This window comes from Pseudomonas sp. Pseusp11 (assembly GCF_047304405.1).
Classification (GTDB): Bacteria; Pseudomonadota; Gammaproteobacteria; order Pseudomonadales; family Pseudomonadaceae; genus Aquipseudomonas.
This window is the reverse complement of record NZ_JBGLZF010000002.1, coordinates 221,057-276,844: the sequence shown is the minus strand read 5'-3', so window position 1 is coordinate 276,844 and position 55,788 is coordinate 221,057. Positions and strand designations below refer to the sequence as shown.

The 55,788-nt window shown below is 60.4% G+C and carries 57 protein-coding genes (2 of these 57 only partly in view); 33 read left to right on the top strand and 24 right to left on the bottom strand.

Going from position 1 to position 55,788, the window contains the following annotated elements; all coding sequences use genetic code 11:
* Positions 1-471 carry the start of a class I SAM-dependent methyltransferase gene (locus tag ACCC96_RS02770; RefSeq protein WP_007939004.1) on the bottom strand. 576 nt of this gene lie to the left of the window's left edge, so only the first 471 of its 1,047 coding nucleotides appear in the window; it begins with the start codon at positions 469-471; the stop codon falls past the left edge of the window.
* A gap of 300 nt (positions 472-771) precedes the next feature.
* Here ACCC96_RS02770 and ACCC96_RS02765 point away from each other — a divergent pair, with 300 nt between their 5' ends.
* The 3 genes from ACCC96_RS02765 (at position 772) to ACCC96_RS02755 (ending at position 3,147) form a co-directional block, all read left to right on the top strand.
* Positions 772-1,611 carry a DUF692 domain-containing protein gene (locus ACCC96_RS02765; protein WP_413694949.1) on the top strand — a complete coding sequence of 280 codons (840 nt, stop codon included), beginning with the start codon at positions 772-774 and terminating at the stop codon, positions 1,609-1,611.
* Positions 1,604-2,371, top strand: a complete 768-nt coding sequence (locus ACCC96_RS02760) for a DUF2063 domain-containing protein (RefSeq protein WP_413694936.1) — start codon at positions 1,604-1,606, stop codon at positions 2,369-2,371. Before ACCC96_RS02765 ends, ACCC96_RS02760 begins: the two co-directional genes overlap by 8 nt.
* A gap of 452 nt (positions 2,372-2,823) precedes the next feature.
* Complete coding sequence (locus ACCC96_RS02755) at positions 2,824-3,147, top strand: hypothetical protein (protein WP_026345827.1); 324 nt, start codon at positions 2,824-2,826, stop codon at positions 3,145-3,147.
* 279 nt (positions 3,148-3,426) lie between these two features.
* On the opposite strand, the gene ACCC96_RS02750 is transcribed toward ACCC96_RS02755, so the two are convergent.
* Entirely contained in the window at positions 3,427-4,737 is a 1,311-nt protein-coding gene (locus ACCC96_RS02750) for an ATP-binding protein (protein WP_413694935.1), read from the bottom strand.
* The gene (locus ACCC96_RS02745) at positions 4,734-5,474 is read right to left on the bottom strand and encodes a response regulator (protein ID WP_026345826.1); all 741 of its coding nucleotides are present in this window, start codon (positions 5,472-5,474) and stop codon (positions 4,734-4,736) included. Before ACCC96_RS02745 ends, ACCC96_RS02750 begins: the two co-directional genes overlap by 4 nt.
* A 317-nt stretch (positions 5,475-5,791) precedes the next feature.
* Here ACCC96_RS02745 and ACCC96_RS02740 point away from each other — a divergent pair, with 317 nt between their 5' ends.
* From ACCC96_RS02740 to ACCC96_RS02720, 5 genes are all read left to right on the top strand, one after another.
* Positions 5,792-6,055 carry a DUF2790 domain-containing protein gene (locus tag ACCC96_RS02740; RefSeq protein ID WP_019649304.1) on the top strand — a complete coding sequence of 88 codons (264 nt, stop codon included), beginning with the start codon at positions 5,792-5,794 and terminating at the stop codon, positions 6,053-6,055.
* Positions 6,056-6,105: 50 nt separating this feature from the next.
* Positions 6,106-6,378, top strand: coding sequence for a hypothetical protein (locus ACCC96_RS02735; RefSeq protein ID WP_413694934.1), 273 nt, complete (start codon positions 6,106-6,108; stop codon positions 6,376-6,378).
* 88 nt (positions 6,379-6,466) lie between these two features.
* Complete coding sequence (locus ACCC96_RS02730; RefSeq protein ID WP_258673348.1) at positions 6,467-7,675, top strand: cytochrome c biogenesis protein DipZ; 1,209 nt, start codon at positions 6,467-6,469, stop codon at positions 7,673-7,675.
* A 185-nt stretch (positions 7,676-7,860) separates the two neighbouring features.
* A complete protein-coding gene (locus ACCC96_RS02725; protein WP_258673350.1) occupies positions 7,861-8,133 on the top strand; it encodes a DUF4242 domain-containing protein in 273 nt (90 codons plus the stop codon).
* Between the two features lie 37 nt (positions 8,134-8,170).
* Positions 8,171-8,983, top strand: coding sequence for a class I SAM-dependent methyltransferase (locus ACCC96_RS02720; RefSeq protein WP_019649300.1), 813 nt, complete (start codon positions 8,171-8,173; stop codon positions 8,981-8,983).
* Positions 8,984-9,179: 196 nt separating this feature from the next.
* Here ACCC96_RS02720 and ACCC96_RS02715 read toward each other — a convergent pair whose 3' ends face one another.
* A complete protein-coding gene (locus ACCC96_RS02715; RefSeq protein WP_019649299.1) occupies positions 9,180-10,106 on the bottom strand; it encodes a universal stress protein in 927 nt (308 codons plus the stop codon).
* Positions 10,107-10,185: 79 nt separating this feature from the next.
* Positions 10,186-11,121 (bottom strand): LysR substrate-binding domain-containing protein, encoded by a 936-nt coding sequence (locus ACCC96_RS02710; RefSeq protein ID WP_019649298.1) that lies wholly within the window; start codon positions 11,119-11,121, stop codon positions 10,186-10,188.
* 232 nt (positions 11,122-11,353) lie between these two features.
* Between ACCC96_RS02710 and ACCC96_RS02705 the strand changes: the two genes are divergently transcribed.
* Positions 11,354-12,646 (top strand): dicarboxylate/amino acid:cation symporter, encoded by a 1,293-nt coding sequence (locus ACCC96_RS02705; protein ID WP_413694933.1) that lies wholly within the window; start codon positions 11,354-11,356, stop codon positions 12,644-12,646.
* 11 nt (positions 12,647-12,657) lie between these two features.
* Entirely contained in the window at positions 12,658-14,157 is a 1,500-nt protein-coding gene (locus ACCC96_RS02700) for an amino acid racemase (RefSeq protein ID WP_413694932.1), read from the top strand.
* Here ACCC96_RS02700 and ACCC96_RS02695 read toward each other — a convergent pair.
* From ACCC96_RS02695 to ACCC96_RS02685, 3 genes are all read right to left on the bottom strand, one after another.
* Positions 14,154-14,540 (bottom strand): DUF488 domain-containing protein, encoded by a 387-nt coding sequence (locus tag ACCC96_RS02695; protein ID WP_413694931.1) that lies wholly within the window; start codon positions 14,538-14,540, stop codon positions 14,154-14,156. The two genes, ACCC96_RS02700 and ACCC96_RS02695, sit on opposite strands and share 4 nt — an antisense overlap.
* An 11-nt stretch (positions 14,541-14,551) precedes the next feature.
* Complete coding sequence (gene pcsA / locus ACCC96_RS02690) at positions 14,552-15,274, bottom strand: phosphatidylcholine synthase (protein WP_026345825.1); 723 nt, start codon at positions 15,272-15,274, stop codon at positions 14,552-14,554.
* 197 nt (positions 15,275-15,471) lie between these two features.
* Positions 15,472-15,837, bottom strand: a complete 366-nt coding sequence (locus ACCC96_RS02685; RefSeq protein WP_413694930.1) for a VOC family protein — start codon at positions 15,835-15,837, stop codon at positions 15,472-15,474.
* Positions 15,838-15,944: 107 nt separating this feature from the next.
* Here ACCC96_RS02685 and ACCC96_RS02680 point away from each other — a divergent pair, with 107 nt between their 5' ends.
* Entirely contained in the window at positions 15,945-16,727 is a 783-nt protein-coding gene (locus ACCC96_RS02680; RefSeq protein WP_413694929.1) for a tellurite resistance TerB family protein, read from the top strand.
* A gap of 121 nt (positions 16,728-16,848) precedes the next feature.
* Here ACCC96_RS02680 and ACCC96_RS02675 read toward each other — a convergent pair whose 3' ends face one another.
* The 5 genes from ACCC96_RS02675 to ACCC96_RS02655 form a co-directional block, all read right to left on the bottom strand.
* The gene (locus ACCC96_RS02675; RefSeq protein WP_413694928.1) at positions 16,849-18,240 is read right to left on the bottom strand and encodes a VOC family protein; all 1,392 of its coding nucleotides are present in this window, start codon (positions 18,238-18,240) and stop codon (positions 16,849-16,851) included.
* Between the two features lie 130 nt (positions 18,241-18,370).
* Positions 18,371-19,588 (bottom strand): glycolate oxidase subunit GlcF, encoded by a 1,218-nt coding sequence (gene glcF, locus ACCC96_RS02670; protein ID WP_413694927.1) that lies wholly within the window; start codon positions 19,586-19,588, stop codon positions 18,371-18,373.
* Between the two features lies 1 nt (position 19,589).
* The gene (gene glcE / locus ACCC96_RS02665; protein ID WP_413694926.1) at positions 19,590-20,639 is read right to left on the bottom strand and encodes a glycolate oxidase subunit GlcE; all 1,050 of its coding nucleotides are present in this window, start codon (positions 20,637-20,639) and stop codon (positions 19,590-19,592) included.
* A complete protein-coding gene (glcD, locus tag ACCC96_RS02660; RefSeq protein ID WP_064617022.1) occupies positions 20,639-22,138 on the bottom strand; it encodes a glycolate oxidase subunit GlcD in 1,500 nt (499 codons plus the stop codon). The genes glcE and glcD overlap by 1 nt, the downstream gene beginning before the upstream one ends.
* Positions 22,139-22,207: 69 nt before the next feature.
* Positions 22,208-23,152 carry an alpha/beta fold hydrolase gene (locus ACCC96_RS02655; RefSeq protein WP_413694925.1) on the bottom strand — a complete coding sequence of 315 codons (945 nt, stop codon included), beginning with the start codon at positions 23,150-23,152 and terminating at the stop codon, positions 22,208-22,210.
* Positions 23,153-23,412: 260 nt separating this feature from the next.
* Between ACCC96_RS02655 and ACCC96_RS02650 the strand changes: the two genes are divergently transcribed.
* Together ACCC96_RS02650 and ACCC96_RS02645 are read left to right on the top strand one after the other, a co-directional pair.
* The gene (locus tag ACCC96_RS02650) at positions 23,413-24,486 is read left to right on the top strand and encodes a diguanylate cyclase (protein ID WP_413694924.1); all 1,074 of its coding nucleotides are present in this window, start codon (positions 23,413-23,415) and stop codon (positions 24,484-24,486) included.
* Positions 24,487-24,771: 285 nt separating this feature from the next.
* Complete coding sequence (locus ACCC96_RS02645) at positions 24,772-26,013, top strand: M20/M25/M40 family metallo-hydrolase (protein WP_019649286.1); 1,242 nt, start codon at positions 24,772-24,774, stop codon at positions 26,011-26,013.
* Between the two features lie 210 nt (positions 26,014-26,223).
* Here ACCC96_RS02645 and ACCC96_RS02640 read toward each other — a convergent pair whose 3' ends face one another.
* Both ACCC96_RS02640 and ACCC96_RS02635 read right to left on the bottom strand, forming a co-directional pair.
* A complete protein-coding gene (locus ACCC96_RS02640; protein ID WP_413694923.1) occupies positions 26,224-26,835 on the bottom strand; it encodes a glutathione S-transferase in 612 nt (203 codons plus the stop codon).
* A 109-nt stretch (positions 26,836-26,944) separates the two neighbouring features.
* Positions 26,945-27,865 (bottom strand): MurR/RpiR family transcriptional regulator, encoded by a 921-nt coding sequence (locus tag ACCC96_RS02635; RefSeq protein WP_007939390.1) that lies wholly within the window; start codon positions 27,863-27,865, stop codon positions 26,945-26,947.
* Positions 27,866-28,176: 311 nt separating this feature from the next.
* Between ACCC96_RS02635 and ACCC96_RS02630 the strand changes: the two genes are divergently transcribed.
* From ACCC96_RS02630 to ACCC96_RS02565, 14 genes are all read left to right on the top strand, one after another.
* Positions 28,177-30,114, top strand: a complete 1,938-nt coding sequence (locus tag ACCC96_RS02630) for a bifunctional 5-dehydro-2-deoxygluconokinase/5-dehydro-2-deoxyphosphogluconate aldolase (protein ID WP_413694922.1) — start codon at positions 28,177-28,179, stop codon at positions 30,112-30,114.
* A gap of 201 nt (positions 30,115-30,315) precedes the next feature.
* Positions 30,316-31,209: a myo-inosose-2 dehydratase gene (iolE, locus tag ACCC96_RS02625; RefSeq protein ID WP_413694921.1), complete on the top strand. Its 894-nt coding sequence runs from the start codon at positions 30,316-30,318 to the stop codon at positions 31,207-31,209.
* Positions 31,206-32,015 carry a 5-deoxy-glucuronate isomerase gene (gene iolB / locus ACCC96_RS02620; RefSeq protein WP_258673382.1) on the top strand — a complete coding sequence of 270 codons (810 nt, stop codon included), beginning with the start codon at positions 31,206-31,208 and terminating at the stop codon, positions 32,013-32,015. The genes iolE and iolB overlap by 4 nt, the downstream gene beginning before the upstream one ends.
* 30 nt (positions 32,016-32,045) lie before the next feature.
* The gene (locus ACCC96_RS02615) at positions 32,046-33,548 is read left to right on the top strand and encodes a CoA-acylating methylmalonate-semialdehyde dehydrogenase (protein WP_413694920.1); all 1,503 of its coding nucleotides are present in this window, start codon (positions 32,046-32,048) and stop codon (positions 33,546-33,548) included.
* A 26-nt stretch (positions 33,549-33,574) separates the two neighbouring features.
* On the top strand, positions 33,575-34,396 hold the full coding sequence (locus ACCC96_RS02610) for a TIM barrel protein (protein ID WP_413694919.1): 822 nt from the start codon (positions 33,575-33,577) through the stop codon (positions 34,394-34,396).
* A gap of 31 nt (positions 34,397-34,427) precedes the next feature.
* Positions 34,428-36,359, top strand: a complete 1,932-nt coding sequence (gene iolD / locus ACCC96_RS02605) for a 3D-(3,5/4)-trihydroxycyclohexane-1,2-dione acylhydrolase (decyclizing) (RefSeq protein WP_413694918.1) — start codon at positions 34,428-34,430, stop codon at positions 36,357-36,359.
* Between the two features lie 31 nt (positions 36,360-36,390).
* Entirely contained in the window at positions 36,391-37,416 is a 1,026-nt protein-coding gene (locus ACCC96_RS02600) for a Gfo/Idh/MocA family protein (RefSeq protein ID WP_413694917.1), read from the top strand.
* A gap of 169 nt (positions 37,417-37,585) precedes the next feature.
* Positions 37,586-38,446, top strand: coding sequence for a sugar phosphate isomerase/epimerase family protein (locus ACCC96_RS02595; protein WP_413694916.1), 861 nt, complete (start codon positions 37,586-37,588; stop codon positions 38,444-38,446).
* Between the two features lie 76 nt (positions 38,447-38,522).
* Complete coding sequence (locus tag ACCC96_RS02590) at positions 38,523-39,575, top strand: Gfo/Idh/MocA family oxidoreductase (RefSeq protein WP_413694915.1); 1,053 nt, start codon at positions 38,523-38,525, stop codon at positions 39,573-39,575.
* Between the two features lie 367 nt (positions 39,576-39,942).
* A complete protein-coding gene (locus ACCC96_RS02585; RefSeq protein ID WP_019649275.1) occupies positions 39,943-40,869 on the top strand; it encodes a sugar ABC transporter substrate-binding protein in 927 nt (308 codons plus the stop codon).
* 69 nt (positions 40,870-40,938) lie between these two features.
* Entirely contained in the window at positions 40,939-42,504 is a 1,566-nt protein-coding gene (locus ACCC96_RS02580; protein WP_018928025.1) for a sugar ABC transporter ATP-binding protein, read from the top strand.
* A gap of 57 nt (positions 42,505-42,561) precedes the next feature.
* Entirely contained in the window at positions 42,562-43,584 is a 1,023-nt protein-coding gene (locus ACCC96_RS02575; RefSeq protein ID WP_018928024.1) for an ABC transporter permease, read from the top strand.
* A 326-nt stretch (positions 43,585-43,910) separates the two neighbouring features.
* Positions 43,911-44,315, top strand: a complete 405-nt coding sequence (locus tag ACCC96_RS02570; RefSeq protein ID WP_007935965.1) for a TraR/DksA family transcriptional regulator — start codon at positions 43,911-43,913, stop codon at positions 44,313-44,315.
* 249 nt (positions 44,316-44,564) lie between these two features.
* Positions 44,565-46,169: a methyl-accepting chemotaxis protein gene (locus ACCC96_RS02565; RefSeq protein ID WP_413694914.1), complete on the top strand. Its 1,605-nt coding sequence runs from the start codon at positions 44,565-44,567 to the stop codon at positions 46,167-46,169.
* A gap of 27 nt (positions 46,170-46,196) precedes the next feature.
* Here ACCC96_RS02565 and ACCC96_RS02560 read toward each other — a convergent pair whose 3' ends face one another.
* Entirely contained in the window at positions 46,197-46,436 is a 240-nt protein-coding gene (locus ACCC96_RS02560; protein WP_018928021.1) for a DUF2789 domain-containing protein, read from the bottom strand.
* Between the two features lie 345 nt (positions 46,437-46,781).
* Here ACCC96_RS02560 and ACCC96_RS02555 point away from each other — a divergent pair, with 345 nt between their 5' ends.
* Positions 46,782-47,414, top strand: a complete 633-nt coding sequence (locus tag ACCC96_RS02555; protein WP_258673400.1) for a hypothetical protein — start codon at positions 46,782-46,784, stop codon at positions 47,412-47,414.
* On the top strand, positions 47,407-47,985 hold the full coding sequence (locus ACCC96_RS02550; protein ID WP_413694913.1) for a hypothetical protein: 579 nt from the start codon (positions 47,407-47,409) through the stop codon (positions 47,983-47,985). The genes ACCC96_RS02555 and ACCC96_RS02550 overlap by 8 nt, the downstream gene beginning before the upstream one ends.
* Positions 47,986-48,074: 89 nt before the next feature.
* Here ACCC96_RS02550 and ACCC96_RS02545 read toward each other — a convergent pair whose 3' ends face one another.
* Together ACCC96_RS02545 and ACCC96_RS02540 are read right to left on the bottom strand one after the other, a co-directional pair.
* Positions 48,075-48,305: a hypothetical protein gene (locus ACCC96_RS02545; protein WP_019649270.1), complete on the bottom strand. Its 231-nt coding sequence runs from the start codon at positions 48,303-48,305 to the stop codon at positions 48,075-48,077.
* A gap of 159 nt (positions 48,306-48,464) precedes the next feature.
* The gene (locus tag ACCC96_RS02540) at positions 48,465-48,713 is read right to left on the bottom strand and encodes a hypothetical protein (protein WP_081628227.1); all 249 of its coding nucleotides are present in this window, start codon (positions 48,711-48,713) and stop codon (positions 48,465-48,467) included.
* A 410-nt stretch (positions 48,714-49,123) separates the two neighbouring features.
* On the opposite strand from ACCC96_RS02540, the gene ACCC96_RS02535 reads away from it, so the two are divergent.
* The 4 genes from ACCC96_RS02535 (at position 49,124) to ACCC96_RS02520 (ending at position 51,535) form a co-directional block, all read left to right on the top strand.
* On the top strand, positions 49,124-49,594 hold the full coding sequence (locus ACCC96_RS02535; protein WP_008035847.1) for a hypothetical protein: 471 nt from the start codon (positions 49,124-49,126) through the stop codon (positions 49,592-49,594).
* Complete coding sequence (locus ACCC96_RS02530; protein ID WP_007935975.1) at positions 49,594-49,797, top strand: hypothetical protein; 204 nt, start codon at positions 49,594-49,596, stop codon at positions 49,795-49,797. Before ACCC96_RS02535 ends, ACCC96_RS02530 begins: the two co-directional genes overlap by 1 nt.
* Positions 49,798-49,917: 120 nt before the next feature.
* Positions 49,918-50,934 carry an ABC transporter substrate-binding protein gene (locus ACCC96_RS02525; protein WP_413694912.1) on the top strand — a complete coding sequence of 339 codons (1,017 nt, stop codon included), beginning with the start codon at positions 49,918-49,920 and terminating at the stop codon, positions 50,932-50,934.
* Between the two features lie 163 nt (positions 50,935-51,097).
* Positions 51,098-51,535 carry a DUF3995 domain-containing protein gene (locus ACCC96_RS02520; protein WP_258673410.1) on the top strand — a complete coding sequence of 146 codons (438 nt, stop codon included), beginning with the start codon at positions 51,098-51,100 and terminating at the stop codon, positions 51,533-51,535.
* A gap of 25 nt (positions 51,536-51,560) precedes the next feature.
* Here the strand turns inward: ACCC96_RS02520 and ACCC96_RS02515 are convergent, their stop codons facing one another.
* The 6 genes in view from ACCC96_RS02515 to ACCC96_RS02490 are tightly spaced (each overlapping or abutting the next) and all read right to left on the bottom strand, a layout consistent with a single transcriptional unit that may run on beyond the window.
* Positions 51,561-51,923 (bottom strand): Na+/H+ antiporter subunit G, encoded by a 363-nt coding sequence (locus ACCC96_RS02515; protein ID WP_258673413.1) that lies wholly within the window; start codon positions 51,921-51,923, stop codon positions 51,561-51,563.
* Complete coding sequence (locus ACCC96_RS02510; protein WP_007935991.1) at positions 51,920-52,198, bottom strand: K+/H+ antiporter subunit F; 279 nt, start codon at positions 52,196-52,198, stop codon at positions 51,920-51,922. The genes ACCC96_RS02515 and ACCC96_RS02510 overlap by 4 nt, the downstream gene beginning before the upstream one ends.
* Positions 52,195-52,683 carry a Na+/H+ antiporter subunit E gene (locus ACCC96_RS02505; protein WP_019649264.1) on the bottom strand — a complete coding sequence of 163 codons (489 nt, stop codon included), beginning with the start codon at positions 52,681-52,683 and terminating at the stop codon, positions 52,195-52,197. The genes ACCC96_RS02510 and ACCC96_RS02505 overlap by 4 nt, the downstream gene beginning before the upstream one ends.
* Positions 52,680-54,365, bottom strand: a complete 1,686-nt coding sequence (locus ACCC96_RS02500) for a monovalent cation/H+ antiporter subunit D (RefSeq protein WP_258673416.1) — start codon at positions 54,363-54,365, stop codon at positions 52,680-52,682. Before ACCC96_RS02500 ends, ACCC96_RS02505 begins: the two co-directional genes overlap by 4 nt.
* Positions 54,362-54,706: a Na+/H+ antiporter subunit C gene (locus ACCC96_RS02495; RefSeq protein WP_019649262.1), complete on the bottom strand. Its 345-nt coding sequence runs from the start codon at positions 54,704-54,706 to the stop codon at positions 54,362-54,364. The genes ACCC96_RS02500 and ACCC96_RS02495 overlap by 4 nt, the downstream gene beginning before the upstream one ends.
* Positions 54,706-55,788, bottom strand: the 3' portion of a protein-coding gene (locus tag ACCC96_RS02490; protein ID WP_413694911.1) for a monovalent cation/H+ antiporter subunit A. The gene runs 1,848 nt beyond the window's last position; only the last 1,083 of its 2,931 coding nucleotides appear in the window; its start codon lies off the right edge, out of view; it ends in the stop codon at positions 54,706-54,708. Before ACCC96_RS02490 ends, ACCC96_RS02495 begins: the two co-directional genes overlap by 1 nt.

The window sequence follows — 55,788 nt, the reverse complement described above, 5'->3', positions numbered from 1 at the left end:
CGGCAGCCACTCGCTGACCAGATGCGCCTTGTAGCCTGGGCGGAAGAACCGCTCGGTGCCGCTGAACATGCACGGATGGTGATCGCCCCAGGGCAGGGCACCGTTGCCGCGCATGGCGTTGACCAGTTTGTCCTTGTCATGGAAAAACGACGCAACCACCGCCATACCGCCGGCTACATAAACCGGTGAATCTTCGATCGCCAGCGCCAGGGCTTGCTCTTCGGGCAGGCGGAACTGGCCGTCGCGGTGTTCCATGTAACCGGAGGCGGCGTGGGCGCTGAGCCACTCACGCAGCAGGCGGGTGTTGCAGCCGGTCTTCGCGGCGAGTGTTTCGGGGGTGACGGGCTGACTGTCGGCCATGGCCCGGTACAGGCCGAGTTCTTCGCCGAGGATGACGTTGGCGAGCATCGCCGCGCCACCCATGTCGCTCACCAGTTTGCCCATGAAATCATTGAGTCTGGCCTCGTCCATCTTGTGTGCTCCTTCAGCAGGATCACGGCCTGCAGGCTTTGTTTGTCGAGGCATGCACCTGTGGGCGGTGATCGTGGGAATGAACAGGACGATAACCGCGTCCTGGCTCCCCCCTACGGGGGTAATCAACAAGTCTAGTTCGTGTATCCCTCTGTATCTGGCTGCCTGTCCGATACAGTGCGCTGAGAAGAGGGGCGTTTGCGCACACAGACCCGACACACCGCGTCGCTTAACTGGACCTGCCGGCCGGCACTGAGCATTCAGGCGCTGGAGACCGGATCCCAGGATGAGATCGACACCATGCAAACTCCCCTCACATCAGCGCCGGCGACCGTCGGGCTAGGCTTGCGCCGTGGCTTGATGAACGACCTTCAAGCGGCCCCGGCGGGCGCTTTTGACTTTCTGGAAGTCGCGCCGGAAAACTGGATCGGTATCGGCGGCGCGCATGGCGCGGCGTTTCGTGCCCTGGCCGAGCGTTATCCGTTGTCCTGTCACGGCTTGTCGTTGTCATTAGGCGGATCGGCGCCGCTGGACGTCGGGTTTCTGCGGGAAGTGCGGAGTTTCCTCGATCACTACAAGGTGCCGCTGTACAGCGAACACCTGAGCTACTGCAGCGATGACGGGCATCTTTACGACCTGCTGCCGTTGCCATTTACCGAAGAAGCGGTGCACCACGTCGCCACCCGGATTCGTCAGGCACAGGACATTCTCGGTCGGCGTCTGGCGGTGGAAAACGTCTCCTACTACGCCGCGCCGCAGCAGGACATGGACGAATTGACGTTCACCAACGCAGTGCTGCGCGAAGCCGATTGCGACCTGCTGCTGGACGTCAACAATGTCTACGTCAACTCGATCAATCACGGTTCTGATCCGCAGACGTTTCTGGCGGGCATCGACACGGGGCGAGTGGTCGCGATGCATGTGGCGGGGCATTTCGACGAATCCGACACCCTGAAAATCGACACCCACGGCGCCTCGGTCAAACCGGTGGTCTGGGCTTTGCTGGCCGAGGCGTATGCGCGGTTCGGCGTACAGCCGACGCTGCTTGAACGGGACTTCAATTACCCGGCGTTCTCTGAACTGGTGAGCGAGTTGCAGGCAATCCGCCGACTGCAAGACGAGGAGGCGAACCGTGGATAAGCCGACGCTGCACCAGCAGCAAGACACATTGACTCGCTACCTGCGCGACCCCGACCACTGTGCTCCTCCCGTCGGGATGGACGTGGCACGGGCGCAGGTTTATCGCGACCTGGTGTTCTCGAACCTGTCGTCGTTGCTCAGCGGCACCTTTCCGGTGTTGGTGAGAATACTGGGGGACAGTGACTGGCGTTCTCTGGTGCGAATCTTCCTGCGGGACTACCGCGCTCACACGCCAAAATTCGGCGAGATCGCCCAGGAGTTCGTCGAATTCCTCGCCGCTGAACCGCAAGTGTTGAGCGATGGACCGTGGCCGCCGTTCATGGTCGAGCTGGCGCATTACGAATGGGTCGAAATGGCCCTGCAACAATCCGACGCCGAGCCGTTGCCGGCCAGCGATGCTGGATTGCTGCTGGAGCGACCGTTGCAGGTTTCGCCACTGGCCTGGCCGTTGGCCTATGGCTGGCCGGTGCAAAAAGTGGGGCCGGATTATCGGCCGCAAGTGCTACCGACTCAGCCCACGTTACTGTTGGTGCGTCGGGCTGAAGACTGGAGTGTGCGCTTCTCCGAGCTGAGCCCGTTGGCGTGGCGGTTGTTGCAGCGGATCGGGGAATTTCCTGAACTCGATGGCCGGGCGCAGCTGGAAGGGCTGGCGGTGGAGGCGGGGATGGCTGGGTCGCAGGCCTTTATCGACAGTGGATTGGCGTTGTTGCGGCAGATGCACAGGGAACGGGTAATCGGTATAGCGGCCTTTAGTCGCTGATAATCAGCGAATCACCCTACATCCATTTCCACCTTTCCTGACTTCTTTCCTGATCGATCCCCCGCAAAGTCCCCGCGCCTAATTTTCTGCGCAGCTGTTTAAATCTCTCGGGATAACTGCGAAATTTCTGGGCAAGGTCATCGGAAGTTTCCTTCAAGTTGTGGCGTTTTTCGTGAACTGGTGGACGATGGGGTATAGGGATAGTCTTTCGCTGTCACCGCGGAAGTGGTGGCAGGGTGTAGGAGCCCTCTCTCATGGTGCAACAGCTTTGTCGTTTGATTGCGGCGCTTAATTCGTGTCCGTAAGATCGTTCGCGGCGGCTGTGCGCGGGACACGCTTCGGCGTGGCCGAGGTTCATGAGTGCTCGGTACTCCTACTCCTGCGCATGGCTGCCACCCAAACCTGTAGGAGGGTGCGTTGGCAGCTCATATTCATACTCATGGAAATTACAAATGACGACGCTAACGCCAGATCCACCCTACGAAAAAATAGTTCCTCATCCCGAAAACCGCTTCATGGCCCTAACCGGCAACTGCACCGACATGCCCACCCTGTTCGTCGATACCCACGCGCCGATCGATGTTTTGTATGACACTGCCAGCTATCGAATTCGCGCAGTTACTCAGGTGCTTGAGAACATGTCGATGCGCGGTTCAGTCGAGTGCGAATCCTTCATTCTCAGTGATTTTGCTTTGCTCTGTGCCATTCCATTGCGCGATGGCTGCGATGTGCTGGATGTAATTGGGCGGCGGTTGCGGGCTCGGCCTTCGGAGTAGCTTCTAGCGCGGCTTTTGTGGCGAGGGGGCTTGCCCCCGTTGGGCAGCGCAGCGGCCCCAAAATCAGCAATCCGGTTTTGTCAGGTTCGCTAGGGGGGGTGTCCTTGCGACTGCTTCGCAGTCGAACGGGGCGATGCGGCGTTCCGACAAGCCCCCTCGCCACAGGGTTTGGGTTGGATGGGGGCTGCTGCGCAGCCCAGCGGGAGCAAGCCCCCTCGCCACAAGGGCCTGACCGCACACAATCCCCCAAACACCACACCTACATTGGATGGATGGTGTTTATTGGGGCTTTGGCAATTTGAGCTCCGCACACAACCCACCGCCCTCACGATTGCTCAAGGTCAGTGACCCGCCAATCGCCAGCGCCAATTGCTGGGCAATCGCCAATCCCAAGCCGGTCCCGCCGGTGCTGCGATTACGCGAATTCTCCACGCGGTAGAACGGCTGCATCACCTGGGCCAATTGCTCTTCGGCAATCCCCGGCCCTCGGTCCATGACCTTCACCGACAAGCTGCCGTCGGCCTTCGTTTCCACCCACAATTCAGCCGCGCCAGCGAATTTCAGCGCGTTGTCTACCAGGTTCACCAGCACTCGCCGCAAGGCATGGGGCCGGGTGTCGATGACTGCGGCGCTTTTGCCGCCCAGCTGCACGTCTTTGCCCATGTCCTGATAGTCGAACACCAGGCTGTCGAGGAACGAATCCAGATCGGTGCGGCGACTTTCCTCGGTGGCGCCATGGATGCTGCGAGCGTAGGCCACGCCTTCGCGCACCAGGTGTTCCATCTCGCCGAGGTCGTTCCACAGTTTGTCTTTTTCGCTGGAGTCGTCCATGAATTCGGCACGCAGTTTCATGCGCGTGATCGGGGTTTGCAGGTCGTGGGAAATCGCCGCCAACAGTTGCATGCGCTCCTTGAGATACGCCGCAATGCGCGCCTGCATGGCATTGAATGCCCTGGCGGCGTAGGCGACTTCGGTCGGGCCTTTTTCATCAAGGTGCACGGCGTGGGTGTTGGGGTCGAGGGTTTCCACGGCTTGGGCGAGGCGGGTGAGCGGGCGGATGGCGATTCTCACGGCCAGCCAGGTGCAGGCGATCAGTAGCGCCAGTTGCCCCAGTAATACCGCCGGTAACCACGGGGACAAAGGCACCATCGCGGGGCGCACGTCGATGGTGACGGGGCTGCCGTCCTTCAGTTTCAGATGGGCCTGGAAGTGTTTCTTCGGGCCGGGGATGTCGGTAAAAGTCAGCGGATATTCATGGCCGATGGCGTCCTGAATCGAGGGGACGGCAATCGGCACATCGCTGGGCGCCATCGGTGTGCCGGGTGAACCTTCATTCAGCAGATAACCATAGTTGGTGCGTTCCAGGCGCTGCAGCCAGCTCGCTCGTTCGTTGGCGGGCAAGCGGTCGAGGATGGCGAGGGACGTCGAGACGTCGGTTTCCAGGTTGCCCAACATGGTGCTTTTCGCACTTTCATAACGCTCGTAGTACTGCGCGCCAAAGGACAGCGCCTGGGCGAGGATCAGGCCGATCAGGAAAATCAGCGACAGCCGCGAGGCCAGCGTGCGGGGCCAGTGCAGCGCAAGGTTCATGATGGCGCACCGAGCACTTCCACCGGCAGGGAAAACACATAGCCTTCGCTGCGTACGGTCTTGATGTAGGCCGGTTCCCGGGCGTCGTCGAGCAGGCGCTGACGCAAGCGGCTGACCAGCAAATCGATGGAGCGGTCAAACAGATCGGCGTCGCGGCCTTGAGTCAGGTTGAGCAACTGGTCGCGATTGAGCACCCGCTGAGGATGATCGAGGAACACCCGCAGCAAACGATATTCCGCGCCGCTGAGGGCGACCATGGTGCCATCCTGATCCAGCAGATGCCGGGCCGAGGTGTCCAGGCGCCAGCGCCCGAACCCCAGCAGGCGACCGCTTTCGGTGATCACCAGATTCGGCGGCAGCATCCGCGTGCGGCGCAGCACGGCGTTGATCCGGGCGAGCAGTTCACGGGCGGCGAACGGTTTGACCAGGTAGTCGTCGGCGCCCATTTCCAGGCCGATGATGCGGTCGGTTTCATCGTTGCGCGCGGTGAGCATCAGCACCGGCGTGGCCTTGTGTTTGCCGGCGCGCAGCTCACGGCAGAGCAGCAGGCCATCGTCGCCCGGCATCATGATGTCGAGCACGATCAGGTCCACCGGCGTGGTCTCCAGAAACGCGCGCATCTGCCGTCCATCTGCCACCACGGTGGTGCGCAGGCCGTTCTTCTTCAGGTAATTGCCTACCAGTTCCCGGATCTCGCGGTCATCGTCCACGATGAGAATGTGATCGACGTGTTCCATGGTCGCCATGCCTCTTGAGTAGGAGTTTTCGCGCAGTCTACCGAGTCAAGGCTCGCTCGCCCGCAGCGGTTTGTATTGCAGTGTATCTGGCCTGTCGGCGGATACACGGGGACGCAAAAACAGCCGATTTCAGGGGTTTTGTATCGCTGTGTATCGCCGGCCGGTGTTGATACATAGCAATTTACTCGCGCCTGTTCCAGACACAGACGGGATACCTCGCGGGCTTCTAATGGCTTCCATCGAGGCAAACCCAAACCGCCTCGGCCCCATCAACGATTTGGCAACGATTGACCCATTGAAGCCCCGAGGAAACCACCATGAATACCAAAGCCGTCTACGCCGCCTGCCTGTTTGCCGCCCTGAACATCTGCACCTTGTCGGCCCGGGCCGAAGCCAATGTCACCCCGCAAACCTACACCTATGGCACGCACCTGGACATCCAGAAAGTGCTGTCGATGAAAGAGGACGCCACACCTTCCTGCGGGATTGTGAATGCGCGGATGACTTACCTGGATTCCCAAGGCAAAACCCAGGCCCTTGATTACCGCAAATTCGCTGACAACTGCAACGAAGACAACTGAGTCCTTTGCTCACCCGTTCTCAATCCCTTTTTTGAAACAGGAATAACCCCATGAACAACGTCACCCGCTTTTTGACCGCCATCGTATTTTCCGTAGACGGCGTCGCCGCGCATGCCAACGCGGCTGTTGAACAGAGCAGCTGTGGCAGCAGCACCTGCTTCCAACTGACGCCGCTGGTGGCTGAGGATGGTTCCAGCCGCACACCGCAGGGGCAACTGATTGCAGAGAATGGCTCCAGCCGCACACCGCAGGGGCAATTGCTTGCAGAGAACGGTTACAGCCGGACGCCACAGGGCCAGCAGTTGGAAAACCAGATGGCTTGAAGCCAGGCACTGTTCTGATGAACTCAATATTCCCAGTGTGGGAGCAGGCTCGCTCCCACATCGGACTCGTATATTCAAGGTGATCCCCATGTTTCTCATCGCATTCCTGGGCGGCATTTTGACCGTCCTCAGCCCCTGCATCCTCCCGGTCGTGCCGTTTCTGTTTGCCGGTGTTAAACGCACACGCACCTCGATCCTGCTCACTCTCGGTGGCATGGCCCTGACCTTCGCCCTGATCTCCAGCCTGGCCGTGGTCAGCAGCGATTGGGTGATACAAGCCAACAACACCGGCCGCCATGTGGCGCTGATCGTGATGGTGCTGTTTGCGCTGTCGCTGATCTCCGCCCGCATCGGCGGCTGGCTGGCGCGCCCGTTCGTGTTGCTGGGCAATCGCCTCGACCCCAACACCCGTAAAATGTCCGGCCCTCTGGGCTCGGTGATGATCGGCGTCGCCACCGGCCTGCTCTGGGCACCGTGTGCCGGGCCGATCCTGGGGGTGATCCTCACCGGCGCGATGCTGCAAGGCGCCAATGCCCAGACCAGCTTGCTGCTGGTGGCGTATGGCCTGGGCAGCGCGTTGTCCCTGGGCACCTTGATCTTCGCCGGTCGCGGCTTGGTCAATCGCTTGAAACCGTCGATTCCGGTCACCGGTTGGCTGCGTCGCGGCGCCGGTGCCGGGGTGTTGGTCGCGGCGGCGGTCATTGCCACCGGAACCGATAACAGACTGCTCGCCGGCACCTCCTCCGAAGGTGTTACCTCGGTGGAACAGCAGGTGCTGGAAACCGTGCCGAAAGTGGTCGATTACCTGGTCAGCAAGGTCAAGGCCGACCCGATGGACGCGGCCAAAGGTGCGATGCCGTCACTCTCCGGCGCGGTCGAATGGCTCAACTCTCCAGCGCTGAGCAACGACTCCCTGCGCGGCAAAGTTGTGCTGGTGGATTTCTGGACCTATGACTGCATCAACTGCCAGCACACCTTGCCCTACGTGAAGGACTGGGCGAAAAAATATGAAAAGGACGGCCTGGTGGTGATCGGCGTGCACACCCCGGAATACGGTTACGAACGCATCCTCGACAACGTTCGCGATCAGGTGAAAAAACTCGGTATCACCTACCCGGTGGCGATCGACAACAACTACGCGATCTGGCGCGCCTTCGACAACCAATACTGGCCGGCTCACTACCTGATCGATGCCAAGGGGCAGGTGCGTTACAGCCACTTCGGCGAGGGTCGCTACGAGACTCAGGAGCAGATGATCCGGCAGCTGTTGGAAGAGGCCAAGACGCCTGCTGCGTAACACGTTTCGGTAAAGCAAGCCGACCTGTTAATCCAGCGTTACAGATGCATGACCATGCATCGGAGATCGTTGCATTTCGTGAGTCTGCCGGACGACCGGGCAGGACGGATACCTGTCCGGGAGCTTTAGTTTGTGAACGGGGTCACTTGCGATCCTGCCATCACAATCATGAAAGGGAGAGGGTTATGCCTAAGTTCATTATTGAACGCGAGCTTCCGGGAGCCGGCGCACTGGCGCAACAGGAACTCAAAGCGATCTCGCAAAAATCCTGCGATGTGTTGCGCGGGTTGGGGCCGCAAGTGCAATGGCAGCAGAGTTACGTCACGGGCGACAAGATTTATTGCGTGTACATCGCGCCGAGCGAGGAGCTCATCAGGGAGCATGCCAAACAAGGTGGCTTTCCGATCAACAGCGTTTCCCGAGTCATGAGCATCATCGATCCCACCACGGCGGAGTAAGCCGAGACGTGTTCCAACCCGCAGCGGAGCAGACTTCATGAGCACACCCATTGACCTCACCGCCCTGAAAAACCGTCAGATGACTGCGTGGGCCAGCGGCGACTACGCCGTGATCGGCACCACTTTACAGATCGTCGGCGAACAACTGGCTGAAGCCTGCGACCTGCTCTGCGATGAGCTCGTGCTGGACGTCGCTGCGGGCAACGGTAATGCCACGCTTGCCGCTGCGCGCCGGGGTTGTAAGGTCACGTCCACCGACTATGTGGCCAAGCTGCTTGAGCGTGGCGAAGACCGGGCACGGGCGGAACACCTGAACGTGACCTTTCAGGTGGCCGACGCCGAGGCGCTACCTTTCGAGGATGCCAGTTTCGATGCCGTGCTCTCGACCTTTGGGGTGATGTTTACCCCGGATCAGCCAAAGGCTGCCGCGGAATTGGCGCGGGTGTGCCGTCCGGGAGGCCGGATAGGCCTTGCCAACTGGACGCCTGAAGGATTCGTCGGGCAGATGTTCAAGGTGCTGGGGCGCCACATGCCGCCACCCGCCGGGGCTCAGCCGCCTTCAAACTGGGGCTCCGAAGCGTGGTTGCACTCACAGTTCGATCAGCGCGACTTTCTGCTCCAGGTCACACGGCGGTTGTTCAACTTCCGCTACCGCTCGGCCGCTCATTTCATCGACACCTTCCGCACCTGGTATGGCCCGGTTCACAAGGCCTTTGCGACCCTGCCGCCTGAAGGGGCCGCCGCCCTGGAAAACGACCTGACGGAACTGCTCAATCGCCTGAACCGAGCGGGGGAGAGGTCGCTGGTGGTGCCAAGCGAATACCTGGAGGTGGTGATCACCCGGCGCTGAGTCGAGAACACAAAATCCCCGTGTGCGCGACCCCTGTGGCGAGGGGGCTTGCCCCCGTTGGGTCGCGAAGCGGCCCCAAAAGCTTTGCGACTGCTTCGCAGCCGAACGGGGCGGTGCGGCGTTCCGACAAGCCCCCTCGCCACAGGAGGTCGCGCCCACAAAGGTATGTGCACAATTTGGTATTCAGCCGTTGCAGTCACTCATCCAGTGACTCGGTGTACACCACCCACACGCTGCATGGCATTTTGTACAGCACATGCTCCACCGTGCTGCCGATCAACCGGCCCATGCCGCGATGGCCGATCCGGCCCATGACGATCACATCCACATCATGGGTCTCGGTGTAGTGGGTCAGTACCTTGGTGGGGTTGCCCATGATCATGTGCCGCTGCTCCGGCGCGATGCCGTTGCGCGCGGCCAGTTCGTTGAAGGCATTCTCCTGGAGGTCGAACAGGGTCTTGACCTGGTCCGAAGAGAAAAGCGCCGAACCGTTGTAGAAGTTGAACTCATCCGCGCTGATGGATGAAAGGTCATAGGCGTAGACCACATTGAGTTCGGCATTGCAGGCGCTCGCCAGTTTTGAGGCTTCGTGAAGGATCCGGTCGTTGAAACTGTTGTATTGATCATCGCGGTGAAACGGGTCGATCGCCGCGACGATCTTGCGCGGCAACGCGCGAGTGGCATGGCTGACGAAATGCAGCGGCACCGGGCATTCGCGCAACAAATGCACGTCGAGGGGGGTAAACACCAGCCGCGACAGCCGCGATGGATGATCCAGCGCCTTGATCAGTACGTCCATCGGCTGCTCTTTGAGGTGAATCAGGATCTCCTCCAGCGGATTCTCGACCCAGGCCACCTCGGTGGTGACGTTCACACCGATCTTGCGCAAGGGGTGGGCCTGTTCTTCAAGCCACTGGCGGTGGCGCTCGACATAGCCCAAGCGCATCTGCTCCATGGCCTTTTCGTTGACCAGGCTGGCGGTCGCCAGGCCTTCCAGATAGTCGAAGGCCACGATGTGCAGGGCCGCCCCCTCGGCCTTGGCCAGCATCGCGGCCCGGTCGAAGGCGGGGCTGTGTTCCATCAGCGGTGAGGCGACCAGCATGAAGCGCGGTTGACCAGACATGACAAACCTCCCGTGGGTAAGCGAGCAGACGGTGGTCGTTCGATACATCTCAATCCTTTGATTATTGACCATGATCAGTCTAAGGGGCGTCTGGTCGCTCGAATGGGCCTGCTCGCGATGCGACTTCAAGCGTTTTCCAAAGGTCGCGCATCGTCGGGTTTTGATTGGCGATCGAACAATACGAACGTATCTCCAGCCGGGTCTTCCACTCATCGCCGCCGGCCAGCACCAATTGCCCTCGCTCCAGTTCATCGGTCACGGCGCTCAGGGGCAGCCAGGCAACGCCGTAGCCCTCGATCGCCATTCTCATCAGCAACATGGCCATGTCCGCCTCAAAGCAACGATCAAGCACGCAAGCAGTCGGTGCATTCTTGATGACGATATCGGCCACGCGGCCCAAAAAAGTGGTCGCGGTATAGGCCAGGTGCGGCACTGGTTTGGCGGCCGTCCCCGGCAGCCGATGCAACGGTTTGCCGTTATTGTCCGGCGCGCACAGTGGAACGAACGAATCATGCCCCAGGGTCAAACTGCCGAACTTCTCGGGATCGAGCTGGATCGGGGCGAGGGGATGGTGGTAGACGATCATCAAATCGCAGCTACCTTCCTCCAGCGCAATCACCGCATCGTGGATATTCGCGGCCACCACGCGAGCATTGAAGGGCTCATTCTGCTGTTGAAACTGGGTGAGCCACTTAGGCAGAAATGTCATTGAAAGACTGTGCCCGGCGGTGACCTGAATCGAGCGCCCCGGCATTCTTTCTCCTTCGCGAAGAGCCAGTCGCAATTGCAGCAACGCCGACAAAGCCTCGCGCCCCTCTTCACAAAAGCTGCGGCCCGCTTGAGTCAGTTGGACAGGATAGGTGCCGCGATCCACCAGTTCGGCTCCCACCCATTCCTCAAGTGAACGAATCCGCCGAGACAGCGCGGACTGCGTGACGCAACGCACTTCCGCGGCTCGAGAAAAGTTCTTCCATTCGGCAATCGCCAAAAGATCGTCCAACCATTTGGTTTGCATGCTGGCTCCTCATCGCGTCTCTGGCGAAGAGTTTACTGCGGTGCAATGGCGCCACTGAGGGTATTTTGCAAACTATTCCAAAAACGCATCAGCCTATGGTGATTACTCATCATCCCGCGCCAATGGCGTCCCTAGAATCGGTGCTGTAGCCCCGCTGCCGCAGAGCATCGGGTCATCCAGTCTTGTCTTCTGCCAAGTAAAAAAAGCTACAACATCACTTGAGGAAAGCACCGTGAAAAAAAGTAATTTACCCCGCCAGATCGCGATCGGCATCGCGATGGGCGTCATCGTAGGTTGGGCTTGCCATCATTTTTCAGCGGATGAGAAAGCCGCCAAAGAAATCGCCTCCTACTTCTCAATGGTGACGGACATTTTCCTGCGCTTGATCAAGATGATCATCGCACCTTTGGTTTTCGCCACATTGGTCGGCGGTATTGCCAGCATGGGCAATTCCCGATCGGTAGGACGGATCGGGGCGAGGGCGATGGCCTGGTTCGTTTCCGCTTCAGTGATTTCGTTGTTGATCGGCATGTTGCTGGTGAACCTTTTCCAGCCAGGCGCAGGCCTGGATCTTCAGGCGACTCAGGCCGGCGCGGCACCGATAGCGGTAAACACGGGGGACTTCAGCCTCAAGGTGTTCATCAGCCACGTATTCCCTCGCAGCATTGCTGAAGCCATGGCCAACAACGAGATTCTGCAAATTGTAGTGTTCTCGCTGTTCTTCGGTTTCGCGTTGGCAGGTGTCAAGCGCGCCGGCTACACAAAGATCACCGACAACATTGAAGAGCTGGCGAAGGTGATGTTCAAGATCACCGACTATGTCATGGCGCTTGCACCGATCGGTGTCTTTGCCGCCATCGCTTCGGCCATCACCACCCAAGGTCTCGGGTTGCTGGTCGATTACGGAAAACTGATTGCCGAGTTCTACCTGGGCATTGTGATTCTGTGGGGCGTGTTGTTCGCTGCTGGCTACCTGTTTCTGGGGCGTTCGGTATTTACGCTGGGCAAGTTGATCCGAGAACCCGTGCTGTTGGCATTCTCGACGGCCAGCAGTGAGTCCGCCTATCCAAAAACCATGGAGGCGCTGGAGAAGTTCGGCGCACCGAAGCGCGTATCCAGCTTCGTACTTCCACTGGGGTATTCATTCAATCTCGACGGTTCGATGATGTATCAAGCCTTCGCGATCATGTTCATTGCCCAGGCTTACAACGTTGACTTGAGCCTCACACAGCAACTTCTCATCTTGTTGACGCTGATGGTGACCAGCAAGGGCATGGCAGGTGTAGCCCGGGCTTCGGTGGTTGTCGTCGCGGCGACGTTGCCCATGTTCAATCTGCCGGAAGCGGGCATTTTGCTGATCCTGGGCATCGATCAATTCCTCGATATGGCCAGGACCGCCACCAACGTGGTGGGCAATAGCATCGCAACGGCAGTGGTCGCTAAATCGGAGCCTTGCGAGGAGCCGGACGACGTTCCTCAAACCGAGGCATCCCCACGTCCGGTTCGCACTGTAGCCACTGCCTGAGAGTTATCACCATGAAAGCTGAATCGAAGCTGTCCCGTGAGTCGTCGTTTGTACGCAAATTGGGGATCGTTGGCGGGCTTGGCTCACTGGCCGGCGGCGATCTGTTCTACAAGTTGGTGAAGTCCAGGGCGGTGCTCGAGGATCAAGGCCGCTATCACTTTCTGTTCGAACAGCACCCGTTCAAAGATGTCCTGATGCCGTTGGACCGGGGCGCGAGCATGACCTCGAGAAAGTTCTATGTTTTCCAGGTCTGTCAGACCTTCGAGGCCAGCGGGGTCAGCGCGATCGTACTGCCGTGTTTTGCCAGCCACACCTTCCGCGAAGAGATCCAGGAGGAGATAGGCATACCGGTTCTGGACATGATGGCCGCATTGCGCAGGCACATAGATCATGTCGCTGAACCCGGCAGTGCATTGGGCATTCTCGCCTCAGACTATGTTCGCCACGCCGGTTTGTTCGAACGCTACTTCGGCTCCGACTTCAAACTTGTTTATCCAGGTGCTGACGAACAATCGGGGTTGATGGAAGCGATGTATGGCGTCAACGGTATCAAGGATGGATACCTTGACGGTGTACCGCTGGAATGTGTGTATCAGGCCTGCCTGTCACTTCAGGAGCAGGGGGCCACGATGGTCTTGCCGGGCATGACCGAGCTTTCGTTGGTCTGCGGCGACCTGCAGCGGCGGGGCATCACGGTGTTGGATATCAATGAGATTTATGCCGGCTTCGCGACCCAGCAGAAAGGTCAGTCGAATCGCCCACCCTTCAAGCTTGGGATCGTGGGCGGGGTGGGGCCTGCGGCAACGGTCGATTTCATGGGCAAGGTGGTTGCGCATACACCAGCCGGCCGCGATCAGGAGCACATCAAAATGGTGGTTGAGCAGAACCCCCAGATTCCTGATCGCACCGCCAGCCTGCTGTACGACGAAACAGATCCGACGATGGCGATGTATGCCACCTGCAAGCGGCTTGAAAGCGCAGGAGCCAATGCGATTGCGATCCCGTGCAATACCGCTCACGCGTTTGTCGAGCGCATCCAGGCACACTTGCGTGTGCCCATTGTGAACATGCTGGCCGAGACGGTAGAGGCTATCGTCCAGCAGTACGGCGCCGGGAAAACAGTGGGACTGCTGGCGACGTCAGGCACGATCAAAAGTCAGGTTTACCATGAGGCGGCCCGGCGAGCCGGGTTGCACATAGTCGCCCCCGGTGTGGACTACCAGGCGTTGGTCATGGATGCGATATATGGGGCGCTTGGGATCAAGGCCGGGTTCACCGAGGGCCTGTGCAAAGATCAGCTGCTGATCGCCGCCGAACACCTGTGTGAACTGGGCGCCGATGTGCTCATCCTGGGATGTACGGAGTTACCGCTGGTGCTGCAGCATAGCGAGGCCTTCATGATCAAAGGTCATCAAGTGGCGTTGATCGACCCGACGACCATTCTGGCTATGAAGTGTATTCAGCTTGCCCGTGAGCATTCGGGCGAGCGATCAGATTTGCATCTTGGCTAAACAATTTTTGCGCCACGAGCTTCCAGTAGCTCCCGTAATACAGAACGGTGGCAGTGTGCTTCGTCTTCGCAATAACACCCCACGGCCAGTGAGGTTTGATGGGAGAGGGCGGCCAGCAGGTCCAGCAGCTGACTGGGCGCGGGATGGTTCATCTCGGCCTTGAACTTGCGCTTGAAGCTCTCCCAGGCTTTGGCATCTTCTGCCGCCTTGGCTTCGGCCACCAGTTCGGGGCTGGGGGACAGCAGCGGTTGCCACACATCATAGAAGTCGCGGCTGGCGAATTCGGCCTTCGGTACACCACGGGGCGGGCGGCGTACCGTGCCCAGGCGCAGGCCTTCATTCGTGGTGCGGGGTGCGCCGAGTCGCACGATATGGATGGGCATGATTGCAGTGCCTATTTGAGCCGCGAGCCGTCGAACCACTCCAGCGCCGTGCGCCAGATGCAGATCCCCAGGAAGTACGCCGACATCAGCAGCCACAGGCTCATCACCAATGGGTTGATGACCGGATGGTTGAGCACCAGCGACAAGCTGCACAGCAACCAGATGGCCGTCACGGCAATGTTGATCGGCATGAAGCGGCGCACGCGGAACGGGTGCAGGAATTTCATTCGGGTCACGGTCAACAGCGCCAGGCCGATCACGGTGAGCAACGTTATCCACGGCGACGGACCGATGATGTACAGGCACAACGCAACCACGTTCCATGCGGCGGGGAAGCCCTGGAAGTAGTTGTCCTTGCTCTTCATGTTGACGTTGCAGAAGCAGAACAGCGACGACACCAGAATCAGCGACACGGTCAGCAGCAGGGTGTAGTCCGGCAACGGGATGTAACGGTAGATGAACAGCGCCGGAATAAACACATAGGTCAGGTAGTCGATCACCAGATCGAGGATCGAGCCGTCGAAACTCGGCAGCACCGATTGCACGTTGACCTTGCGTGCCAGCGCGCCGTCCAGCCCGTCGACGATCAGCGCCACGCCCAGCCACAGCAGGCAATGGGTGGGCTGGTTCTCCAGCAGGGCGAGGGTCGCGAGGAAGGCAGTGACCACGCCGGTGGCGGTAAAACCATGGGCGCCCCATGCTTTGAGCCTGGCGATGTGTACGGTGGATATCACGGGGGCGTTCTCCAGAAAATGAAGCGAGCCAGTCATCACCCTGCTATTGAGGGCGTCGGCAAACCGGGTCGGGTTGCAGGTATCGACCGGATTTTCGGGGATAAGGTTCACCACCTTTGAATCTTAGACGCCGCACAAAAAAATACCCCGGAAATATCCGGGGTACGCGTTGAGCACTGCACGCTTGTATCGTCAGCTTAACGAGGGAAGAACACGCGCAGTCGATGATTATCCGGATCAAGGGCCACGAAGGTGCGACCGAAGTCGAGTTCCGTCGGTGTTTGCACCATGGTCAGCCCGAGAGCGCTCCAGTCGGCAAACAGTGCATCGACCTGTTCGGCAGACTCCACCGGGAACGCCAGCTCGGTCCCGCCGCCCGTTACAGTCGTTGCAGGTTCGGCGGTATGCCGCGACCAGAGCCCCAGTTTATAGCCGTCGTCCAGGACAAACAGGGCGAAGGTCGGCGACTCTTCCACGGGCGTGCGCTCCAGCAGAAACTCATAGAACCGTGCACTGACGGCGGGGTTGTCCACGAAAAGCAAAATAAAACGGGGAGTGATCATGGGGTTGCTCCATTAGAAGGTGGACGCAGCATAAAAGGTGGCGCTGTCAGTTTCTGTCAGGAGTGTGAAGGGGCGCCTTTTGACGTCAGCCAGACGGAGTTGGCGGAATGTCCGGCGAGGACTATCGTTGCCTGACTGAGTTTCTGCCCATCAATGAGGACGTCGTCATGAACACCAGCGATTTGCTTGAGCAATTACTGCGGGCCGGCCAGGGCCCACAGTCGCAACAAGGTGGTGGTGCGGCGTCGACTCAAGGCGGCTTGGGCGATTTGGGTGGCTTGCTCGGTGGCCTGTTGGGTGGCAGCGCGGGTGGCGGTGCTGGCGGCGGAGGTTTGGGAGGTTTGCTCGGTGGTCTGTTGGGCGGCGGTTCCCCTTCGGGCGGTTCAAGCCAGATGCGCTCGGGCGGCACCAACTATGCGGCGTTGGCCTCTTTGGGGATGATGGCGTTCCAGGCCTATCAGGCATGGCAACGCAGCCAGGCCTCGGCACCACAACAGGCGCCGCGTACCGTTGATCTGTTATCCGGTCCGGAAATCGAAGACCACAGTCACGCCATCCTTCGCGCCTTGATCGCCGCCGCCAAGGCCGACGGCCGTATCGACGACGCCGAGAAACAAATGATCAGCACCGAAATCGGCCGCCATACCGACGACCCGCAATTGCAACAATGGCTCGATGACGAAGTCGCCCGGCCGCTGGACGCCGCCGATGTGGCGCAGTCCGCCCAGGATCCGGGCATGGCCGCCGAGATGTACCTGGCCAGCGTGATGCTGGTGGACGATCAGCAGGACGCCGAGCGCAATTATCTGGATGAACTGGCTGCTGCGCTGAAGATCGATCCAGAGCTGCAACTGCACCTGGAGCAACAGGCCAAGGGCGGTGCGGCTTAAAAGGTCGAAAACGTGCCGTGCCTGCAACGACGCGACGAACGACGGGGCGGCCCCTCCTGCATGAAATACGTATTCCTGCAGGAGCTGCCGCAGGGCTGCGATCTTTTCGCGGCCATAACGCCTAATCGGTAACCTTCAAACCCAATGCTGCAAAACACTCTTCGATCGATCGCCGCTGCGTCTCGGCATACAAGCCCAACTCATCAATCGTCGACCGCCCCAGCGCCTTTTCGAACGCCTGTTGGTTCGAGTGCACACCATAGTGGGTTTGCGCCGCGTCCCCCAGGTTCGACTGAAAAATCCCCGCCGCACTGACCGGCAGGAAATCTTCGTACACCAGCGGTTCAACCCGTACATACCCGTCGCGGAGCAAATCCTCCAGCGACGCGTCTTTCAGCCCATCCGCCTCCAGGCCTTTTTCCGTCACGAAGTAGCGAAAGTACGCCAGTTCCTGTTGGCGCATGTCCTCAACGGTGTCAGGGAATTCGCCAAAGTGCTGCGTCATTAGCGCGTTGTAGCGTGCGGCATTGGCTTCGTTGGGGAATTCCTTGAGTTCATCCCGGGCAGCATTGAGCAAGCGGTCGTAAAGCGCCCGACCCTTGGGCGTGAGCGCTGCGCCGCGTTGTTCTATTTCACCGAAGCGGGCGCTGTGGCTGCCACGCATCTCGGCTTGATCGGTAAAAGCAATCGGCTCGTCCAGCGCCTTGAAGCTGGTTTGACGCAGCAGAATCGGGCATTGGCGGCGGGGTGGGCCTTCGATCACCGCTTTGGGGGTAATGCCGTGGGCGGGCATTTGTGCCTGGACGATGTCGATGTCCAGGGTGCGCGGCGTCAGGTGGTTAATGTGCGGGCCTTTGAACGCCACCACGTCGGCGATCAGTCGATGCTGGGCGCTGAGTTGTTGGTACTGTTCGGCGGTGACGGTGGCGCTGTGGTGCCAGCGGAAGGTTTCCAGGGCTTGGGCGACGAAGTCCTGCGCCTCGTATTCGGTCAGGCCGCCCTGGGTTTCGGCGCGTTCGATGAGCGTCAGCGCTGCCGGGGTGAAGATTGAACGCTGGTCCAGTACCGACTGGGCAAAGGCCCGCAGTTCGGTGTCTTCGATCAGTTCCAGGCGCAGCAGCGAGGTGAACACCCGGAAGGGGCTGACCTGCAACGCCGCCTCATGCACGGCACGGAATGCAGTGGAATGCACCGGCACGCCGGCCGGGGTCAGGTCGTAATAGCCCACCGGTTGCATGCCCATCACCGCGAACAGGCGGGCGAGGGTCGCCAGTTCAGTGGCGGTGCCGACGCGGATTGCACCGTGGCGTTCCAGGTCCAGCCGCTGGATTTCCCCGGTGCTGTGCAGCTGTCGGGCGATTTGCGGGTCGCTGTCCAGTACGTGGCGGTTGGTCTGTTCCACCAGTTCCATCAGCGCGCCGTACAGCGGCACTTCTTCGCGGTACATGTCGGACATCGCTTTGGAGAAGCGTTGGCGGATCAGGTCAGGGCTGACGAAATTCGGGTGGCTCATGAAAAAAATTCCTGGCGCAGTGACGTAACGGATGCCGGAAAAGATCGCAGCCTTCGGCGGCGCCGACAAACGAAGTTTCTGACGAACTTCATTCTGCCAAGGACTGTTCTTGCAACGCGGAAGTGTTCGGTTAACGCAGCACTTGGTCCACCAATTCGATCCAGTGCCTGACTGGGGTGCGCCCGGCGCTGTTGAGGTGGCTCTGGCAGCCGATGTTGGCGGTGGCGATGATTTCGGGGTGGCCGCTTTCCAGGGCGTTGAGTTTGTTGTCGCGCAGTTGCCGGGCCAGCTCCGGCTGGGTGATCGAATAGGTGCCCGCCGAGCCACAACACAAATGACTGTCGGGCACCGCTGTGAGATTGAAGCCCAACCGCGTCAGCACGGTCTCGACCGCGCCGCCGAGTTTTTGCGCGTGCTGCAAGGTGCAGGGGCAGTGGAAGGCGATCCGCCGGTCGGTGGCGGCGCAGACTCGCTCCAACGGCTCATCGGCCAGCACTTGCACCAGGTCCAGCGCCAGTTCGCTGACCCGCCGGGCCTTCGCCGCATAAACCGGGTCGCGCTCCAGCAGATGCCCGTAATCCTTGATGAATGCGCCGCAGCCGCTGGCGGTTTGCACGATGGCTTCGGCGCCGCTTTCCAGGTGCGGCCACCAAGCGTCGATGTTGCGTCGGGCGCGGTCCAGGCCCACGGCTTGGGCGTCGAGGTGATAGTCCAGCGCACCGCAACAACCGGCTTCCGGCGCCGGAATCACGCTGATTCCCAGCCGATCCAGCACCCGCGCCGTCGCGGCGTTGGTGTTCGGTGACAGACCGGGTTGTACGCAGCCTTCGAGCATCAACACCTGGCGCGCATGCCGAGGGACAGGGCGTTCGCCCGGAGCAGGGAGGTCGTGGGGTAACTTCGCCTCAACACCCCGTGGCAGCAACGGCCGGAAAGTGGCGCCGATCTGCAGCAGGGTCTTGAACAGGTTCGGGTTCGGCGCCAATGCCCGCAGGCCCTGACGCAACAGTCGTTGACTGGCCGGGCGTGGCACCGCTTGATCGATTACGGCGCGGCCAATGTCCAGCAGGTTGTGATAATCCACCCCGGACGGGCAGGTGGTTTCGCAGTTGCGGCAGGTCAGGCAGCGGTCCAGGTGCAATTGTGCCTGTGCCGTGGCGGGGGCGCCTTCGAGCACTTGCTTGATCAGGTAGATGCGCCCGCGTGGCCCGTCCAGTTCGTCGCCGAGCAGTTGATAGGTCGGGCATGTAGCGTTGCAAAATCCGCAGTGCACGCAGGTGCGCAGGATCTTGTCCGCTTCTTCGGCGCGGGGCAGTTGTCGGGCCTCTTCGCTGAGATTGGTTTGCATCTTACAGCTCCGCGTACATCCGGCCGGGGTTGAACAACCCTTGCGGGTCCAGTTGCGCCTTGAGTTGCCGGTGATAGCGCAGCAGCGCCGGGGCCAGGGGCTGGAAAGGCATTTCTGTGACGCCATGGCTGAAACAGGTGGCATGGCCGCCGTGCTGCTGAGCCAGTGATTGAATGTTATCGGCTGCTGATTTCAACCAGCGTTGCGCGCCACCCCAGTCGATCAACTGCTCGCCGGGCAAGTCCAGTGGCCCGAGGTTGTTGGGCAATGACAAGCGCCACAGCGGCAGGCCTTCATTGAAAAAGTCTAGTCGTTGTTCGTTCAGGTCGGACCAATAGGCCGAGTCCAACGGTTCGCCGCCGAGCCGTTGATGGGCCGCCGTGACCGAGCCTTCGCCGCCTTCCAGACGCAGGTACAAACGCTGGCCGTCGTGGCTGGCGGCGCTGATGGGCAGCGGTTGCTGGCCCCATTGCGCCAGATTGGCCAAGGCGCGGGCGCAGTCGATGTCCAGGCTGATGCTCAGGCATTGCCGGGGTTTGGGCAGCACTTTGAGCGAGACTTCGGTCAGCACGCCAAGGCAGCCGTAGCTGCCGACCATCAGGCGCGACAGGTCATAACCGGCGACGTTTTTCATCACTTCGCCGCCAAAGCGCAGGTGAGTGCCCAGGCCGCTGATCACCCGCGTACCGAGGACAAAATCGCGCACCGAGCCGGCCCACGGGCGCCGCGGCCCGGACAGCCCCGCAGCGATCATTCCGCCGACGGTGGCGCCTTCGCCGAACGACGGCGGCTCGCAGGGCAACATTTGCCCCGCGGCATCCAGCGCGGCAAACAGTTCGCTCAGCGGTGTGCCGGCGCGAACGCTGATCACCAGTTCCGTCGGGTCATAGCTGACGATGCCGCAGTGGGCGCGGGTGTCGAGCACTTCGCCGGCCACTTCACGGCCGAGAAACGCCTTGGTGTTCCCTCCCTGAATGCGCAGCGGCGTGGCGTTTTCCAGCGCCTGCCTGACCTGGTCGAGCAGGGCTTCACTGGCATCGAAATCCACCATCAGAAACGCTCCAGCTCAGGGAACGGCAGTTTTCCTGCGTGAATGTGCATCGCGCCGAATTCCGCACAGCGGTGCAGGGTCGGGATGTTCTTGCCAGGGTTGAGCAGCCCCTGCGGGTCAAACGCGGCTTTCACCGCGTGAAACAAGGTCAACTCGTCACTGTTGAACTGCGCGCACATCTGATTGATTTTCTCCCGGCCCACACCGTGCTCGCCGGTGATGCTGCCGCCGACTTTCACGCACAGTTCGAGGATCTTGCCGCCGAGGGCTTCGGCCCGTTCCAGTTCGCCGGGCTGGTTGGCGTCGAACAGGATCAGCGGGTGCATGTTGCCGTCGCCGGCGTGGAACACGTTGGCCACCCGCAAGCCATATTCTTGCGCCAGGCTGGCGATGCCCTTGAGTACGCCGGGCAGTTCGCGGCGGGGGATGGTGCCGTCCATGCAGTAGTAATCCGGCGAGAGGCGGCCGATGGCCGGGAAGGCGTTTTTGCGCCCGGCCCAGAACCGCACGCGCTCGGCCTCGTCCCGGGCCTGGCGCACCTCGCTGGCGCCGGCCTGTTGCAGCACCTCGCGGACTCGCTCGCAGTCGTCATGGACATCGGCTTCGACGCCGTCCAGTTCGCACAGCAGGATCGCTTCGGCGTCCACCGGGTAACCGGCGTGGATGAAGTCTTCGGCGGCGCGGATCGCCAGGTTGTCCATCATTTCCAGGCCGCCGGGGATGATCCCGGCGGCGATGATTTCGGCCACCGCGCGCCCGGCCTTTTCCACTGAATCGAAACTGGCCAGCAGGACTTTGGCGACCTGGGGTTTGGGCAGCAGTTTGACCGTGACTTCGGTGATGATCCCCAGCAAGCCTTCGGAGCCGGTGAACAGCGCCAGCAGGTCAAACCCCGGCGCGTCCAGCGAGTCGGCGCCGAGGGTCAAGTGTTCGCCTTCAAGGGTCAGGATTTCGAGTTTCAGCAGGTTGTGCACGGTCAGGCCGTACTTGAGGCAATGCACGCCACCGGCGTTTTCCGCGACGTTGCCGCCGATTGAACAAGCGATTTGCGAGGACGGGTCCGGTGCGTAATACAAACCGAAGGGCGCCGCTGCCTGGGAAATCGCCAGGTTGCGCACCCCTGGCTGGACCCGTGCGGTGCGGGCGGCGGGGTCGATGTGCAAGATGTTGTTGAATCGCACCATCACCAGCAACACGCCTTTGTCCAGCGGCAGCGCACCGCCGGACAACCCGGTGCCGGCCCCACGTGCCACCACCGGCACATTCCGGGCATGGCAGAGCTTGAGCAGTGCCTGCACCTGTTCAAGATGTCGGGGCAGGGCCACCAGCATCGGCGTGGTGCGATAGGCCGAGAGACCGTCGCATTCGTAGGGCTTGAGTTCTTCCTCGCGCCAGAGGATGTCCAGGTCCGGCACCTCCTGTTGCAAGGCCTTGAGCAGCACCGCCTTGTCGACATTGGGCAGGGCGCCGTCGATGCGTTCGTCGTAAAGAATGTTCATCAATCGCGCCTCGTATGAATCGCCGAGCATCCCCCCGAATTATCCGCCAAAAAAAGCCCATGGCAGCTGCTACGAGGCGGTGGGGGTCATGTGATGCGCCCGCAAAAACTCCCGGTACAAGCGTGCTGTTTTGGTCGGCTGCTCAACCATCGGCATATGGCCGACTCCGTCCCAGATTTCCACCCGCAGATCGGCGATGCCCTTGCTCCAGACGGGCACGCTGCTGACGTCGATCAAGCGGTCCTTGCGCCCCCAAAGCAGCAGCGCCGGGCATTTGATATCGGGCAGTTTTGGCTCCATCGGCGGGCTGGCCCGGAAGTCCCTGAAGATTTCTTCCAGCTCGTCGCGCTGCTGTTCGTAGCGCTGGGCGACGGCGTCCAGCACGATCCCCGGTACCCATGGCGGCGAAGCCATGGTCATGGCGTAGAAATGCTGAAACTCTTCGCGGGAATGAATCAGGAACGGGTTATGGCCGCGAGCCAGGTGGCGCTCCATGTCGCTGGGCTCCGGGGCAGTGACGCCAGCCGGATCGAGCAGCGCCAGTGAAACGATACGCTCGGGGTAATTGACCGCCAGCCATGCCGCGATGTAGCCACCCATGGAGTTGCCGATCACATGCACCTTTTCGACGCCGCAGACATCGAGCAACTGGATCAATCGTTTGGCCTGGACCGGAATGTCGTAGCCACCACCGGCCTTGAAGCCGGTTTCGCCATGGCCGGCGAGGTCGGGGATGATCACCCGGTAGTCGTTGACAAAATGCCGGGCGAAGCGCAGCCAGATATTCTTGTCGGCGCTGCAGCCGTGCAGCATCAGTATGTTGCTGGAGGCTTCGTAGGGTCCGCCTTGCCAGGTCGAGACGGTCATTTCGGTGATCGGCACGATAAGCTTGTGCAACCGATACAGCCGGGCCTCCAGCGCCATGTTCAAGTCATAGAGCCAGTAACCGATGGCCGGGTAGCTCAACCAGCTCCAGGCCGCGAAAACGGCGATAGCGACAACCAACAAAAGCATCAGGCTATTCCTTTTGCAGTGATCAGGACGGAAGGTGGTTGGCGGAGCCTCTGCAGCGGCCTCCTGTTTATCGTGGTTTATCGATCCCTTACTTCATGTATAGACAAACATTGGGCACTCGCCTCATCGCGATGCCACACTATTGGAGCTACCAGCTGTCAGACCGTCATCCGGTGATGGCTATTCGCCGTTCCCCTGATAGACTTCAATCACTTTCACCCATGTGATGTCAGGCTCGGTTCAGTAGTACAGAGGCCTCTATGGAAAAAAAGGGAGGAAAGGGACTTTCATTGGCCAGGAGGCTTTATGGGTCGCGCATCCTGGGTCTGGCCCTTGGACTATTGTGTGTCGGTGCAGGGATGTATCCACTCGACCCCGCGCCCTGGGTCTGGGTGGTGATGCTGTTCAACGGCGTCATCTGGCCGCATGTGGCCTATCAATGGGCGCGTCGGGCGAAAATTCCTTATCACGCTGAACACCGCAACATTCTGCTGGACGCGTTTCTTGGCGGTTTCTGGGTGGCCGCCATGCAGTTCAATCCGCTGCCCAGCGCAGCTACGCTGTCGATGATGGCGATGCACAACGTGGCCATCGGTGGCTTGCGTTTTCTGTTGGTGGGCGCCGTTGTGCAGGTGCTTGGGATCGGCCTCGGGCTGCTGGTGTTCATGCCGGCTTTTGTCCCGCAAACCAGTCCATTTCAGCTATACGCCTGTTTACCTTTACTGTCGATTTATCCGATGTCCCTGGGCTGGATCTGCTTCCGTCAGGCCCACACTCTCGGCCGACACAAGCGCGAGTTGCTGGCCCTGAGCCGCACCGACAGCCTGACTGGCCTGCTGAATCACGGCGCCTGGAAAGACCAGCTGGAAATCGAGTTTCAGCGTTGCCGGCGCCAGCAGAAGGGCGGGGCGATTGCGTTGATCGACATCGATCATTTCAAGACCATCAACGACACCTACGGCCATGTCGCCGGGGACATCGTCTTGCGTCAGTTGAGCAAAATCCTCAAGCAGAACCTGCGGGCTGCCGATGTCGCCGGCCGCTATGGTGGCGACGAATTCTGCGTGCTGCTGCCGGACCTGCCGCTGGAGCGCGCCGCCGTGGCGATGGATGCGCTGCGTGCTCGTTTCGCCACGTTGGGTTACGAGCAGAACCCGGCGCTGAAGGTCAGCTTGAGCATCGGCCTGGCGGCCTTCAACCCGGCCCACGACGAAGCGACCCTGTGGCTCAACGACGCCGACCAGGCGCTCTACGAAGCCAAGAGCACCGGCCGTAACCGCGTCATTTGCCATGGCGACGGCAAGCCGCGTAAAGAGTTGCTTGATTCTGTGTAACCAAATATGCACACATCACCCGTGGGAGCGGACCTGTGGCGAGGGGGCTTGCCCCCGTTCGGCTGCGAAGCAGTCGTAAAACCGGTCACCGCTTTCTAATTCAAGATCGCGGTGACTGGTTTCAGGGGCGCTTCGCTCCCCAACGGGGGCAAGCCCCCTCGCCACAGGTCCGCCCCCACAGGGAATGTGTGGTCATGCAGGTTTGTATGTGTCGCATCCGGTGTAGAGCCTTGCGTCGTAGTCAGGTAGGGTCTAAAGACCCCGACACGAAACAAGGATCGATTCATGACGTTCAAGCTCCCGCGCTCCCTCCTGGCCACCAGCCTTGGCCTGACCCTCGCCCTCGGCACCTTCACCCCGGCAGCCTTCGCCGAACCCCACAAACAAGTCCTCGCCGATGCCGAACAGTACAAGGCTGAAGCCTTGAAACTGCTGGAACGGTTGGTGAACATCGACTCCGGCTCCGGCTATGAACCGGGCCTGACCCAGGTGAGTGACATCGCCATCGAAGAGTTGAAGAAACTGGGTGCCACCATCGAACTGGTGCCCAACACCCCGGACGAGAGCAACCATGTGCTGGCTACCCTCAAAGGCACCGGCAAGGCGAAGATCCTGCTGATGGCGCACATGGACACTGTGTTCAAGGAAGGCTCCGCCACCGAGCGCCCGTTCCACATCAAGGACGGCCGCGCCTATGGGCCGGGTGTGATGGACGACAAGGGCGGCATCGTCGCCGGGATCTACGCGCTGAAAATCCTCAAGAACCTCGACTTCAAGGACTACGCGCAGATCACCTTCCTGCTCGATGCCAGTGAAGAAACCGGCTCGGACGTCGCCACCGACCTGATCAAGAAAACCGCCAAGGCCCACGACGTGACCCTCAACCTCGAACCGGGCCGCCCGGCCGATGGCCTGGTGGTCTGGCGCAAAGGCAGCGCCACTGCCGTGGTCGAGGTCAAAGGCAAGGCTGCGCATGCGGGCGTTGCCCCGGAATTGGGGCGTAACGCTGCCATGGAAGCCGCGCACCAGATTTTGCAACTCGGCAAACTGGGCGATGAAGCGAAGAAAACCACCATCAACTTCACCGTGCTCAAGGCCGGCGACCGCACCAACGTGATTCCGGATCAGGCTACGGCCAAGGCTGATGTGCGGGCGGCGGTGCCGGAGGAATTCGACCGGATCGAAAAGGATTTGGCGCGGGTGTCGAAGGACAAACTGATTGCCGATACGCAAGTCACCACCAGCCTCAAGCGCGGCTTGCCACCGATGCCGCAAACGGCGGAATCGGATCGCTTGATGGCCATGGCTCAAGGCATTTACGGCGAAATTGGCCGCAAGTTGACGGAAGAAGGCAGCGGCGGGGCGGCAGATGCGAGTTTGTCCGCGGGTGTTGGCACGCCGACGCTGGACGGGTTCGGGATTGTCGGCGGCAATATCCATACGCCTGAGGAATATGCCGAGGTCGAGAGCGTGGCGCCGCGGATTTATTTGCTGTCGCGGATGATTATGGAATTGGCCAAGCGGTAATCGGCCAGATCGTCAGGCCCCTGTGGTGAGCATTGCCCAATGCGGAACCTGTGGGAGCGGGCTTGTGTGGCGAGGGAGCTTGCTCCCGCTCGACTGCGCAGCAGTCGCAAAGCTTTTGGGGCCGCTTCGCGCCCCAGCGGGAGCAAGCTCCCTCGCCACACAAGCCCGCTCCCACAGGGATTTTCAGTGTTTTATCTTCCGGCGTACTGCCTACTCGATCGGTGTATCGACAAACACCTCAAGCCTTTCGGCATAAGCCGTAAACGCGTTGATCAGTGGAAACTGCACGGCATCCACCTGATCCGGCACCACCAGGTTGGTAAAACTCCAGGCCACCGCCAAGCTAATCCCGTCCTGCGCAATCGAGCCGTCGGTCTTCAGTGGCTGTTTTTCCAGCTCCCGCTCCAACGCCGAATACGCCGCCGCCAATTGCCCCTCGACCCGTTCCACCCACGGAGCGTACTGAATCTCCGCTGGCCGCAGGTTGCGTTCGTAGTAAAGCTGCACCGACTTCTCGCACGCGGCCAACGCCAGGCCGATCAGCCGCAGCGAGCGCAAGCGTTGAGCCGGATTGTCGGATATCAGGCTTTTACCCGGAGCGGCCAGGGCTTCGAGGTAATCGATGATCAGCGTTGAATCCATCAACACCTCACCGTCATCCAGCACCAGCGTCGGCGCCTTCACCACCGGGTTGATCTGCTGGAACTGCTCGAAGTGCCTGAACACCGAAACCGACGCGTGTTCCAGCGGGATGCCCAGGCATTTGGCGGAGATGGCGACGCGCCGCACGTAGGGCGAATCCAGCATGCCGATCAGTTTCATTGAGCCTCTCCTTACAGACAGTCCTTGGGGATGGACAACCTTAGCCGAGGTTCAGCGACGTGCAAACGGTTTCGCGCTAATCCTCAGGCCTATTGTTCATCCTCGAAGGCTAATCCTCAAAGCCTGCCTGTTCATGAATCTCATCGACCTTCAATTCCAGTCGATAAGCCACGGCGATGAACAGCGCCTGGCACAGGCACAAGGTGGCGCTCAGCGAACGGAAGGCAAACGAGCTGCCTTCGTTGACCAGCAGCACGGTGTTGGCGCGCTTGGCCAATGGCGAGAGGTTGCTGTCGGTAATGATCAGGGTTTTCGCCTGATGGTGCTGGGCGATGCGCAGGCAGTGCTGGGTTTCCTTGCCATAGGGCGTGAAGCTGATGGCGATCACCAGGTCGTTGGCGCGCACGCTGCGCATCTGCTCGCGGTAGCTGCCGCCAAGGCCCGACACCAGGTGGATGCGCTTGTTGGTATGTTGCAGGTTGTAGACCAGGTAATCGGCCACCGCGAACGAGCGACGCACCCCGACCACGTAGATGTTGTCGGCATTCACCACCAGGTCCACGGCCTTGTCGAAAGCCTGGTCATCGAGTTCCAGCCCCAATCGCTCGATGCCCGACAGGGTGGCGTTGATGCACTCGCGCGCCAGGTCGCCGCCGCTGGCCTTCTGCGACTTGTTGGCGATCATGCTGCGGATGCGTTGCTGGTAGTTCTGCACCGGCGTGGTCTTGTGGGTGTAGGCCTCGCGGAACAGCGCCTGCATTTCACTGAACCCGCTGAAGCCGAAGCGCTGGGAAAAGCGCACGATGGCCGACGGGTGCACTTCGCATTCGCGCGCGATGTCGCTGATGCGGTCGACCATGATCCGGTCGCTTTGCTGGCTCATGTAGCTGGCGATGCGTTTGAGCTGGCGCGGCAGACTTTCGTACTCCTCGGTGATCAGCTGCAACAGACGCTCGGCATTGATCGGAGGGCTGGCGAGATCGCTGTCGGGCGAGCTCTCGGTCGTAGCCGGCTGATCGGTGCGGGACATAAGAAATCCTTCTGGCTTGTTCTTATAGGGATGACGGTTCTCGTCATCCCCTGACAATAGGTTGGCTGTGCGCAGTCTACAGGGTAGGCCGGAATAAAATCTTGAGCTTGCAATCGGCCTGGGGCCTGCTGAAACGATGCACGGTGTCTGGAACGCTTGTATCAAAGTTTATTGGAAAAAATATTCCACGTAAAAAATATATAGAATAAATATTGATTATTCGGCCCCGGTCGTTTTAGTCTGCATCCACCAAGAGTGTTCGGCGCCTTCATCGCCCCGGACGCAGGCTGATAAAAATAACAGGAGCCAGCATGGGCCAGACTCGTTTTGCCAGTGGGCGTCAATTGGATCTGATTTGCCTCGGACGCCTTGGCGTCGATCTTTATGCGCAACAAGTCGGGGCGCGGCTGGAGGATGTGAGCAGCTTCGCCAAGTACCTGGGCGGGTCGTCCGCCAACATCGCCTTCGGCACCGCGCGGCTGGGGCTGAAGTCGGCGATGTTGAGCCGGGTAGGGGACGACCACATGGGCCGTTTCCTCGTTGAATCCCTGGTCCGTGAAGGCTGCGACGTCAGCGGCATCAAGGTCGATCCGGAACGCCTGACCGCCATGGTCCTGCTGGGCCTCAAGGATCGCGAAACCTTTCCGCTGGTGTTCTACCGCGAAAACTGCGCCGACATGGCGTTGCGCGCCGAAGACATCAGCGAAGCCTTTATCGCTTCCAGCAAAGCCCTGCTGATCACCGGCACCCATTTCTCCACCGACGGTGTCTACAAGGCGAGCATTCAGGCGCTGGACTACGCCGAAAAGCACAACGTCAAACGGGTGCTGGACATCGACTACCGCCCGGTGCTCTGGGGCCTGGCCGGCAAGGCGGACGGCGAAACCCGTTTCGTCGCCAACCAGAACGTCAGCCAGCACGTGCAGAAAATCCTCCCGCGTTTCGACCTGATTGTCGGCACTGAAGAAGAATTCCTGATCGCCGGCGGCGCCGAGGATTTGCTCACCGCGTTGCGCAATGTCCGGCGCCTGAGCGCGGCGACGTTGGTGGTCAAGCTCGGCCCGCAAGGTTGCACGGTGATCCACGGGGCGATCCCGGCGCGTCTCGAAGACGGCGCGATCTATCCCGGTGTGCGCGTCGAAGTGCTGAATGTGTTGGGGGCCGGCGATGCCTTCATGTCGGGTTTCCTCAGCGGCTGGCTGGAGGACGCCAGCGACGAGCGCTGCTGCCAGTTGGCCAATGCCTGCGGTGGACTGGTGGTGTCGCGCCATGCCTGCGCCCCGGCGATGCCGACCCGCGCCGAACTCGATTACCTGTTCAACAGCCCGGTGCCGATCACCCGGCCGGATCAGGACGTGACATTGCAGCGTCTGCATCAAGTCAGCGTACCGCGCAAACAGTGGAAGCAACTGTTCATCTTTGCCTTCGATCATCGCGGGCAACTGGTAGAGCTGGCCCACAAGGGCGGGCGCGACCTGAACGCTATCTGTGAACTCAAACAACTCTTTATCAAAGCCGTGGAACGGGTCGAGGCGGATTTGCGTGAGCAGGGCGTCGACGCCGATGTCGGTTTGCTGGCCGATCAACGTTTCGGCCAGGACTCGCTGAACGCCGCCACCGGTCGTGGCTGGTGGGTGGCGCGGCCAGTGGAAGTGCAGGGTTCGCGGCCATTGGCGTTCGAACACGGGCGCTCGATCGGCAGCAACCTGATCGCCTGGCCGCAAGAACAGATCATCAAATGCCTGGTGCAATTCCATCCCGACGACGAGCCTCTGCTGCGTCTGGAGCAGGAAGCGCAGATCAAGGGCCTGTATCAGGCCTCGCAAGTCAGCGGGCATGAATTGCTGCTGGAGATCATTCCGCCCAAGGATCACCCGTCACCGCATCCGGACGTGCTCTATCGCGCCCTCAAACGCCTCTACAACCTGGGCATCTACCCGGCGTGGTGGAAGATCGAAGCGCAAAGCGCCGAGGAGTGGAAACAACTCGACGAGCTGATTCAGGAACGCGACCCGTATTGCCGTGGCGTGGTGCTGCTGGGCCTGAATGCCCCGGCGGCGACCCTGGCCGAAGGGTTTCAGCAGGCCAGCCAGAGCCAGACCTGCCGTGGTTTCGCCGTGGGCCGGACGATCTTCCAGGAACCGAGCCGCGCGTGGCTGGCCGGTGAAATCGACGACGAGGCGCTGATTCGCCAGGTGCAGGGCACCTTCGTCGAACTGATCGATGCCTGGCGCACGGCCCGTGCCTGAAAAATTAGCTGATTGATGAGGCTTTTGTGGCGAGGGAGCTTGCTCCCGCTCGGCTGCGAAGCAGTCGCAAACTTGTGAATGCGGTTTACCTGATACACCGGGCTGGTTGATGCGGGACTGCTTCGCAGTCCCGCGGGAGCAAGCTCCCTCGCCACAGGTGATCGGTTGAACATTTTTGAGAAAACAATAAAAGGTGCAGCCATGCCCGCTATCCGAATTGGCATCAACCCGATCTCCTGGAGCAACGACGACCTGCCGTCCCTCGGTGGCGAGACGCCGTTGAGCACCGCCCTCAGCGAAGGCAAGGACATTGGCTACGAAGGCTTCGAACTCAACGGCAAGTTTCCCAAGGACGCCAAGGGCGTCGGCGATGTGCTGCGGCCTTACGACCTGGCGTTGGTGTCGGGCTGGTATTCCAGCCGTCTGGCTCGCCGTTCCGTGGCCGAGGAAATCGACGCCATCGGCAGCCATGTCGAGCTGCTGGCGAAGAACGGCGCCAAAGTGCTGGTCTATGGCGAAGTCGCCGACTCCATTCAAGGTCAGCGCATTCCACTGGTTGAGCGCCCGCGTTTCCACACCGAGCAGGCCTGGCAAGAATACGCCGACAAACTCACCGAACTGGCGCGCTTCACCCTGTCCCAGGGCGTGCGTCTGGCGTATCACCATCACATGGGCGCCTACGTCGAATCCCCGGCCGACATCGACAAACTAATGGCATTGACCGGCAGCGAAGTCGGCCTGCTGTTCGATTCGGGCCATTGCTATATGGGCGGCGGCGAACCGCTGCAGGTGCTGAGCAAACACATCGAACGGGTCTGCCACGTGCATTTCAAGGACGTGCGCAAACCGGTGGTGCAACTGGCGCGCAACAATCTTTGGAGCTTCCCGGACTGCATCATCAACGGCACCTTCACCGTGCCCGGCGATGGCGACATCGACTTCAGCGCCTTGCTCGACGTGCTGCTGGGCGCCGACTACCACGGCTGGCTAGTGGTGGAAGCCGAGCAGGATCCGGCGGTGGCACCAAGTTACGTCTACGCGAAAAAAGGCTACGACACCTTGCGTACCTTGCTCGACGAGAGGACCGCGCGATGAGCCTGTTGGTCAAGAGCAATGCCCGCGGTCGGACCATGGTCGAGCTGGGGCAGGGGGAGCTGGAATATGTCGGCTTCGCGGCTTACCGCCTGAGTCTCGGCGAAACCTTGCCGGTCAGCGCGGGTGACAAGGAGCTGTGCCTGGTGCTGCTCAGCGGTCGGGTCGGCATCAAGGGCGAAGCGCCAGAGCAGGGCGCGTTCGACTGGGACAACATCGGCGATCGTCAGTCGGTGTTCGAAGACAAATCACCGTTCGCCGTGTATTTGCCACCCGGCAGCCAGGCCCAGGTGGTGGCGTTGAGCGACGTGCAAATCGCCGTGTGCGCGGCGCCCGGTTCGACCGCCGAAAACCTCGGCGCGCGGCTGATCAAACCCGACAGCATGAAACGCAGCGTGCGCGGCAAGGGTGCCAACACCCGTTATGTCTGCGACATCTTGCCGGACACCGAGCCCGCCCATTCGCTGCTGGTGGTGGAAGTGCGTACGCCGTCCGGTCACTCGTCGAGCTACCCGCCGCACAAGCACGACACCGACGATCTGCCGCACCAGAGCTTTCTCGAAGAAACCTATTACCACCAGATCAACCCGCCCCAGGGCTTCGTGTTCCAACGGGTCTACACCGACGATCGCAGTATCGATCAGGCCATGGCGGTGGAAAACAGCGACCTGGTGGTGGTGCCCAAGGGGTATCACCCGGTCAGCGTGCCCTACGGCTATGAGTCGTATTACCTGAACGTGATGGCCGGCCCGAAACGCGTCTGGCAGTTCCATAACGATCCGCAGCACAGCTGGCTACTGGATCTCTAAATTCCAACATCCAAAGGGAGAACAAGAATAATGAGCGACGCCCCGGTCATAGGCCATTACATCGACGGTCAGGTGCAGGACAGCGGCAGCGAGCGGTTCAGCAATGTCTTCAATCCGGCCACGGGCAGCGTTCAGGCGCGGGTCGGGCTGGCCAGCCAGAAGACCGTGGACGAGGCCGTCGCTTCGGCCATGAAGGCGTTCCCGGCCTGGTCCGAGCAATCGTCCCTGCGCCGTTCGCGGGTGATGTTCAAGTTCAAGGAATTGCTCGACCGCCATCACAACGAACTGGCCGAAATCATCAGCCGCGAACACGGCAAGGTGTTCTCCGACGCCAAGGGCGAAGTGACCCGTGGCATCGAAATCGTCGAGTACGCCTGTGGCGCGCCGAACCTGCTGAAAACCGATTTCAGCGACAACATCGGCGGTGGCATCGACAACTGGAACCTACGCCAGCCATTGGGCGTCTGCGCGGGCGTTACGCCGTTCAACTTCCCGGTGATGGTGCCGCTGTGGATGATCCCGCTGGCGCTGGTCACCGGTAACTGCTTCATCCTCAAACCGTCCGAACGCGACCCATCCGCCAGTTTGCTGATGGCTCGCTTGCTCACCGAAGCCGGGTTGCCGGACGGTGTGTTCAACGTGGTCCAGGGCGACAAGGCGGCGGTCGATGCCTTGCTGCAACACCCGGACGTCGAAGCGATTTCCTTTGTCGGCTCGACGCCGATTGCCGAGTACATCCACCAGCAAGCGACCTCGCGCGGCAAGCGTGTACAGGCGCTGGGCGGGGCGAAGAACCACATGATCGTCATGCCCGATGCCGATCTGGACCAGGCAGCGGACGCGTTGATCGGCGCGGCTTACGGCTCGGCCGGTGAGCGCTGCATGGCGATTTCGATTGCCGTGGCCGTCGGTGATGTCGGCGACCAGTTGATTGCCAAACTGCTGCCGCGCATCGATCAACTGAAGGTCGGCAACGGCATGCAGGGCGACAGTGACATGGGGCCGCTGGTGACCGCCGAACACAAGGCCAAGGTCGAGGGCTTTATCGGCGAAGGCGTGGCCCAGGGCGCGCGGCTGATTGTCGATGGGCGCAACTTCAAGGTACCGGGTGCCGAGAACGGCTTCTTCGTCGGCGCCACGCTGTTCGACAACGTCACGACCGAGATGAGCATCTACCAGCAAGAGATCTTCGGGCCGGTGCTGGGCATCGTGCGCGTACCGGACTTCGCCAGCGCCGTGGCGCTGATCAACGCCCATGAATTCGGCAACGGCGTGTCCTGCTTCACCAGCGACGGCGGCATCGCTCGCTCGTTTGCCCGCAGCATCAAGGTCGGCATGGTCGGCATCAACGTACCGATTCCGGTGCCCATGGCCTGGCACTCGTTCGGCGGCTGGAAGCGCTCGCTGTTCGGTGATCACCACGCTTATGGCGAAGAAGGCATTCGCTTCTACAGCCGCTACAAAAGCGTGATGCAGCGCTGGCCCGACAGCATCGCCAAGGGCCCTGAATTCAGCATGCCGACAGCCAAATAATGCACTTGTGCGGAGAACAACAAAAAATGAGCAAACCCCTGCGTTTCGCCTTGAATCGTATGGTCGCCCCACGTTTGTCCCTGCCTGCGTTCATCGAATTGGCGGTGACCCTCAAGGCCGACGCCATCGAGATTCGCAACGACCTCAAAGGCGTCGAGATCGAGGATGGCACCGCACCCGAACACGTCCGTGAACTGTGCGCGGCCAAAGGCATCACTGTGCTGTCGATCAACGCGCTGTATCCGTTCGATGTCTGGAATGACGAGCGCCGCGCACACGCTCTGAAGCTTGCCGCTTATGCCCGTGATTGTGGCGCGCAGGGTTTGGTGATGTGCCCATTGAACGACCGCCCCGATCCACGAACCGAAGCGCAGCGTGCGTCTGGCCTGCGCACGGCGTTGAGTGAACTGGCGCCGATCCTGCGCGATCACGGCATTCTCGGCTTCATCGAACCGCTGGGTTTCGAAGAGTGCTCGCTGCGGCGCAAACGCACGGCAGTCGATGCGATCAAGGCCATCGGTGGGCTGGATGTGTTCCGTCTGGTGCATGACACCTTCCACCATCACCTGGCCAGCGAGCATGAATTCTTCCCTGAGCTGACCGGGCTGGTGCACATCTCTGGCGTCGAAGATGCCGAGGCGCCACTGGCGACCATTCGTGACGGCCATCGGGTGCTGGTGGGCGAGGGCGACATCCTCGGCAATGCGGCGCAGATCGACACCTTGCTCAGTAGCGGCTATAGCGGCTACCTGTCGTTCGAACCGTTTGCCGACAGCGTCCATGGCCTGGCGGATATCCAGACGGCGATCGGCGCGAGCATGGATCACCTGCAGAAATCCCTGAGCTGACATCGGATTTGCATACGGAAAAGGTGCAAGCATGACCACAACAAGACTGACCATGGCCCAGGCCCTGGTGAAATTCCTCGATAACCAGTACATCGAGGTCGATGGGGTCCAGAGCAAATTCGTCGCCGGGATCTTTACCATTTTTGGCCACGGCAATGTGCTGGGTCTGGGGCAAGCCCTGGAACAGGACAGCGGCGACCTGATCGTCCATCAGGGCCGCAACGAGCAAGGCATGGCCCACGCGGCCATTGGTTTTGCCAAGCAACACCTGCGGCGCAAGATCTACGCCTGCTCTTCATCGGTGGGGCCGGGCGCGGCGAACATGCTGACTGCTGCCGCGACGGCCACCGCCAACCGTATTCCCTTGCTGCTGTTGCCCGGCGACGTTTATGCCTGCCGCCAACCAGACCCGGTGTTGCAACAGATCGAGCAGTTCCACGACCTGAGCATCAGCACCAACGATGCGTTCAAGGCCGTGAGCAAATACTGGGACCGGATCAACCGTCCCGAGCAACTGATGACCGCGGCGATCCACGCCATGCGCGTGCTCACCGACCCCGCCGAAACCGGCGCCGTCACCCTGGCCTTGCCGCAAGACGTGCAGGCCGAGGCGTACGACTACCCTGATTACTTCCTGCAAAAACGCGTGCACCGCATCGAGCGCCGTCCGGCCACCGAAGCGATGCTCGGCGATGCCGTGGCGCTGTTCAAAGGCAAGCGCAAACCACTGATCATCTGCGGCGGCGGGGTCAAATACTCGGGTGCCAACGCAGCGTTGCAGGCCTTTGCCGAGCGCTTTGATATTCCTTTCGCCGAAACCCAGGCCGGCAAGAGCGCGGTGGTGTCCAGCCATCCGCTGAACGTCGGCGGGATCGGCGAAACCGGTTGCCTGGCGGCGAACCTGTTGGCCAAGGACGCTGATTTGATCATCGGCGTCGGCACCCGCTACAGCGATTTCACCACCGCGTCGAAATCCTTGTTCAAACACCCGGACGTGCAATTTCTCAACCTCAATATCAGCCCCTGCGACGCCCTGAAACTCGATGGCGTGCAACTGCTGGCAGATGCCAAAACCGGCTTGAACGCCTTGGCCGATGTGTTGGGCGACTATCGCTCTGGCTGGGGCGATCAACCCCGGCAGGCCAAGGCGCAGCTGGACGAGGAAGTCGACCGCATCTATCAGGTCGAGTACCAGACTCAAGACTTCGTCCCGGAAATCAACGACCACCTGGACCCGGCGGTGCTGCGCGAATTCATCGAGCTGACCGGTTCCTGCCTGACCCAGAGCCGGGTGCTCGGTGTGCTCAATGAAACCCTGGCCGATGATGCGGTGATCGTCGCCGCCGCCGGCAGCCTGCCCGGCGACTTGCAGCGCAGCTGGCGCAGCAAGGGGGTGAACACCTACCACGTCGAATACGGTTATTCGTGCATGGGTTATGAGGTGAACGCCGCACTGGGGGTGAAGCTCGCCGAGCCTGAGCGCGAGGTCTATGCGCTGGTGGGCGACGGCTCCTACATGATGCTGCACTCGGAGTTGGCGACCTCGATCCAGGAGCGCCGCAAGATCAACGTGGTGCTGCTGGACAACATGACCTTCGGCTGCATCAACAACCTGCAAATGGAACACGGCATGGACAGCTTCGGCACCGAGTTCCGGTTCCGCAATCCTGAAACCGGCAAGCTCGATGGCGGTTTCGTGCCGGTGGATTTCGCCATGAGCGCGGCGGCTTACGGCTGCAAGACCTACAAGGTCAACACCGTCGAGGAGCTGCAAGCCGCGTTGGCCGATGCGCGGTTGCAGACGGTGTCGACGCTGATCGACATCAAGGTCCTGCCCAAAACCATGATTCACAAATACCTGTCGTGGTGGCGGGTCGGCGTGGCGCAAGTCTCCACCAGCGCACGCACTGACGCAGTGGCCAAGACCCTCAACGAACGATTGGCCAAGGCCCGTCAATACTGATTGCCCTGAAACGAACAACAGGAGTGTTTATATGTCTTCGCTTTCAAATTCGTTGCGCATTGGCGTCATCGGCACCGGGGCCATCGGCCAGGACCATATCCGTCGTTGCAGTCAGACCTTGCTCAACAGTCAGGTTGTCGCGGTCACCGACATCAATTTGCAGCAAGCGGCCAAGATCGTCTCCGACCTGAAACTGACCGCCGAGGTCTATCCCGATGGCCACGCGCTGATCAAGGCGCCGGACGTCGACGCAGTCCTCGTCACCTCCTGGGGCCCGAGCCACGAAGAGTTTGTGCTGGCGGCCATTGCGGCGGGCAAACCGGTGTTCTGCGAGAAACCGCTGGCGGTCACCGCCGAAGGCTGCCGCAAGATCGTCGAGGCCGAAGTGGCCCACGGCAAGCGACTGGTGCAGGTTGGTTTCATGCGCCCGTACGATGAAGGTTATCGGGCATTGAAATCGGTGATCGACAGTGGCCAGATCGGCGAACCGCTGATGCTGCACTGCGCCCACCGCAACCCGACCGTGGGTGAAAACTACAAGACCGACATGGCGATCACCGACACGCTGATCCATGAGCTGGACGTGTTGCGCTGGTTGCTCGACGACGACTATGTGTCGGTGCAAGTGGTGTTCCCGCGCAAGACCAGCAAGGCCCACGCCCATTTGAAAGACCCGCAGATCGTGTTGCTGGAAACCGCCAAGGGCACGCGCATCGACGTGGAAGTGTTCGTCAACTGCCAGTACGGCTACGACATCCAGTGCGAAGTGGTAGGGGAGACGGGCATCGCCAAACTGCCGGAGCCGTCGCAGGTTCAGCTGCGCAGCGGAGCGAAACTGTCCAATGCGATTCTGATGGACTGGAAGGACCGGTTCATCGCCGCGTACGACGTCGAGTTGCAGGCGTTCATCGATGGCGTGCGCGCCGGGCAGGTCGGCGGGCCATCGGCGTGGGACGGTTTCGCCGCCGCCGTTGCTGCGGATGCCTGCATCGAGGCGCAGAACAGCGGCCAGATCGTCAAAGTCGGCCTACCGGATCGCCCTCGTTTCTACGGCTAAAACCAACCCCGGCCCCGCTGACACTCACCCTGAAATCGGTGTCAGCGATTATGTAGGAGCTGCCGAAGGCTGCGATCTTTTGACTTTGCTTTTTAGAATCAAGATCAAAAGATCGCAGCCTTCGGCAGCTCCTACAGGGGACGGCGTCGACTCTGGTTAAGGAGAAAAAATGCGCATCGCACTAGACCCCTACATGTACCGCAACCTGTCCCTGGGCAAGATGGTCGACAAGGTCGCCGAGCTCGGTTACGAACATATCGAGCTGTCGCCCCGGGAAGATTTTCTGCCGTTCTACAAAGCCCCGCGGGTCGACAAGGCGCGGATCAAGGAATTTCGCAAAGCCCTGAGCGACACCGGGGTCAAACTCTCTTCTTTATTACCGATGTACCACTGGGCCGCCGCCGATGAAGGTTTGCGCGTGGCCGCCGTGCGCAACTGGAAGCGGGCGATCCAGATTGCCGTGGAGATGGACTGCGAGCTGCTCAACACCGAGTTCACCGGCCAGTCGGACAACCCATTGGTCTGCGAGAACCAGTTCATGCGTTCTATGGACGAACTGATCCCCGAGTTCGAACGCGAAGGCATCAAGCTCGATATCCAGGCCCATCCTTATGATTTCTGCGAGCGCAACAACGAGTCAGTGGACATCATTCGCGGTCTGGACCGCGACTGGATCAACTACCTCTACGCCGCGCCGCACACGTTTTTCTATGACGATGGCGTGGGTGACATCGCCTCGATGCTCAAGTACGCCGGCTCGAAACTGAGTCATTTGATCATCGCCGACACCTACAACCACAAGGCTTCCTCAGGCTTGCGCTACATCGTCAACCCGCCGGGCGTCACCGCCACCGTGCACCAGCATCTGGACATCGGCCAGGGCGAGGTGGACTGGGAAGCGTTTTTCGGCACCTTGCGCGAGATCAAGTTCGATGGCATCGCCACCGTCTCGGTATTCGCCTGGGAAGACCGGCCGGACGAGTCCAACCGAATGATGCTCGAACGGGTCAAAAGCGAACTCTGCCGCTAAGCCCCACACCAAACTCCGCGTAGGGGCCGGTGTAGATCCAGTTAGCGGCTACATAACAATAAGAAGGAATGCACACATGCGTATCGGACTTGTCGGTTACGGCCATGGCGGCCGATTTTTCCATGCTCCGCTGATCAGCAGTTTGCCGGCGGCGACGTTTGTGGGCGTGGTCACCCGTTCCGCCGAGCGCCGACAACTGCTGGCCACGGAACATCCCGGTGTGCCGGCCTTCGACAGCATTGGCCAACTGGTCGAAGCCGGGATTGATGTGCTGGTGGTGTCCACGCCGCTCAAAGGTCGTCCGGCGTTGGTGCTCGACGCCATCGAACATGGGGTGGCGGTGGTCAGCGACAAGCCGTTCGCCGCCGATACGCAACAGGCGCAAACCCTGATCACCATGGCCGAGCGTCAGGGCGTGCATTTGAGCGTCTACCAGAACCGGCGCTGGGATTCGGATTTCCTCACCGTGCGCAAACTCATCGAGTCCGGTGCCCTGGGCCAGGTCACCCGTTTCGAGTCACGGATCGAACGCTACTCGCCACAGACGGTGAACAACGGCAGCGGCGGCGGTTTCCTGCGTGATCTGGGCAGCCATCTGGTGGATCAGGCGCTGCTGTTGTTCGGCCCCGTCACCCGGGTTTACGCCGAACTGGATTACCTCGAAAAAGGCCAGACCTTCGACAACGGCTTCTTTATGTCCCTGACTCATGCCAGTGGCGTGATCTCGCACCTGAGTGGCAGTTGCCTGCAAAACACCCCCGGCCCGCGTTTTCGCGTGACCGGCACCCAGGGCTGCTACAGCGTCGACGGTCTGGACGGGCAAGAGGCGTCGACCCTGGCCGGGCTCACGCCCAAATCCGAGGGCGAACGCTGGGGCGTCGAAGAGCATCGTCGCTGGGGCTGGTTCGAACAGGGCGAGGTGCGCGAGCGGGTGCCGTCCGAACGAGGCTGCTGGAACCAGTTCTATTTGCAGCTACAAACCGCGTTACAGAGCGGTGGCCCACTGCCGGTCGAAGCCCGTGATGCACTGGCGACCACCCGCGTGCTAGACGCTGCGCGGCTCAGTTTCGAGCGCCATCAGGTGGTGGCGTTGAGCCCATTTGAAAGCCATGGAATAAAATCAGAATAAAATTCTAAAATGAGTTGATATAGAAATTATTTTCCAATAAAGTCGTTTCCAGGTTGCCGACTATCAACGTCCGATCACGCTCAAGCAGGCCTTGAACGAGTGAAGGGCGCACCAAAAACAAGAAACAAAGCCAGGTACCGTCGATGAAAACCTTCAACTCTGCTCTGCAGGCTTTACGTTCCGCGCTGCACCTCTCTCGCGACCTGCCTCGCGTCTCGTTTCATTCCATCTCTCGCTTGCTTTGCGTCGAACGCAAGGGCGCCCTGGTCTGCTGCATTCCGGGTGCGCCGATTGTCCGCTTGCCCGCTCACTGAAATCGTCACGCCTTATCCATAAAAACCAACAAGAATGTGGAGAAAGACCTTTCATGAAGACCAAGACCCGTTTCGCCTCACTCGCCTTGTCCCTGATGCTCGCCAGCGGTGCCGCACTCGCTGACATGAAGATCGGCGTCAGCATGGCGCAGTTCGATGACACCTGGCTGACCTACCTGCGCGAATCCATGGACACCAAAGCCAAGTCCTATCCTGATGGCGTCAAGCTGCAGTTCGAAGATGCGCGCAGCGACGTGGTCAGGCAGTTGAGCCAGGTAGAAAGCTTCATCAGCCAGAAAGTCGATGCCATTGTGGTCAACCCGGTGGATACCGCCGCCACCAAGAAAATTACCGAAGCGGCGGTCAAGGCCGGCATTCCGCTGGTGTACGTCAATCGCCGTCCCGATGACCTGAACCTGCCCAAAGGCGTGGTCACTGTTGCCTCCAACGATCTGGAGGCCGGCCAGATGCAGATGCAGTACCTGGCCGAAAAAATGGGCGGCAAGGGCGACATCGTGATTCTGCTCGGTGATTTGGCCAACAACTCCACCACTAACCGCACCAAGGGCGTAAAAGAGGTGCTGACCAAGTACCCGAACATCAAGATCGAGCAAGAGCAGAGCGGCATCTGGTCGCGAGACAAGGGCATGACCCTGGTCAACGACTGGCTGACCCAGGGCCGCAAGTTCGACGCGGTCGTCTCCAACAACGACGAGATGGCGATTGGCGCGGCCATGGCCCTGCAACAGGCGGGTGTCGCCAAAGGCAGTGTGCTGATCGCCGGTGTCGACGGTACGCCCGACGGCTTGAACGCGGTGAAGAAGGGCTCTCTGCTGGTTTCGGTGTTCCAGGACGCCAAGGGTCAGGCCGACGGCTCGATCGACACGGCGGTGAAAATGGCCAGGAACGAGCCGGTCGAACAGGCCGTGTGGGTGCCGTATCGCTTGATCACTTTGCAAAACGTTGACCAGTTCAAATAGTCCGTCCGTTCGATAACAACAATAAGCACGCAAGGTTGCGACGCGACCTTGCTGATGGAGTACCTGATCATGTTCGCTTCAGCGACTGCTTCGAGCACCCCGTTGGTGGGTATCCAGCCAACCGCAACACCTGTCGATGAGCCGTACCTGCTGGAGATCATCAACGTCAGCAAGGGTTTTCCCGGTGTGGTGGCCTTGTCCGACGTACAGCTGCGGGTGCGTCCCGGTTCTGTGCTGGCGCTGATGGGCGAAAACGGTGCCGGCAAATCCACCCTGATGAAAATCATTGCCGGCATCTACCAGCCGGATGCCGGCGAGTTGCGCCTGCGGGGTAAGCCGGTGGTCTTCGAAACGCCACTGGCTGCGCTCCAGGCCGGGATCGCGATGATCCACCAGGAACTCAACCTGATGCCGCACATGAGCATCGCCGAGAACATCTGGATCGGTCGCGAGCAGCTCAACGGCCTTCACATGATCGATCACCGCGAAATGCACCGCTGCACCGCCAAGCTGCTGGAGCGTCTGCGGATCAATCTCGACCCTGAAGAGCAGGTGGGCAACCTGAGTATCGCCGAACGGCAGATGGTCGAGATCGCCAAGGCGGTGTCCTACGACTCCGACATCCTGATCATGGACGAACCGACTTCGGCCATCACCGATAAAGAAGTCGCTCATCTGTTCTCGATCATTGCCGACCTCAAGAGCCAGGGCAAAGGCATCATCTACATCACTCATAAGATGAACGAAGTGTTCAGCATCGCCGATGAAGTGGCGGTGTTCCGCGACGGCGCCTACATCGGCCTGCAACGGGCCGACAGCATGGACGGCGACAGCCTGATCTCGATGATGGTCGGCCGCGAGCTGAGCCAGTTGTTCCCGGTGCGCGAGAAACCGATTGGCGATCTGTTGCTGTCGGTACGCGACCTCAAGCTGGACGGCATTTTCAAGGATGTCTCCTTCGACCTGCATGCCGGCGAGATCCTGGGCATCGCCGGGTTGATGGGGTCGGGACGGACCAATGTCGCCGAGGCGATTTTCGGCATCACTCCAAGTGACGGTGGCGAAATCCGGCTCGACGGCGAGGTGGTGCGCATCACCGATCCGCACATGGCCATCGAGAAGGGCTTCGCGCTGTTGACCGAAGATCGCAAGCTCAGCGGCCTGTTCCCGTGCCTGTCGGTGCTGGAAAACATGGAAATGGCGGTATTGCCCCATTACGTCGGCAACGGCTTCATCCAGCAGAAAGCCCTGCGCGCGTTGTGTGAAGACATGTGCAAGAAGCTGCGGGTGAAAACGCCGTCGCTGGAGCAGTGCATCGATACCTTGTCCGGCGGTAATCAGCAGAAGGCGTTGCTGGCGCGCTGGCTGATGACCAACCCGCGAATCCTGATTCTCGACGAGCCGACCCGGGGCATCGATGTCGGCGCCAAGGCCGAGATCTACCGGCTGATCTCGTACCTGGCCAGCGAAGGCATGGCGGTGATCATGATTTCCTCGGAGCTGCCGGAAGTGCTGGGCATGAGCGACCGGGTCATGGTCATGCACGAGGGCGACCTGATGGGCACCCTCGACCGCAGCGAAGCGACCCAGGAACGAGTGATGCAACTGGCCTCGGGCATGTCCGCGGTTCACTAATGGATGCCGGCGGTGGCCATGGCTGTCGCCGATGACGCAATAGAAGGGTGAGTGGTTATGAACGCGATACTGGAAAACAAGCCTGCAATGGCACCGGTGAAGAGTCGCCGGCGCTTTCCGACCGAGTTGAGTATCTTCCTGGTGCTGATCGGCATCGGCCTGGTCTTCGAGTTGTTCGGCTGGATCGTGCGGGACCAGAGCTTCCTGATGAACTCTCAGCGCCTGGTGCTGATGATTCTGCAAGTGTCGATCATCGGCCTGCTGGCAATCGGGGTAACCCAGGTCATCATCACCACCGGTATCGACCTGTCCTCCGGTTCGGTGCTGGCGCTGTCGGCGATGATTGCCGCCAGCCTGGCCCAGACCTCGGACTTTGCCCGGGCGGTGTTTCCGTCCCTGACTGACTTGCCGGTGTGGATTCCAGTGATCACTGGGCTGGGGGTGGGATTGCTGGCGGGGGCGATCAACGGCAGCATCATTGCGATCACCGGGATTCCACCGTTCATTGCCACCCTCGGCATGATGGTCTCGGCTCGTGGCCTGGCGCGCTACTACACCGAAGGTCAACCGGTGAGCATGCTCTCGGATTCCTACACGGCCATCGGGCATGGCGCGATGCCGGTGATCATCTTTCTGGTGGTGGCGGTGATCTTTCACATCGCCCTGCGCTACACCAAGTACGGTAAATACACCTACGCCATTGGCGGCAACATGCAAGCGGCACGCACCTCCGGGATCAACGTCAAGCGGCATCTGGTGATTGTCTACAGCATCGCCGGGTTGCTTGCCGGCCTGGCCGGGGTGGTGGCATCGGCACGGGCCGCGACCGGGCAGGCCGGGATGGGCATGTCTTATGAACTGGACGCGATTGCCGCGGCGGTCATCGGCGGCACCAGCCTGGCCGGTGGCGTTGGGCGCATCACCGGCACCGTGATTGGCGCATTGATTCTCGGGGTCATGGCCAGCGGCTTTACCTTTGTCGGTGTTGATGCTTATATTCAAGACATCATCAAGGGGCTGATTATTGTGGTGGCGGTGGTCATCGACCAGTACCGCAACAAGCGCAAACTCAAGCGCTAAGCCACACGAAAGACGAAACTGCGCCACGCCTGACCCGCGTGGCGCAGCCGTTTGTCTTCTATATACAGCCGCTGGACTGAATTTCTTGCTATAAACGCACTCCGATAAGCGCCTCAAAGCTCGCCATAGAGCACTTTCAAGGCTTTGTCGGACAGATTTGCTGTCTTTTCAGTTGCTGAGGCCTCAAGTCGGCCTTAGACTGCCGCCCCTCGTAAATTGAGTGCCGGGTGGCGCTTGGAATAAACGGCGCCGTTCCAATGACCGCACAAGGCTCAACGGAACGCTCCCTAATTCGCCTTAATGCACGTTTTTTTATAGAGATATCAATGACAAAGGACAAGTTGCTGGCCATGCCGGCGGATGACTACATGAATGCCGAGCAACATGCTTTTTTCTCTGAGCTGTTGCAGAACATGAAAGTCGAAACCCATGAGCGCATCGAACAGAATCGCATCGCCATCGAGAGCCTGGACACCCCGGCCGATCCGGCTGACGCGGCTTCTGTCGAAGAAGAGCGCACCTGGCTGGTGAACGCGATCGATCGCGACCAGCGCATGCTGCCTCAGTTGGAACAGGCCCTGGAACGCATCAAGGAAGACAGCTTCGGCTGGTGCGATGACAGCGGCGAGCCAATTGGCCTCAAGCGTCTGCTGATCAGCCCGACCACCAAGTACTGCATCGAAGCTCAAGAACGTCACGAGCAGATCGACAAGCACCAGCGTCAGGCCTGATTCTGTGAGGCAGCCAGTTAATGACTGGCTGCCTTGAAAAGATCGCAGCCTTCGGCAGCTCCTACAGGTTTATGTGAACCCATGTAGGAGCTGCCGAAGGCTGCGATCTTTGCTTTTCGACGTCTGCGAAAAATCCCCGCACTTCTATTGATCTGCTTCAGCACCCACGACTAATGGACCATAGATAATGGCCTTGTGGTGGCGTTTAATGCGGATACAACAATTAGAAGATGCCTGGGGTGACAAACGATGACGCGAGACGGGTCTCTGGCTGGGGCAGTGCCCGCAGCCGTACTTTTGCCTAAAAACCAGTGGCTCACGCCGACCCTGCAAAGCATCGCCCTGATGCTCTTGCTGTGTGGCATGGCATTGGCTGGCTGGTCGCTTTACCTTGGCCTGCCATTGACTGTGCTGATTATCTGGCTGCCGCGCCTGCGCTCGCGCACGCTGACGCAGGCAACCCCGGCTGACAACGCCAGCGCTATCGCCGGTTTGACTCGCGATCTTTCCTATACCACCAGTCATAACGCCTTGTCGGCCGCCGGCGTGGCCTTTTCGGTCAAGCAACTGGCCGACAAGCTGCAATCGCAACTCGGCGCCGCAGCACAGATTGTCAGCAGCGCTGAAGTGATGATCGCCACCGAACAGGCTACCTCGACACTCAGCCGGGAAGCCTTGAGCGCGGCGAGCGAAGCCCATCAGAGCAGTGCGGCAGGGCGTACGGAACTGATCGAGTCCATCGCGCGCATGCATCAACTCAGTCAGCGTGCCAGCAGCAGCCGCGAGTTGATCGAAGCCCTGAGCCTGCGCAGTGACGATATCCAGCGGGTCACGCTGGTGATCCAGTCCATCGCCAGCCAGACCAATCTGTTGGCGTTGAACGCAGCCATCGAAGCGGCGCGGGCCGGGGAACACGGTCGCGGGTTTGCGGTGGTGGCCGATGAGGTGCGTGGCCTGGCCGCGCGCACGGCGACGGCGACCGGCGAAGTCGGGGAGATGGTCGCCGATATTCAGCAGCGCACGGCGCAAGTGGTGGAGCAGATTCGTCAACTGGCCAGCGACCTGAATACCGGCGTTGCGCAGGTCGAGCACACGGGGCAGCACCTGGAAAACATCGCGCGCCTGGCCGCCGGTGTTGAAAGGCAGGTCGGGGAAATTGCTCAGGGCGCGGACACCAATCGCGAACAACTCGACAGCCTGTTCCATGCCATCGAACAAATGCGCAGCGATCTGGCGATCAGTGACCAGCAAACCCAGCGCCTGGCCCAGGCAGCGGTGCAAATGGAAGGGCAGGCCGAAACCATCAGCGAACGCCTTGCCGAAGTCGGGCTGGATGACTATCACCAGCGGATTTACGACCTGGCCCGCGAAGGGGCAAGTCAGATTGCGGCGCGTTTCGAGGCGGATATCGACCAGGGCCGGATCAGCCTCGACGACCTGTTTGATCGCAATTACCAGACGATCCCCAACACCAGCCCGGTCAAATACCAGACCCGCTTCGACCGTTACACCGATCAGGTCTTGCCGGCGATTCAGGAACCGTTGCTGCCGCGTCACGAAGGCCTGGTGTTCGCCATTGCCTGCACGCAGCAGGGGTATGTGCCGACCCACAACACTGTGTTCAGCCAGCCACTGACCGGCGACGTGCAAGTCGATACCCTGCAAAACCGCACCAAGCGCAAGTTCGCCGACCGCACCGGGATTCGCTGTGGCAGCCACCAGCAGGCCGTACTGTTGCAGACCTACACCCGCGACACCGGTGAACTGATGCACGACCTCTCGGTGCCGATCATGCTCAAGGGGCGCCACTGGGGTGGATTGCGGTTGGGCTACAAACCGGAAAAACCTCGCTGAGGCCGCTCTCCTACAGAGGAATGCGGGCTAGTGGATCTGGTGCATGCGCAGGTTCAGGTCGTCGACCACGTGCGCCCAATCGGCGTCTTCACGCAGTTGTTCCTTGAGGAAGCCGGCTTGTTGCGGGGTCCAGAACTCGGCATCGATGAGTTTCTTGTCATCGGGCAACGGTGAATGCAGGGCAATGAAATCGTCGATGGCCTTTTCGCTGGAGTCCAGGCCGAGCTGGTCGAACAAGCCTTTCAAGTCATGTGTGGGTGAATCCATCTTCATCTCCTTGCAGATAATCAATCGCCTCGGGCGTGAGGTCTGAGGTGCGGCTTCATTGCATCCGAGGGGCCCGTGCGCCAAGAGTTCGATAAGGGTTTAGCAGCTTCCTCCAGATTCGCCACCAATGATGGCAATAAGCTATTGCCTGCCTCTGTTCCAGCGATTACGATGCCGTCGCGTTTTTTTGGCGTCATCAAGTCGCCATTCAAAGAGTCCGTACATGGATGTCGTCGTCACTCGCTCCCCAGGTTTAGCGCCTTGCGGTGCTGATCTGCCCATCCCTTGCGCGATTTCTTTCAAGCCGACGCGCCCCCCCGATTCCGCATGAAAAGGATGTAAGCAGTGAAGCGTCTTGTTTATCTGATGGTCATCGCACTTGGCCTGTCGTTGACCGGCTGTGTGTCTTTCACGCCGCTAGGCCCTATCGGCGAACCTCTGAGCCCCGCACCGACCACTCTCGATCGCAGCGCCGAGATCCGCGACGTGGTGATTTCCGCCCCCGAGCTGGACGACAAGGTGCGCGTCGACGGCAGCCGGCAACTGACCGAGCAGGTCAGCGCCTATATCGATAAAAGCGATTACTTCAAGCGAGTTGTGGTGTTCCCGGCCAAGGCGGGCGAAGACGACGTGGTGCTCAAGTTCAACCTGACCTCACTGGCAGGCAAGCGCACCATGCACCCGGCTTACATTCCTGGCGCGCTGGTGACGTTGACTATCTGGATCTGGGTCGACGGACCAATTTACGTCGACAAATACGACCTCGCCGGCGAACTGATCATCGAAGACCGCCAAGGCAAGCAACTGGCCAGGTCGGTCGAGCAGGTCAAGCTCGACAAGAATGTCGGTATGTGGAACGCCGACTACCTCAATCCGCGTCTGGGCGGTTCGCAGTTGCGCGATCTGATCGCTCAACTGTTAGCCAGTGCCACCCCTCAACTGCGTACACCGTCAAAGGAACTGGCTGCACATGAATAAGTATCTTCTGGTTTTACTGCTTTTGGTCGGCAGCACCCTGACCGGCTGCATTTCCTATTCCCAGCATGAGTTGGCCCAGGTGGACCAGTGGCCGCCAGCGCAGGCCAGGCAAGACAAGCCCAGTGCTTATCTGCACGTGACCACTCAGCAGCAGTTCAACGGTGAGCTGTCGGGTGGCGTCGGCAATGCGGCGTTGGTGGAACGGCACATGCTGGGAACCTTCAAGGAATCCGGACAGTTCAAAAGCGTGACCACAGACAAGGTCGACTCGAACCTGTACGTGACGAGTACGTTGACCAATAACGAGCAGGGCAATATCGCGAGCGCCTGGCTCACAGGCTTCACGCTCTTCGTGATCCCGACTACGTACAGCAACACCTTCACGCTGGAAACCGTGTTCAAGGACCGGGAAGGCAACATGCTGGGCAAAATCGTCAAGCAGGAAAGCACTCGCACCTGGATGCAGATTCTGCTGATTGTCGGCTTGCCGTTCAATGAACGTGGGGATGCGGTACTCAAACACCTGACCCAGAGCACGCTGGATGAAGCGGTCAAGCGCAAGCTGATCTGACCGGTTGTCGAGACAAAGGCGTGCTATCTGTACAAGGCTGGCACGCCGCAAAACACTCTCAGGCCTGACCCTGCTCAGTCACTCCCATCTCAGGTCTTCAACGCACCCTCATCGACGGCAAGCTTCAGGGCTTTGGCGGATTCCTGGGCGGCAATCGTCGCGACTTCCGCCGTCTTGAACCAGCGATCCTTTTCAACCTGGTGATACGACACCGTGGTCAACGGCGGTTTGGCGCGCATGATAATGACTGCCTGGAATTCGCCGTCGACCTCTCTGGCTTCGCCCCGGATAAAAAATTCACCGATATCAAATTCCGTCACGTAGCAGTCTTCCCTTTGAAATATTATGTTGTAGTGAGCGCCGTCCGCCCTGGGGACGGGTTTCATGGGGCGGGCAGTATGGCAGCAGTTGCCTGCCGGCGGCTGAGTTAAGTCGCCGGCGTGACGAAACGTCTACAGAAGTGAATGCCGCAGGGTGCGTCAGTTGCGCGACTCGAGTGAGCGGGCAAGGGCGCAGGCTTCGTTATGGTCGGCGCGGAAACCTCTGACACGTCCGGTGGATATTTCCCTGATATGGAAAAAGGCGTTGCCGGCCAATACCACCTGAAAACGCGGGAGTGGATGCGCCTCAGGGTGGAAATCCTGCTGACGGAGTATTATCGATTGCAGAAGTGACGAGCCGTTTGTGTGGTGTGTGTGAGGCTGGGCGAAGTGAGTCAGTGTGCACATATGAAGTCCTTTTCGTGGTTTTACCGACGTGCGTACGTTGTTTTGGGTAGTCTCGGTGAGCATGGCTGCTCTAGAATCGCTATCACTGGTTGGCGATTGCTGCCCATCTAAAGCAATTTTTTACTGGCGATATGTCGGAAAAGTGCTTTTTTTAAAGAGATTTTTCCCTAAAGTTGGTGGTCCGGTTTTTCTGGCCGTCAGAAGGGCGTTTTCCTTCAACCTCTGACGACCGCCAGGCAAGACGAAGCGGGGGATGTTCCAGTAATCTTCCCAAACCTCGCGATGAATGAGCCCTCTGCTCGTTCCAGGATTACGACCCGGGTCATTTGGTTAAACCTCGGCATTGCCGCTTTTTTCTGCTGTGCGCGTTTCCTGCGTGCGGCATCATTTTCAGATGTGGGGATGTTTCCTTGGCAGTAAGTAATCTCGATATGCATGCTTTGTTCGTACTGGGTGATTTGCGCGCAAAGCTGGTTAAACAGTTTCAGTCACGTTTCGTCTACATCACCGAACAGAACGCTGAAGGCATTTACATTGCCGAGATCGACACCGAATCGGCACTGGTGGTGGACGACAAGCCCGGGCTGAAACTCAAGGTCGGCGATCATTTCAGCGCTTCCGTATTGCCCAGCCGCGAAGGCGGAAAACTGGACATCAAGTTCCGCGAAATCAAATTGACGGTATACGGGCTGGGGGATTACGCGTTCGTGACCACCGCGGACGGCCACGGCATTGTGTTCAAGGAAGGTCATAGCGTGGTGATGGTGTTTGCGGCCCACCAACAATTGCAGGAAGGCCTGACCAAGACACTGAAAGCCGTGACTGCCAAGGCCGCCAAGTGGCGCAAAGGCGAACTGGTGACCTTCAAGGCCAGCGAGTAATGACCCAGACCCGCGCCGATTTCCATGAGCAGAACCAGGCCAGTGCACACGCCGAGGCCCAGCGCCTGTTGGCTGAAAAGGCCGTTCTGCAGGGAGCCTGGCTGAGTTGGGTAGCGTCACAGATTTATATGTTGCGCCCGGCGGCGTACGCCAGCATGGTCAGAAGAGAGCTTGCGCGCTTGCAGGAACCTTCCGAAAAATAATCCTCGCCCCTCGAAAGCAGAAACCTCTACTACAGTCAGTTGACTGAGTATTCAGAGGCTTGCGGTCTTCATTTGTCAGGCCATCCTGCTATTGCTGTGAACAGCACGAGGTGCAAGAGCATGAAGGGATTACGACGGTTACTGGCCGCTACCCTGGCCACGTTCGGCTTGTTGGTTTCACCCGTTCCGGTATTCGCCGCCCAGACGCCGATCCACTTCGCCGACCTGAACTGGGAAAGCGGCAGTCTGATCACCGAGACCCTGCGGATCATCGTCGAGAAAGGCTACGGCTTGCCGACCGATACCTTGCCGGGGACGACCATTACCCTGGAAACCGCCTTGGCCAACAATGACATTCAGGTCATTGGCGAAGAGTGGGCGGGCCGTAGTCCGGTCTGGGTCAAGGCTGAGGCCGAGGGCAAAGTCGCGAGCCTGGGCGATACGGTCAAGGGCGCCACCGAGGGCTGGTGGGTGCCGGAATACGTGATCAAGGGCGACCCGGCCAAGGGCATCAAGCCGCTGGCGCCGGGGCTGCGCAGTGTCAGTGATCTACCGCGCTACAAGGATGTGTTCAAAGACCCGGAAACCCCGAGCAAGGGGCGCTTCCTGAACAGCCCGATCGGCTGGACGTCGGAGGTGGTCAACAAACAGAAGCTCAAGGCCTATGGGCTGGACGACAGCTACGTGAACTTTCGCAGTGGTTCGGGGGCGGCGCTGGACGCAGAGATCAGTTCGTCGATTCGTCGCGGCAAACCAGTGCTGTTCTATTACTGGTCACCGACGCCATTGCTCGGCCGTTTCAAGCTGATTCAGCTACAAGAGCCGCCATTCGACGCCGAAGCTTGGAAAACCCTGACCGAGGCCGACAACCCCAATCCGAAACCGACTCGCTCACTGCCCTCGAAGCTGTCCATCGGTGTGTCCGCGCCGTTCCAGAAACAGTACCCGCAGCTCACCGAGTTCTTCAGCAAGGTCGATTTACCGATCGATGCGTTGAACAAGGCCCTGGCGGACATGAGTGAAAAACACACCCCGCCACGTCAAGCGGCCGAGGCGTTCATGAAGGCGAACCCGCAGGTGTGGCAGGCCTGGGTGCCCAAGGATGTGGCGGATAAAGTCGCTGCCCAGCTGAAATAAACCGCCCGGGTGTACATAAATCCCGTAGAAGCCTGCGATCTTTTGATCTTGCCTATAGAAGCAAAATCAAAAGATCGCAGGCTTCGCCAGCTCCTACGGGGCGCTTTTAAAATCGCGCAAGGAAGTTCATTCTGCTGCAACATTTCACACGGGACGTCTGAATATGAGTCTTTTGGTCGCGCAATGGATTGCTGCAATCTTTCTGGTCATCAGCTTGATCCACTTGTATTGGGCGGCGGGTGGCCAGTGGGGTAGCGAGGCGGTGATACCGAGAGTACCCGGGGAGGGTGGTGAGGCATCAAGGCCGGCGTTCAAGCCATCGGGCTTTGGCACGCTGCTGGTGGCGGTGGGTTTGCTGCTGATTGCGATGCTGGTGTGCCTGCGGGTCGGACTGTATCTGCCCACGGTGCATCACTGGTCGTTGCAATGGGTGATTAGCGCGATTGCGCTGCTGATGTTCGCTCGGGCGATCGGTGATTCGAATCTGGTGGGGTTCTTCAAGCAGGTCAAGGATTCGAAGTTTGCCCGGCTCGACACTTGGGCGTATTCGCCGTTGTGCGTGGTGTTGGGGGCCGGGTTGCTGGCAGTGGCCTGGATTTGATTCGGGCAAGCAAGATCTTTTGCGTTTAACTCCCGGGTTCCGTGCGCCGACTACTCACTTCCGCCGGCACATCATCCCCCGCCATGCGCTTGCGGAACAGCGCTGCCCGGGCCAGCAGCAGCGTGGTCACCGGCATCGTGATCGATAACAGAATCGGAATCAGCCAGGCATGCAACACCGGCCCCGACTTGAGCGCCGAAAAGTAAATGATCGAAGCCAGTGCCACGCACCACGCGCCCAATGTCGAGGCCAGCGCCGGCGGGTGCATGCGCTGGAAGTAATCCTTCATCCGCAGCAGCCCGACCGCGCCGATCAGCGCAAACAGACTGCTGAGCACCAGCAGAATCGCCACCGGAATTTCCACCCACAAAGACAGTTCAGCGCTCATTCGATCACCTCGCCACGCAACAGGAATTTGGCCAGGGCAAACGAGCCGACAAAGCCGAACAGGGCGATTAGCAGCGCCGCCTCGAAGTAGGTGTCACTGGCATAACGAATGCCCAGCGCGAGCATCATCAGCATGGCGATGATGTACAGGTAATCCAGGGCCAGAACCCGATCCTGGGCCGACGGGCCCTTGAACAGGCGGATCAGGGTCAGAATCATCGCCAACGAAAAGATGAACAGGCTCAGCAGGATTGCGTTCGACAGCAATTCGCTCATTCGAAGATCTCCATCAAGGGGCGCTCGTAAGTCGCCTTGAAGTGCTGGATGAATTGGCTTTCGTCATCCAGATCGAAGACGTGCAGCAACAGAATGCTGCGATCCAGCGCCAGTTCCGACCAGACCGTGCCGGGAATCACCGTGCAGATGATCGACAGCGCCGCCAGACCGTTGGCATCGCGCAAGTCCAGCGGCACCTTGATGAACCGCGAGCGAGGCGCGCGCCGCCCGGCATTGAGCACGCCCCAGGCCACGGCAAGGTTGGACACCAGCACATCGCGCCCGACCAGCAAGAACAAATGCAGGATTACCCCAGGGCGACGAATGCGGATCGGCAACGGCCGCAACTTGCGCATCATCAGTGGGGCACAGAGGCCCAATACCGCGCCCAACAGCACATTGCCGGGGCTCATCGACAGGTTCAACAGCAGCCACAGCAGCCACAAGGACAGTGACAACCACGGCGCAGGAAACAGACGCTTCATGGTTGCACCTCCACCAGTGCTGCCCTGGCTTCAGGGCTCGGCACCGCACGGGTGCCGAGCACCGCCATCACGTATTGCTGAGGGTTATTCAATGCTTGAGCGGCGGCCTGGGTGTAGCGCAGCAGCGGTTCAGCCTTGAACGTCAGCGCGATGCTCAGCCCCAGCAGCACGATGATCGGCACGCATTCCAGGCGGCGCAGCAAAGGCGACGGTCGCTCTTGTGGGGTCCAGAAACGCTGGATGCCCAAACGCGAGAAAGCGATCAACGAGGCCAATCCGGACAGGATCAACAACGTCAGCAACCCCCACGCGCCGTTCGATACCGGCTCGTCGCTGCCATTACCCAGGCCCAGCGGGTTGAGCAGGGCGCTGAGCAGGCTGAGTTTGCCGATAAATCCGGAGAGCGGCGGCATGCCGATAATCAATAAAGCGCAAGCGATGAAGCTCAGGCCGAGGAAGGCCATGGTCCAGGGAATCACCTGACCAACCACGGCTTTCTGGTCGTCATCGAGGTTGAAGCCTTTGGGCGGCTGCAAGGATTCCAGGGGCCGTGGCAGCAGCTCGCCGTCATCGTCCAGTGGCATTTCGTTGGCCGAACGCGAACGCTCGATCAACTCCGCCAGCAGGAACAGCGCGCTCAAGGCCAAGGTCGAGCTGACCAGGTAAAACAGCGCCGCGCCGATCAGGTTCGGCTGGGCGAAACCGATGGCCGACAACAAAATGCCTGCCGACACCAGAATGCTCAGGCTGGCCATGCGCTCCAGGCGTTGCGCGGCGAGGATCGCCACGGCGGCGCAGACGATGGTCGCCATGCCGCCGTAGATCAGCCAGTCGCCACCGAAGTACGCGGAGGCCCCGGCCTGGCCGGAGAACAGCAGCGTCCACAGGCGCAGCAAGGTGTAGACGCCGACCTTGGTCATGATCGCGAACATCGCCGCCACCGGCGCGCTGGCCGCTGAGTAGGCCGGCACCAGCCAGAAGTTCAGTGGCCACATCCCGGCCTTGGCCAGGAACGCCACCGCCAGAATCGCCGCGCCGGCATGCAGCAGGCCGCGATCGGCTTCCGGCACCAGCGGGATTTTCAGCGCCAGGTCGGCCATGTTCAGCGTGCCGGTAACGCCGTAGATCAACGCTGCGCCGATCAGGAACAGTGACGAGGCCAGCAAGTTGATCGAGATGTAATGCAACCCCGACGACACCCGCGCCCGGCCCGAACCGTGCAGCATCAACCCGTAAGAGGCGGCGAGCAGCACTTCGAAAAACACGAACAGGTTGAACAGGTCCGCCGTTAGGAAGGCGCCGTACAGGCCCATCAACTGAATCTGGAACAGTGCGTGGAAACTCGAACCGGCGCCGTCCCAGCGGGCCATGGCGAACAGCAGGGCGCTGACGCCGATGATCCCGGTCAGCACCAGCATCAGCGCCGACAGACGATCGACCACCAGCACGATGCCGAACGGCGCCTGCCAATTGCCCGGCAGGTACACGCCGATGGAGCCGGGCACGCCGGTGGTTTGCGTCCATTGCAGCAGCATTACGGCAATGCCCAGTCCCAGCAGGCTGGAGAACAGGTTGATCTTGGCCTTTAGCGGGCGGTGTTTCTCGCCCAGCATCAGCATCACGGCGGCGGTCAGCAGCGGCAGCAGAATCGGTGCAACGATCAGGTGAGTCATCGCCATCATTCTTTAGGCTCCCGGCCATCCACATGGTCGGTACCGGTCAGGCCCCGGGAGGCGAGCAGCACCACCAGGAACAGCGCGGTCATGGCGAAACTGATGACGATTGCGGTCAGCACCAGCGCCTGCGGCAGCGGGTCGGTGTAGTGCAGCAAATCCTGAGGCACGCCGTCCTTGATGCTCGGCTCCTTGCCGATGAACAGGCTGCCCATGCTGAAGATGAACAGGTTGACGCCATAGGACAGCAGGCACAGGCCCATGACCACCTGGAACGTCCGTGGCCGCAGTATCAGCCATACGCCAGACGCGGCCAGCACACCGATGGCGATTGCGATGACTTCTTCCATCAGATGGCTCCTTGGGTGACAACGGCTTTGGCCGCGGGCCTGATTTGCGCGCTGGTTTTATGACCACGTACCGATTGGTGGGCGAGAGCAGTGAGGATCAACAGCGTCGAGCCGACCACCACGGCGTACACGCCAATATCGAAGAACAGCGCGCTGGCGATGTGAATATCACCCAGCAGCGGCAGCTCGAAATGCCAGGTGTGGGTGGTCAGGAACGGATACCCGACCGCCATTGCCCCGAGCCCGGTAACGGTGGCGAACAACAGCCCGGTGCCCATCCAGCGCAGCGGCCGCAGGCTCATTTGCGCCTCGACCCACTGGGTGCCGGCGACCATGTATTGCAGGATGAACGCCACCGACATCACCAGCCCGGCGACGAAACCGCCGCCCGGTTGGTTGTGCCCGCGCAGGAACAGATAGAAGGAGATCACCAGGGCGATTGGCAACAGCAGGCGCACCAGCACCGCCGGCACCATCATGAAACCGAGCGCGGTGTCGCTGGCGTGACGCGGGTTGACCAGATCGGTGACCACATCGGGCGCCAGCAGACGCTGTTGGGCCGGCAGTTGCAGGCTTTCTTTCGGAGGACGGAAGCGTCGCAGCAGGGCGAACACCGCCAGGGCCACTGCCACCAGCACGGTGATTTCACCGAGGGTGTCGAAGCCACGGAAATCCACCAACATTACGTTGACGACGTTGCTGCCGCCGCCTTCGGGCAGGGCGCGACTTAGGTAGAACGAGGAAATGTCGTTGGGCGTCTGGCGGGTCAGCATCGCGTAGGACAGCAACGCCATGCCGCCACCGACCGCTGTCGATAGCAGCAAGTCGCGAACCCGCCGTACCCGCGCCTTGCGCAGGCTGCTCGGCAACGGTGACACCTCTTCGATCCGTCGCGGCAACCAGCGCAGGCCGAGCAGGATCAGCACCATGGTCACCACTTCGACTACCAGTTGCGTCAGGGCCAGGTCCGGCGCCGAGAACCAGACGAAGGTCACGCAGGTCATCAGGCCGCAGACACTGACCATGGTCAGGGCTGCGAGCCGGTGATACTTGGCTTGCCACGCCGCGCCGAGGGCACAGGC

Excerpts from the sequence above, each read along its gene's own strand:
- ACCC96_RS02595 (WP_413694916.1), top strand. The coding sequence starts at position 37,586 with ATGCGCATCGCACTAGACCCCTACATGTACCGCAACCTGTCCCTGGGC.
- ACCC96_RS02590 (WP_413694915.1), top strand. The coding sequence starts at position 38,523 with ATGCGTATCGGACTTGTCGGTTACGGCCATGGCGGCCGATTTTTCCAT.
- ACCC96_RS02725 (WP_258673350.1), top strand. The coding sequence starts at position 7,861 with ATGCCTAAGTTCATTATTGAACGCGAGCTTCCGGGAGCCGGCGCACTG.
- glcF (WP_413694927.1), bottom strand. The coding sequence starts at position 19,588 with ATGCAAACCAATCTCAGCGAAGAGGCCCGACAACTGCCCCGCGCCGAA.
- ACCC96_RS02510 (WP_007935991.1), bottom strand. The coding sequence starts at position 52,198 with ATGAGCGAATTGCTGTCGAACGCAATCCTGCTGAGCCTGTTCATCTTT.
- ACCC96_RS02700 (WP_413694932.1), top strand. The coding sequence starts at position 12,658 with ATGAAAGCTGAATCGAAGCTGTCCCGTGAGTCGTCGTTTGTACGCAAA.
- glcD (WP_064617022.1), bottom strand. The coding sequence starts at position 22,138 with ATGAACATTCTTTACGACGAACGCATCGACGGCGCCCTGCCCAATGTC.
- ACCC96_RS02575 (WP_018928024.1), top strand. The coding sequence starts at position 42,562 with ATGAACGCGATACTGGAAAACAAGCCTGCAATGGCACCGGTGAAGAGT.
- ACCC96_RS02525 (WP_413694912.1), top strand. The coding sequence starts at position 49,918 with ATGAAGGGATTACGACGGTTACTGGCCGCTACCCTGGCCACGTTCGGC.
- ACCC96_RS02560 (WP_018928021.1), bottom strand. The coding sequence starts at position 46,436 with ATGGATTCACCCACACATGACTTGAAAGGCTTGTTCGACCAGCTCGGC.
- ACCC96_RS02735 (WP_413694934.1), top strand. The coding sequence starts at position 6,106 with ATGAACAACGTCACCCGCTTTTTGACCGCCATCGTATTTTCCGTAGAC.
- ACCC96_RS02765 (WP_413694949.1), top strand. The coding sequence starts at position 772 with ATGCAAACTCCCCTCACATCAGCGCCGGCGACCGTCGGGCTAGGCTTG.
- ACCC96_RS02720 (WP_019649300.1), top strand. The coding sequence starts at position 8,171 with ATGAGCACACCCATTGACCTCACCGCCCTGAAAAACCGTCAGATGACT.
- ACCC96_RS02540 (WP_081628227.1), bottom strand. The coding sequence starts at position 48,713 with ATGTGCACACTGACTCACTTCGCCCAGCCTCACACACACCACACAAAC.
- iolB (WP_258673382.1), top strand. The coding sequence starts at position 31,206 with ATGAGCCTGTTGGTCAAGAGCAATGCCCGCGGTCGGACCATGGTCGAG.
- ACCC96_RS02635 (WP_007939390.1), bottom strand. The coding sequence starts at position 27,865 with ATGTCCCGCACCGATCAGCCGGCTACGACCGAGAGCTCGCCCGACAGC.
- ACCC96_RS02530 (WP_007935975.1), top strand. The coding sequence starts at position 49,594 with ATGACCCAGACCCGCGCCGATTTCCATGAGCAGAACCAGGCCAGTGCA.
- ACCC96_RS02565 (WP_413694914.1), top strand. The coding sequence starts at position 44,565 with ATGACGCGAGACGGGTCTCTGGCTGGGGCAGTGCCCGCAGCCGTACTT.
- iolD (WP_413694918.1), top strand. The coding sequence starts at position 34,428 with ATGACCACAACAAGACTGACCATGGCCCAGGCCCTGGTGAAATTCCTC.
- ACCC96_RS02645 (WP_019649286.1), top strand. The coding sequence starts at position 24,772 with ATGACGTTCAAGCTCCCGCGCTCCCTCCTGGCCACCAGCCTTGGCCTG.
- ACCC96_RS02585 (WP_019649275.1), top strand. The coding sequence starts at position 39,943 with ATGAAGACCAAGACCCGTTTCGCCTCACTCGCCTTGTCCCTGATGCTC.
- ACCC96_RS02630 (WP_413694922.1), top strand. The coding sequence starts at position 28,177 with ATGGGCCAGACTCGTTTTGCCAGTGGGCGTCAATTGGATCTGATTTGC.
- ACCC96_RS02550 (WP_413694913.1), top strand. The coding sequence starts at position 47,407 with ATGAATAAGTATCTTCTGGTTTTACTGCTTTTGGTCGGCAGCACCCTG.
- ACCC96_RS02695 (WP_413694931.1), bottom strand. The coding sequence starts at position 14,540 with ATGCCCATCCATATCGTGCGACTCGGCGCACCCCGCACCACGAATGAA.
- ACCC96_RS02715 (WP_019649299.1), bottom strand. The coding sequence starts at position 10,106 with ATGTCTGGTCAACCGCGCTTCATGCTGGTCGCCTCACCGCTGATGGAA.
- ACCC96_RS02600 (WP_413694917.1), top strand. The coding sequence starts at position 36,391 with ATGTCTTCGCTTTCAAATTCGTTGCGCATTGGCGTCATCGGCACCGGG.
- ACCC96_RS02740 (WP_019649304.1), top strand. The coding sequence starts at position 5,792 with ATGAATACCAAAGCCGTCTACGCCGCCTGCCTGTTTGCCGCCCTGAAC.
- ACCC96_RS02710 (WP_019649298.1), bottom strand. The coding sequence starts at position 11,121 with ATGCAAACCAAATGGTTGGACGATCTTTTGGCGATTGCCGAATGGAAG.
- ACCC96_RS02580 (WP_018928025.1), top strand. The coding sequence starts at position 40,939 with ATGTTCGCTTCAGCGACTGCTTCGAGCACCCCGTTGGTGGGTATCCAG.
- ACCC96_RS02640 (WP_413694923.1), bottom strand. The coding sequence starts at position 26,835 with ATGAAACTGATCGGCATGCTGGATTCGCCCTACGTGCGGCGCGTCGCC.
- ACCC96_RS02655 (WP_413694925.1), bottom strand. The coding sequence starts at position 23,152 with ATGCTTTTGTTGGTTGTCGCTATCGCCGTTTTCGCGGCCTGGAGCTGG.
- ACCC96_RS02745 (WP_026345826.1), bottom strand. The coding sequence starts at position 5,474 with ATGGAACACGTCGATCACATTCTCATCGTGGACGATGACCGCGAGATC.
- ACCC96_RS02680 (WP_413694929.1), top strand. The coding sequence starts at position 15,945 with ATGTCCGGCGAGGACTATCGTTGCCTGACTGAGTTTCTGCCCATCAAT.
- ACCC96_RS02750 (WP_413694935.1), bottom strand. The coding sequence starts at position 4,737 with ATGAACCTTGCGCTGCACTGGCCCCGCACGCTGGCCTCGCGGCTGTCG.
- ACCC96_RS02515 (WP_258673413.1), bottom strand. The coding sequence starts at position 51,923 with ATGAGCGCTGAACTGTCTTTGTGGGTGGAAATTCCGGTGGCGATTCTG.
- ACCC96_RS02505 (WP_019649264.1), bottom strand. The coding sequence starts at position 52,683 with ATGAAGCGTCTGTTTCCTGCGCCGTGGTTGTCACTGTCCTTGTGGCTG.
- iolE (WP_413694921.1), top strand. The coding sequence starts at position 30,316 with ATGCCCGCTATCCGAATTGGCATCAACCCGATCTCCTGGAGCAACGAC.
- ACCC96_RS02495 (WP_019649262.1), bottom strand. The coding sequence starts at position 54,706 with ATGGAAGAAGTCATCGCAATCGCCATCGGTGTGCTGGCCGCGTCTGGC.
- ACCC96_RS02685 (WP_413694930.1), bottom strand. The coding sequence starts at position 15,837 with ATGATCACTCCCCGTTTTATTTTGCTTTTCGTGGACAACCCCGCCGTC.
- ACCC96_RS02650 (WP_413694924.1), top strand. The coding sequence starts at position 23,413 with ATGGAAAAAAAGGGAGGAAAGGGACTTTCATTGGCCAGGAGGCTTTAT.
- ACCC96_RS02730 (WP_258673348.1), top strand. The coding sequence starts at position 6,467 with ATGTTTCTCATCGCATTCCTGGGCGGCATTTTGACCGTCCTCAGCCCC.
- ACCC96_RS02615 (WP_413694920.1), top strand. The coding sequence starts at position 32,046 with ATGAGCGACGCCCCGGTCATAGGCCATTACATCGACGGTCAGGTGCAG.
- ACCC96_RS02520 (WP_258673410.1), top strand. The coding sequence starts at position 51,098 with ATGAGTCTTTTGGTCGCGCAATGGATTGCTGCAATCTTTCTGGTCATC.
- ACCC96_RS02675 (WP_413694928.1), bottom strand. The coding sequence starts at position 18,240 with ATGAGCCACCCGAATTTCGTCAGCCCTGACCTGATCCGCCAACGCTTC.
- ACCC96_RS02610 (WP_413694919.1), top strand. The coding sequence starts at position 33,575 with ATGAGCAAACCCCTGCGTTTCGCCTTGAATCGTATGGTCGCCCCACGT.
- ACCC96_RS02755 (WP_026345827.1), top strand. The coding sequence starts at position 2,824 with ATGACGACGCTAACGCCAGATCCACCCTACGAAAAAATAGTTCCTCAT.
- glcE (WP_413694926.1), bottom strand. The coding sequence starts at position 20,639 with ATGGTGGATTTCGATGCCAGTGAAGCCCTGCTCGACCAGGTCAGGCAG.
- ACCC96_RS02570 (WP_007935965.1), top strand. The coding sequence starts at position 43,911 with ATGACAAAGGACAAGTTGCTGGCCATGCCGGCGGATGACTACATGAAT.
- ACCC96_RS02500 (WP_258673416.1), bottom strand. The coding sequence starts at position 54,365 with ATGATGGCGATGACTCACCTGATCGTTGCACCGATTCTGCTGCCGCTG.